Annotated in this window: 50 protein-coding genes (1 of these 50 cut by a window edge); 27 read left to right on the forward strand and 23 right to left on the reverse strand. The window is 69.6% G+C overall.

Annotated elements, in window-relative coordinates; all coding sequences use genetic code 11:
• The 7 genes from RN743_RS02635 to RN743_RS02665 all read left to right on the forward strand — a co-directional run.
• Positions 1 to 62, forward strand: partial view of a methionine/alanine import family NSS transporter small subunit gene (locus RN743_RS02635; protein WP_310755446.1) — the 3' portion only. Its footprint begins 58 nt before the window's first position; 62 of the gene's 120 nt are visible here — the last part of the coding sequence; its start codon lies beyond the left edge, outside the window; it ends in the stop codon at positions 60 to 62.
• A gap of 20 nt (positions 63 to 82) precedes the next feature.
• Positions 83 to 862, forward strand: coding sequence for a TonB family protein (locus RN743_RS02640; protein ID WP_310775972.1), 780 nt, complete (start codon positions 83 to 85; stop codon positions 860 to 862).
• Positions 863 to 907: 45 nt separating this feature from the next.
• A complete protein-coding gene (gene carB, locus RN743_RS02645) occupies positions 908 to 4,120 on the forward strand; it encodes a carbamoyl-phosphate synthase large subunit (protein ID WP_310775974.1) in 3,213 nt (1,070 codons plus the stop codon).
• 150 nt (positions 4,121 to 4,270) lie between these two features.
• Positions 4,271 to 5,905 (forward strand): amidohydrolase, encoded by a 1,635-nt coding sequence (locus RN743_RS02650; protein WP_310775976.1) that lies wholly within the window; start codon positions 4,271 to 4,273, stop codon positions 5,903 to 5,905.
• A gap of 34 nt (positions 5,906 to 5,939) precedes the next feature.
• A complete protein-coding gene (locus RN743_RS02655) occupies positions 5,940 to 6,443 on the forward strand; it encodes a DUF3299 domain-containing protein (RefSeq protein WP_310775978.1) in 504 nt (167 codons plus the stop codon).
• A gap of 30 nt (positions 6,444 to 6,473) precedes the next feature.
• Entirely contained in the window at positions 6,474 to 7,157 is a 684-nt protein-coding gene (locus tag RN743_RS02660; protein ID WP_310775980.1) for an ABC transporter ATP-binding protein, read from the forward strand.
• Positions 7,157 to 8,662 (forward strand): ABC transporter permease, encoded by a 1,506-nt coding sequence (locus tag RN743_RS02665; RefSeq protein ID WP_310775982.1) that lies wholly within the window; start codon positions 7,157 to 7,159, stop codon positions 8,660 to 8,662. Before RN743_RS02660 ends, RN743_RS02665 begins: the two co-directional genes overlap by 1 nt.
• 36 nt (positions 8,663 to 8,698) lie before the next feature.
• Here RN743_RS02665 and folE2 read toward each other — a convergent pair whose 3' ends face one another.
• Positions 8,699 to 9,505, reverse strand: a complete 807-nt coding sequence (gene folE2 / locus RN743_RS02670; RefSeq protein WP_310775984.1) for a GTP cyclohydrolase FolE2 — start codon at positions 9,503 to 9,505, stop codon at positions 8,699 to 8,701.
• A 94-nt stretch (positions 9,506 to 9,599) separates the two neighbouring features.
• Between folE2 and mog the strand changes: the two genes are divergently transcribed.
• From mog to RN743_RS02690, 4 genes are all read left to right on the forward strand, one after another.
• On the forward strand, positions 9,600 to 10,154 hold the full coding sequence (mog, locus tag RN743_RS02675) for a molybdopterin adenylyltransferase (RefSeq protein WP_310775986.1): 555 nt from the start codon (positions 9,600 to 9,602) through the stop codon (positions 10,152 to 10,154).
• Positions 10,155 to 10,282: 128 nt separating this feature from the next.
• Positions 10,283 to 11,608 (forward strand): argininosuccinate synthase, encoded by a 1,326-nt coding sequence (locus RN743_RS02680; protein ID WP_310775988.1) that lies wholly within the window; start codon positions 10,283 to 10,285, stop codon positions 11,606 to 11,608.
• A 29-nt stretch (positions 11,609 to 11,637) separates the two neighbouring features.
• Positions 11,638 to 13,104: an argininosuccinate lyase gene (gene argH, locus RN743_RS02685; RefSeq protein WP_310775990.1), complete on the forward strand. Its 1,467-nt coding sequence runs from the start codon at positions 11,638 to 11,640 to the stop codon at positions 13,102 to 13,104.
• Positions 13,101 to 13,568: a hypothetical protein gene (locus RN743_RS02690; RefSeq protein WP_310775992.1), complete on the forward strand. Its 468-nt coding sequence runs from the start codon at positions 13,101 to 13,103 to the stop codon at positions 13,566 to 13,568. The genes argH and RN743_RS02690 overlap by 4 nt, the downstream gene beginning before the upstream one ends.
• Here RN743_RS02690 and RN743_RS02695 read toward each other — a convergent pair.
• Both RN743_RS02695 and RN743_RS02700 read right to left on the reverse strand, forming a co-directional pair.
• Complete coding sequence (locus tag RN743_RS02695) at positions 13,565 to 15,079, reverse strand: amidohydrolase family protein (protein ID WP_310775994.1); 1,515 nt, start codon at positions 15,077 to 15,079, stop codon at positions 13,565 to 13,567. The two genes, RN743_RS02690 and RN743_RS02695, sit on opposite strands and share 4 nt — an antisense overlap.
• The gene (locus RN743_RS02700; protein WP_310775996.1) at positions 15,076 to 16,473 is read right to left on the reverse strand and encodes an FAD-linked oxidase C-terminal domain-containing protein; all 1,398 of its coding nucleotides are present in this window, start codon (positions 16,471 to 16,473) and stop codon (positions 15,076 to 15,078) included. The genes RN743_RS02695 and RN743_RS02700 overlap by 4 nt, the downstream gene beginning before the upstream one ends.
• A 104-nt stretch (positions 16,474 to 16,577) precedes the next feature.
• Between RN743_RS02700 and RN743_RS02705 the strand changes: the two genes are divergently transcribed.
• Entirely contained in the window at positions 16,578 to 17,054 is a 477-nt protein-coding gene (locus tag RN743_RS02705; RefSeq protein WP_310775998.1) for a DUF2269 family protein, read from the forward strand.
• Between the two features lie 6 nt (positions 17,055 to 17,060).
• Here the strand turns inward: RN743_RS02705 and RN743_RS02710 are convergent, their stop codons facing one another.
• The 13 genes from RN743_RS02710 to rocD all read right to left on the reverse strand — a co-directional run bounded on the left by RN743_RS02710 (position 17,061) and on the right by rocD (position 35,318).
• Positions 17,061 to 19,418, reverse strand: a complete 2,358-nt coding sequence (locus RN743_RS02710) for a DUF2723 domain-containing protein (RefSeq protein ID WP_310776000.1) — start codon at positions 19,416 to 19,418, stop codon at positions 17,061 to 17,063.
• Entirely contained in the window at positions 19,360 to 21,681 is a 2,322-nt protein-coding gene (locus RN743_RS02715) for a DUF2723 domain-containing protein (RefSeq protein WP_310776074.1), read from the reverse strand. The genes RN743_RS02710 and RN743_RS02715 overlap by 59 nt, the downstream gene beginning before the upstream one ends.
• Before the next feature lie 92 nt (positions 21,682 to 21,773).
• Positions 21,774 to 23,030 (reverse strand): hypothetical protein, encoded by a 1,257-nt coding sequence (locus RN743_RS02720; protein WP_310776002.1) that lies wholly within the window; start codon positions 23,028 to 23,030, stop codon positions 21,774 to 21,776.
• Positions 23,027 to 24,235 carry a hypothetical protein gene (locus RN743_RS02725; RefSeq protein WP_310776004.1) on the reverse strand — a complete coding sequence of 403 codons (1,209 nt, stop codon included), beginning with the start codon at positions 24,233 to 24,235 and terminating at the stop codon, positions 23,027 to 23,029. Before RN743_RS02725 ends, RN743_RS02720 begins: the two co-directional genes overlap by 4 nt.
• A 12-nt stretch (positions 24,236 to 24,247) precedes the next feature.
• Positions 24,248 to 25,396 carry a 6-bladed beta-propeller gene (locus RN743_RS02730; protein WP_310776006.1) on the reverse strand — a complete coding sequence of 383 codons (1,149 nt, stop codon included), beginning with the start codon at positions 25,394 to 25,396 and terminating at the stop codon, positions 24,248 to 24,250.
• Complete coding sequence (locus tag RN743_RS02735) at positions 25,393 to 26,589, reverse strand: hypothetical protein (protein ID WP_310776009.1); 1,197 nt, start codon at positions 26,587 to 26,589, stop codon at positions 25,393 to 25,395. The genes RN743_RS02730 and RN743_RS02735 overlap by 4 nt, the downstream gene beginning before the upstream one ends.
• Positions 26,590 to 26,833: 244 nt before the next feature.
• The gene (locus RN743_RS02740; protein ID WP_310776011.1) at positions 26,834 to 28,060 is read right to left on the reverse strand and encodes a hypothetical protein; all 1,227 of its coding nucleotides are present in this window, start codon (positions 28,058 to 28,060) and stop codon (positions 26,834 to 26,836) included.
• Positions 28,057 to 29,169 (reverse strand): hypothetical protein, encoded by a 1,113-nt coding sequence (locus tag RN743_RS02745; RefSeq protein ID WP_310776013.1) that lies wholly within the window; start codon positions 29,167 to 29,169, stop codon positions 28,057 to 28,059. Before RN743_RS02745 ends, RN743_RS02740 begins: the two co-directional genes overlap by 4 nt.
• 85 nt (positions 29,170 to 29,254) lie before the next feature.
• Positions 29,255 to 30,268, reverse strand: coding sequence for a hypothetical protein (locus RN743_RS02750; RefSeq protein ID WP_310776016.1), 1,014 nt, complete (start codon positions 30,266 to 30,268; stop codon positions 29,255 to 29,257).
• Positions 30,269 to 30,339: 71 nt separating this feature from the next.
• Positions 30,340 to 32,190 carry a HEAT repeat domain-containing protein gene (locus RN743_RS02755; protein ID WP_310776018.1) on the reverse strand — a complete coding sequence of 617 codons (1,851 nt, stop codon included), beginning with the start codon at positions 32,188 to 32,190 and terminating at the stop codon, positions 30,340 to 30,342.
• 46 nt (positions 32,191 to 32,236) lie between these two features.
• Positions 32,237 to 33,322, reverse strand: a complete 1,086-nt coding sequence (locus RN743_RS02760; protein ID WP_310776020.1) for a hypothetical protein — start codon at positions 33,320 to 33,322, stop codon at positions 32,237 to 32,239.
• On the reverse strand, positions 33,316 to 33,858 hold the full coding sequence (locus RN743_RS02765; protein ID WP_310776024.1) for a sigma-70 family RNA polymerase sigma factor: 543 nt from the start codon (positions 33,856 to 33,858) through the stop codon (positions 33,316 to 33,318). The genes RN743_RS02760 and RN743_RS02765 overlap by 7 nt, the downstream gene beginning before the upstream one ends.
• 242 nt (positions 33,859 to 34,100) lie before the next feature.
• Positions 34,101 to 35,318 (reverse strand): ornithine--oxo-acid transaminase, encoded by a 1,218-nt coding sequence (rocD, locus tag RN743_RS02770; protein ID WP_310776026.1) that lies wholly within the window; start codon positions 35,316 to 35,318, stop codon positions 34,101 to 34,103.
• Between the two features lie 204 nt (positions 35,319 to 35,522).
• Between rocD and RN743_RS02775 the strand changes: the two genes are divergently transcribed.
• Entirely contained in the window at positions 35,523 to 37,007 is a 1,485-nt protein-coding gene (locus tag RN743_RS02775) for an anthranilate synthase component I family protein (RefSeq protein WP_310776028.1), read from the forward strand.
• Between the two features lie 38 nt (positions 37,008 to 37,045).
• On the opposite strand, the gene RN743_RS02780 is transcribed toward RN743_RS02775, so the two are convergent.
• A complete protein-coding gene (locus RN743_RS02780) occupies positions 37,046 to 37,423 on the reverse strand; it encodes a hypothetical protein (protein WP_310776030.1) in 378 nt (125 codons plus the stop codon).
• A gap of 161 nt (positions 37,424 to 37,584) precedes the next feature.
• Between RN743_RS02780 and RN743_RS02785 the strand changes: the two genes are divergently transcribed.
• Positions 37,585 to 39,471, forward strand: coding sequence for a von Willebrand factor type A domain-containing protein (locus RN743_RS02785; RefSeq protein ID WP_310776032.1), 1,887 nt, complete (start codon positions 37,585 to 37,587; stop codon positions 39,469 to 39,471).
• A 32-nt stretch (positions 39,472 to 39,503) separates the two neighbouring features.
• Positions 39,504 to 40,244: a ubiquinone/menaquinone biosynthesis methyltransferase gene (locus tag RN743_RS02790; RefSeq protein WP_310776034.1), complete on the forward strand. Its 741-nt coding sequence runs from the start codon at positions 39,504 to 39,506 to the stop codon at positions 40,242 to 40,244.
• Positions 40,245 to 40,273: 29 nt separating this feature from the next.
• On the opposite strand, the gene RN743_RS02795 is transcribed toward RN743_RS02790, so the two are convergent.
• A complete protein-coding gene (locus tag RN743_RS02795) occupies positions 40,274 to 40,465 on the reverse strand; it encodes an AbrB/MazE/SpoVT family DNA-binding domain-containing protein (protein ID WP_310776036.1) in 192 nt (63 codons plus the stop codon).
• A gap of 107 nt (positions 40,466 to 40,572) precedes the next feature.
• Here RN743_RS02795 and RN743_RS02800 point away from each other — a divergent pair, with 107 nt between their 5' ends.
• From RN743_RS02800 to RN743_RS02820, 5 genes are read left to right on the forward strand one after another with little or no spacing between them, the layout of a single operon-like run.
• Positions 40,573 to 41,523 (forward strand): ATP-binding cassette domain-containing protein, encoded by a 951-nt coding sequence (locus tag RN743_RS02800; protein WP_310776038.1) that lies wholly within the window; start codon positions 40,573 to 40,575, stop codon positions 41,521 to 41,523.
• Positions 41,520 to 42,863, forward strand: coding sequence for an ABC transporter permease (locus RN743_RS02805; protein ID WP_310776040.1), 1,344 nt, complete (start codon positions 41,520 to 41,522; stop codon positions 42,861 to 42,863). Before RN743_RS02800 ends, RN743_RS02805 begins: the two co-directional genes overlap by 4 nt.
• Positions 42,845 to 43,672 (forward strand): substrate-binding domain-containing protein, encoded by an 828-nt coding sequence (locus tag RN743_RS02810; protein WP_310776042.1) that lies wholly within the window; start codon positions 42,845 to 42,847, stop codon positions 43,670 to 43,672. Before RN743_RS02805 ends, RN743_RS02810 begins: the two co-directional genes overlap by 19 nt.
• A 9-nt stretch (positions 43,673 to 43,681) precedes the next feature.
• Complete coding sequence (locus RN743_RS02815) at positions 43,682 to 44,380, forward strand: ABC transporter permease (protein WP_310776044.1); 699 nt, start codon at positions 43,682 to 43,684, stop codon at positions 44,378 to 44,380.
• Positions 44,377 to 45,501: an ABC transporter ATP-binding protein gene (locus RN743_RS02820; RefSeq protein WP_310776046.1), complete on the forward strand. Its 1,125-nt coding sequence runs from the start codon at positions 44,377 to 44,379 to the stop codon at positions 45,499 to 45,501. The genes RN743_RS02815 and RN743_RS02820 overlap by 4 nt, the downstream gene beginning before the upstream one ends.
• Positions 45,502 to 45,508: 7 nt before the next feature.
• Here RN743_RS02820 and RN743_RS02825 read toward each other — a convergent pair whose 3' ends face one another.
• A complete protein-coding gene (locus tag RN743_RS02825; protein WP_310776048.1) occupies positions 45,509 to 46,741 on the reverse strand; it encodes a carboxypeptidase regulatory-like domain-containing protein in 1,233 nt (410 codons plus the stop codon).
• Positions 46,742 to 46,862: 121 nt separating this feature from the next.
• Here RN743_RS02825 and RN743_RS02830 point away from each other — a divergent pair, with 121 nt between their 5' ends.
• Positions 46,863 to 47,315 (forward strand): hypothetical protein, encoded by a 453-nt coding sequence (locus RN743_RS02830; RefSeq protein WP_310776050.1) that lies wholly within the window; start codon positions 46,863 to 46,865, stop codon positions 47,313 to 47,315.
• A gap of 31 nt (positions 47,316 to 47,346) precedes the next feature.
• Here RN743_RS02830 and RN743_RS02835 read toward each other — a convergent pair whose 3' ends face one another.
• Positions 47,347 to 47,634, reverse strand: a complete 288-nt coding sequence (locus tag RN743_RS02835) for a hypothetical protein (RefSeq protein WP_310776052.1) — start codon at positions 47,632 to 47,634, stop codon at positions 47,347 to 47,349.
• Positions 47,631 to 47,921: a hypothetical protein gene (locus RN743_RS02840; protein ID WP_310776054.1), complete on the reverse strand. Its 291-nt coding sequence runs from the start codon at positions 47,919 to 47,921 to the stop codon at positions 47,631 to 47,633. The genes RN743_RS02835 and RN743_RS02840 overlap by 4 nt, the downstream gene beginning before the upstream one ends.
• 154 nt (positions 47,922 to 48,075) lie before the next feature.
• Between RN743_RS02840 and RN743_RS02845 the strand changes: the two genes are divergently transcribed.
• The 3 genes from RN743_RS02845 to RN743_RS02855 are packed head-to-tail and all read left to right on the forward strand — an operon-like array spanning position 48,076 to position 51,759.
• Entirely contained in the window at positions 48,076 to 49,257 is a 1,182-nt protein-coding gene (locus tag RN743_RS02845) for a serine hydrolase domain-containing protein (protein WP_310776056.1), read from the forward strand.
• On the forward strand, positions 49,254 to 50,324 hold the full coding sequence (locus tag RN743_RS02850; RefSeq protein WP_310776058.1) for a carboxypeptidase regulatory-like domain-containing protein: 1,071 nt from the start codon (positions 49,254 to 49,256) through the stop codon (positions 50,322 to 50,324). Before RN743_RS02845 ends, RN743_RS02850 begins: the two co-directional genes overlap by 4 nt.
• 7 nt (positions 50,325 to 50,331) lie before the next feature.
• Complete coding sequence (locus RN743_RS02855; protein WP_310776060.1) at positions 50,332 to 51,759, forward strand: MATE family efflux transporter; 1,428 nt, start codon at positions 50,332 to 50,334, stop codon at positions 51,757 to 51,759.
• Positions 51,760 to 51,778: 19 nt separating this feature from the next.
• Here RN743_RS02855 and RN743_RS02860 read toward each other — a convergent pair whose 3' ends face one another.
• Together RN743_RS02860 and RN743_RS02865 are read right to left on the reverse strand one after the other, a co-directional pair.
• The gene (locus RN743_RS02860) at positions 51,779 to 53,194 is read right to left on the reverse strand and encodes a carboxypeptidase regulatory-like domain-containing protein (RefSeq protein ID WP_310776062.1); all 1,416 of its coding nucleotides are present in this window, start codon (positions 53,192 to 53,194) and stop codon (positions 51,779 to 51,781) included.
• 26 nt (positions 53,195 to 53,220) lie between these two features.
• Complete coding sequence (locus RN743_RS02865; protein WP_310776064.1) at positions 53,221 to 54,666, reverse strand: carboxypeptidase-like regulatory domain-containing protein; 1,446 nt, start codon at positions 54,664 to 54,666, stop codon at positions 53,221 to 53,223.
• 52 nt (positions 54,667 to 54,718) lie between these two features.
• Here RN743_RS02865 and RN743_RS02870 point away from each other — a divergent pair, with 52 nt between their 5' ends.
• The 3 genes from RN743_RS02870 to RN743_RS02880 all read left to right on the forward strand — a co-directional run.
• Entirely contained in the window at positions 54,719 to 55,075 is a 357-nt protein-coding gene (locus tag RN743_RS02870; protein ID WP_310776066.1) for a hypothetical protein, read from the forward strand.
• Between the two features lie 168 nt (positions 55,076 to 55,243).
• Positions 55,244 to 55,468: a hypothetical protein gene (locus RN743_RS02875; RefSeq protein WP_310776068.1), complete on the forward strand. Its 225-nt coding sequence runs from the start codon at positions 55,244 to 55,246 to the stop codon at positions 55,466 to 55,468.
• A partial coding sequence (locus RN743_RS02880; RefSeq protein ID WP_310776070.1) for a thioredoxin domain-containing protein occupies positions 55,465 to 57,081 on the forward strand: 1,617 nt, incomplete at its 3' end. The genes RN743_RS02875 and RN743_RS02880, both read left to right, overlap by 4 nt.

The following is a 57,081-nucleotide window of genomic DNA, read 5'->3' on the forward strand; positions in this document are numbered from 1 at the left end:
TCGCCGTCCTCGCGTCGATCGCCTGGCGCAAGGAAGGCGCCAAGCGGGGCGGAGAGAGCTAGCCGCCCGAGTGAGCCCGCAAATGAGGGGAAGGCGCCGCGGGGGACGGACCCTCCTGCTGACGCTGGCCGCGCTGGCGGCCGGGTCGTGCTTCCTCCCCATCCCCCGCGCGATGCGCCCGCCCGAGCCGGTCGGCGCCGATTCGGCGGCCCTGGATCCCGCCCAACGGGATTCGATCGCACAGGCCGAGCGTGAGACCGCGCGACAGGATTCGATCGTGAGGGCCGAGCTCGAGGCCGCCCGGCGGGATTCGATCGCACGGGCCGAGCGGGAGGCGGCGCGCCGGGATTCGATCGCACGAGCCGAGCGGGCCGCGGCCGCGCGCCGCGACTCGATCCTCCAGGCCGAGCGAGCCGCCGCGGTCCGGGACTCGCTGGAGGCGGCCCGGCGCGACTCGCTGACCGCCGCCGCCCGCCGCGACTCGCTGGCCGCCATCGAGACGGCCCGGGCCGCGGTCGAAGCCGAACTGGCGGAACTCCGCGAATCGGGCCCCGCGTACGTCGCCGTCGACGAGGCGCCGCGCCTCGTGTGGGACACCGATGCCGAAGCCGCGCTCGCGACGACCCTGCTTCCCGTGATCCGCGCCGAGGGACTCGACGCCGACATCGCGGCTTCCATCTGGCTTCTCGTGCGGACCGATGGGCGAGTCGAGGCGACCGCGATCCAGGTCTCATCCGGCGACCAGGCCTTCGACGCGGCGGCCGTGCGCGCGGCCCGCGCGCTGCTCTTCGCCCCCGCCCTCCGCGACGGTCGCCCCGCCCCCGTCTGGGTCCTGCGCGAGATCTCGCTTCTCATGCGGTAGCCGGGGGCTGCGATCCGTCGTCCAACCGAATAGCTTGCGCGCCCGATGCCACGCCGCGACGACATCTCCTCGATTCTTCTCATAGGTTCCGGCCCGATCGTGATCGGCCAGGCCTGCGAGTTCGACTACTCCGGGACCCAGGCCTGCCGGGCGCTCCGCGAGGAGGGATATCGAGTCATCCTCGTGAACTCGAATCCCGCCACGATCATGACGGACCCGGACATCGCCGACGCGACCTACATCGAGCCGCTGACGGCCGACTGGGTCGCGCGGGTCATCGAGGCGGAGAAGCCCGACGCCCTCATTCCGACGATGGGCGGCCAGACGGCGCTCAACGTCGCGCTCGAACTCGCCGAACGCGGGGTGCTCGACGAGCACGGCGTGGAGCTGATCGGCGCCGACGTCCGGGCGATCCAGCTCGCCGAGGACCGGGAGCAGTTCGCCGAGGCGATGCAGCGTATCGGGCTCGAACTGCCGGCGGGGGGCTTCGCCCGCTCGCTCGACGAGGCGCTCACGCTGGTCGCGGACACGGGATTCCCCGCCATCATCCGGCCGTCCTTCACCCTCGGCGGCACCGGCGGCAGCACCGCCTACAACCGCGAGGAGTTCGAGGACCTCGTCCGCTCCGGCATCCGCTCGTCACCGATCGGAGAGGTGCTCATCGACCGCAGCATCATCGGCTGGAAAGAGTTCGAACTCGAGGTGATGCGGGACCAGGCGGACAACGTCGTCATCGTCTGCTCGATCGAGAACTTCGACGCCATGGGCGTGCACACGGGCGATTCGATCACCGTCGCGCCGGCGCTCACCCTCTCGGACCGCGAGTACCAGGCCATGCGGGATGCGGCCATCGCCTGCATCCGAGAGATCGGCGTGGACGCGGGCGGCTGCAACATCCAGTTCGCCGTGCACCCCACGACGGGCCAGATGCTCGTCATCGAGATGAACCCGCGCGTGTCCCGGAGTTCGGCCCTCGCCTCGAAGGCGACCGGGTTCCCGATCGCACGCATCGGCGCCAAGCTCGCGGTCGGCTACCGCCTCGACGAGATCCCGAACGCGATCACTCAGGTGACGCCCTCCTGCTTCGAGCCCGTGCTCGACTACATGGTCGTCAAGATCCCGCGCTTCGCGTTCGAGAAGTTCCCCAAGGCGGACGCCACGCTGGGCGTGCAGATGAAGGCCGTGGGCGAGGTGATGGCGATCGGCCGCACGTTCCAGCAGGCGTGGCTGAAAGGCTTCCGCGCGCTCGAGAACGGTCGGTCGGGGTGGCTCCCCTCCCCGGACCCGGACGCGGATCGCCTCGAGGACGACGCCGTCGACACGGTGCGGGCCGCGATCCGCACCGCGACGCCGGAGCGCCCCTTCCAGCTCTACCGCGCCTTCCAGGCGGGCCTCTCCGTGGACGAGATCAACCGAATCACCGGCATCGACCCCTGGTTCCTCTCCCAGCTCGAGGAACTCGTGCGCGAGGGCCAGGCCTTCGCGGCCGCCGCCGAGGTCACGCCGGAGGACGTCGCACGGTTGAAGCGGATCGGCTTCGGCGACGCGGAGATGGGACAGTTGCGCGGAATCCCGGAGGCCGAGGTGCGCGACGTCCGCCACGCCCAGGGGCTCCGGCCCGTCTACAAGACGGTCGACACCTGCGCGGGCGAGTTCCCCGCCGCTACGCCCTACCTCTACTCGACCTACGAGGACGAGAACGAATCCGAGCGCTCGGACCGGCGGAAGATCATCATCCTCGGCAGCGGCCCGAACCGCATCGGACAGGGCATCGAGTTCGACTACTGCTGCGTCTCCGCCTCGCTCGCGCTGCGCGACGAAGGGTTCGAGACGATCATGATCAACTCGAATCCCGAGACGGTCTCCACCGACTTCGACATCTCGAACAAGCTCTACTTCGAGCCGCTCACGGTGGAGGACGTGCTCGCGGTCGTCGAGCAGGAGAAGCCGGAGGGCGTCATCGTCCAGTTCGGGGGACAGACGCCGCTGACGATCGCGCGCAAGCTCGAGCAACTCGGCGTCCCCATCCTCGGGACGAGCGTCGAGTCGATCGACCGCACCGAGGACCGCCGCCGCTTCGACGAACTCTGCCGCGAACTCGGGGTGCCGATGCCGCCGGGCGGGACCGCGACCGGCATCGACGAGGCGCTGGAGATCGCGGAGGACATCGGGTATCCCGTCCTCGTTCGGCCCAGCTACGTGCTCGGCGGCCGCGCCATGGAAATCGTCTACGATCCGGTCTCGCTGCGGGAGTACTTCGCGCGCGCCGTGCAGGCCTCTCCGGAACATCCCGTGCTCCTGGACCGCTTCCTCGAGGACGCCTTCGAGGCGGATGTCGACGCGGTGTGCGACGGGGAGACCGTCCTCATCGGCGGCATCATGCAGCACATCGAGGATGCCGGCGTCCACTCCGGCGACTCCGCCTGCGTCCTGCCGCCCTACCTCCTGCGCGACGTCGACATGGAGGCCATGCGCCGCTTCACGCGGGACTTCGCCCTCGCGCTCGACGTCCGGGGCCTCATCAACGTGCAGTTCGCCGTGCACGAAAAGACCGTCTACGTGCTCGAGGTGAACCCGCGCGCGAGCCGCACGGTGCCGTTCGTCAGCAAGGCGACGGGGGTGCCCCTCGCGCGGGTGGCCGCGCGCGTGCTGGCGGGCGTGAAGCTCGCCGACCTCGGACTCGGGGACGAACTCGTCCCGCACCAGGTCTCCGTGAAGGAAGCGGTGCTCCCCTTCGACAAGATCCCGGATGCGGACACCGTGCTCGGGCCCGAGATGCGGTCCACGGGCGAGGTCATGGGATATGCGGACAGCTTCGGGCTCGCGTTCGCGAAGTCCCAGATCTCCGTCTGCCAGGGGCTGCCGACGGAGGGGGCCGTCGCGATCACCGTGCACGACCAGGACAAGCCGAACATGGTCCCGATCGCGCGCCGCTTCCACGAACTGGGCTTCACGGTCTTCGCCACGGAGGGGACGGCCCGGTACCTGCGCGGCCGCGGCGTGCCCTGCGAACGCATTCTGAAGGTGCACGAGGGACGCCCGAACCTCCTCGACCGCATCGTCTCGGGCGACGTCCAACTGCTCCTGAACACCCCGCTCGGCAAGCACGCCCAATACGACGACTACATGATCCGCCGCGCCGCCGTCTCCCGCCGCGTGCCCTACACGACGACGCTCTCCGCGGCATCCGCGGCCGCCGACGCGATCATCGCCCTTCGCCACCGCCGGCACACGGTCCACAGCCTCCAGGCACGCTAACCCCGCTCCGTCTGACGTTCCCGCGGGAACGTCTCGCCGCGCACGGTAACGCCGCTTCCGGCGGGCGGCGGCCCACTTTCCGACGCGGGCCGTCCGCGCGTATGCTACGGGGTGATTTTGCCTCTCGGTCCCTTTTCCCCGGGTGCCTCAATGGGTAAAACGAGCTACCGAACACTGGCATTGGCGCTGGTCGCCCTCCTCGCCGCGCCCTCGGCGCCGGCGGCCGCGCAGGGCCTCTCCGACGAAGAACTGGCGTCCCTCGTGGCCCGGGCGGAAGCGGGCGTGCTCGAGCGCGCCAAGCTCGCCCAGGTCATGGTCGACAAGATCTTCTCCTTCTCCGAACTGGGGCAGCAGGAGATCGAGACCTCGGCCTACATCACCGGGATCCTCGAGGAGAACGGCTTCACGGTCGAGTACGCGCCCGTGGGCATCCCGACCGCCTGGTTCGCACGCTGGGGCAGCGGGTCGCCGGTCATCTCCTTCGGGTCCGACATCGACGGCATCCCGAAGGCCAACCAGAAGCCCGGCGTCGCCTATCACGATCCCCTGATTCCGGGCGCGCCCGGCCACGGCGAAGGCCACAACTCCGGACAGGCCGTGAACGTGGTGGCCGCGCTCGCGCTGAAGGACGTCATGGAGGCCGAGGGCATCGAGGGCACGCTCGTGCTCTGGCCCGGGGTCGCCGAGGAGCAGTTGGGCTCCAAGGCCTGGTACGTGCGGGACGGCTATCTCGAGGACATCGACGTCACCCTCTTCACGCACGTGGGCAGCAACCTGGCGGTGAACTGGGGCCAGGGGAGCGGCACCGGGCTCGTCTCCGTGGAGTTCACCTTCGAGGGCGAGGCCGCCCACGGCGCGGGCGCTCCCTGGCGGGGCCGCAGCGCGCTCGACGCGGTCGAGTTGATGAACGTGGCCTGGAACTTCCGGCGCGAGCACCTCCGACCCGACCAGCGCTCTCACTACGTGATCAGCGACGGCGGTGACCAGCCGAACGTCGTGCCGCCGAGCGCTTCGGTCTGGTACTTCATCCGCGAGATGGACTACGAGGACATCAAGCGCAACTTCGACACCGCCATCCGCATCGCGGAAGGCGCGGCGTTGATGACCGACACCGAGATGTCGTACCGGATCATCGGCGCCGCCTGGCCCCGCCACTTCAACAGGGTGGTGGCCGAAACGATGTACGAACACATCGAGGAGGTCGGGCTTCCGGAGTGGACCGAGGACGACCACGACTTCGCGAGCGCCGTGCAGAAATCGGTGGGAAGCGTCCCGTCGGGGATGCCGATCGCCCTCTCGCCCCTGGGCGAGCCGGGGCCGCGCCGGAGCGGCGGATCCGACGACATCGGCGACATCTCGTGGAACGTGCCCACGGTGACATTGCGTTTCCCGTCGAACGTGCCGGGGCTGCCGGGCCACCACTGGTCGAGCGCCATGGCGATGGCCACCCCGATCGCGCACAAGGGCGCGGTCGCCGGCGCGCGCGTCATGGCCCGGACCGCGCTCCAGCTCTTCGCCCAGCCGGAACTCGTCGACGAGGCCTGGACCTACTTCCGGGAAGAACAGACCTCGAGCGTGGAGTACGTGCCCTTCATCGGCCCGGACGACCCGCCCCCGATCGACCTCAACCGGGAGATCATGGACACGTTCCGTCCGCTCCTGGAGCCGTACTACTATGACGAGACGCGCTTCGACACTTATCTTGATCAACTGGGGATCAAGTACCCCACGCTGACGCGGCCGGCTTCCGCGGAAGACCGGCAGGTTTCCCGCGAACCGAACTGAGCTGACCGAGGACTTTCACAGCCGGAGTTTTCCGATGATCGACGCGAGCCGCAGACTCCTCGCCACAGCCGCCGCCATGCTGCTCGTGGTGACCCTGGTTGGCGCGGGCGGCCCTCCGGTGGCCGTCACGGAGCCGGTCGACGCACCGATGGGCGCAGCGGCCGAGGACGAGCCCACCGAGGTAGGCTGGCGCCTCCTGGCCAGTCTCAACTACCGCACCGGCGAGCCGAGCGAGGAGCTGGCGGCGCTCGCGGGCAAGCTCGTCAAGATCCCCGGCTTCACGGTGCCGCTCGAAGACTGGGCGTCTTCGGCGACGGAGTTCCTCCTCGTGCCCTACGTCGGCGCCTGCATCCACACGCCGCCGCCGCCGCCCAACCAGCTCGTCTACATCGAGATGGAAGAGGGCAAGCGGGCGACGTTGGACGGGTGGAACCCGGTGTGGGTCGAGGGCGTGCTCGAGATCGAACTGACGGAGAGCGTATACGGTTACGTCGGCTTTACCCTCTCCGGCCAGCAGGTCTATCCGTACGGTCCTTGACCCGTGATGCGGCCGGCACGCATTGACTAGATGAGCCTTGCAATCGACGTCCGCGGCCTGCGCTTCCGTTACGGCAACGGCCCCTGGATCCTGGACATCGGCGAGCTGACCCTCGAGCGGGGGACGCGCGCCTTCCTCTTCGGTCCCAGCGGGAGCGGCAAGACCACGCTGCTCGGCGTGCTGGCGGGGGTCCTGGCAGCGACGGAGGGCGAGGTCCGGGTGCTCGGCGAGGACCTCGCGGCGCTCTCGGGCGCCAAGCGGGACGCCTTCCGGGCGGAGCACATCGGCTACGTCTTCCAGATGTTCAACCTCATCCCCTACCTGTCGGTGCTCGACAACATCGCGCTCCCGGCGCGCATGGACGCGAAACGTCGGGCCCGGCTGGACGGCGCCGGCGTGAAGGAAACCGCCGCGCTGCTGGCGGATCATCTTCATATCGGCGACCTGCTGAAGAAGCCGGTGACGGAACTCTCCGTGGGCCAGCAGCAGCGGGTGGCCGCCTGCCGAGCGCTCATCGGATCGCCCGAGATCATCGTCGCCGATGAACCCACATCCTCCCTGGACTTCGACCGCCGGGAGGCCTTCCTCCGGTTGCTTTTCCAGGAGTGCGAGCGCGCCGGCTCCACGCTGGTGTTCGTGAGCCACGACCGCACCCTGGAGGGCATGTTCTCCCGCACCATCTCGCTCCCCGACATCAACAAGGCGGCCTTCTGATGCTCGTGTTCGACCTCGCCCTCAAGTCGCTTCGCAATCGCGCCTTCAGCACCTCGCTCACGGTGGGCTCCATCGCCCTCAGCTTCGCCCTCCTGATCGGCGTCGAGAACGTGCGCGTGGGCATGCGGGAGAGCTTCTCGAACACGATCAGCCAGACCGACCTGATCGTGGGCACCAAGGGCGGCACGATTCAGTTGCTGCTGTATTCGGTCTTCGGCATGGGAGCGCCGACGGAGAACGTGTCGTGGGAGGCCTACAGGGAGTGGGCGGAGCACCCGGCGGTCGAGTGGACGATCCCCTACAGCCTGGGGGACAGCCACCGGGGGTTCCGGGTCGTCGGCACGAACGAGGACTTCTATCGCCACTACCGCTACCGGGGGGGTCAGGAGATCGCGCTGGCGGAGGGACGGCCGAACGCCGACCTGTTCGACGTGACCCTGGGCGCGGACGTGGCGGCCGAGTTGAACTACGCGCTCGGCGACGAGGTTTCGGTGACGCACGGGATCGGCGAAGTGGGCTTCCTGACGCACGACCACATGCCCTTCACCGTCGTGGGCATCCTCGACAAGACGTTCACGCCCGTCGACCGCGCCCTCTACGTGACCCTCGAGGGCATGGAGGCGATCCACTGGGAGGACGGCGAGCCGCCGGCGCCGGGCGAGGAGCACGACCACGACCACGAGGAGGAGGCAGAGGCGGCCCACGACGAAGACGAGCACGCCCACGACGAAGAAGAGCACGCCCACGACGAAGAAGACGACCGCGCCCACGACGACGACCACGATCACGACGAGGAGGCCGAGGCGGCCCACGACGAAGACGCCCACGACCATGACGAAGACGACCACGCGCACGACGACGAGGCCGAGGCGGCCGCCGCGGACGATGGCCAGGCGCACGCGGACGACGGCCACGCCCACGCGGCGGACATCTCCATCGAGGATGTCGAAGTCAGGCAGGTGACCTCGTTCTTCGTGGGCACGACCGACCGCCGGGACGTGCTCCAGTTGCAGCGCGACATCAACGACTTCGAGGATGAACCGATGATGGCCGTGCTCCCCGGGGTCGCCCTGAACGAGATGTGGCAGGGCCTGGGCTACGCCGAGACCGGCCTCCGGCTGGTGGCCATCTTCGTCGTCCTGGTGGGGCTGCTGGGGATGCTGGTCTCACTCTACACGTCGCTCAACGAGCGGCGGCGGGAGATGGCGGTCCTGCGCGCGGTCGGAGCCCGGCCGAACCGGATTCTCGGCCTGCTGGTGCTCGAGTCCGTGTGCCTGGCCACGGCGGGGGCGCTGGCGGGACTCGCGCTGGTGTACGGGCTGCTCGCGGCCGGGCAGTCGATTGTCGAGGCGCAGGTGGGGCTCTTCATCCCGATCCGGCCGCCCGGCCCCGTCGAGTTGCTTCTCCTCGGCGCCGTGGTGATGGCCGGATTCCTGATGGGCTTCGTGCCCGCGTTCAAGGCCTACCGCACCGCCCTCCACGACGGATTGGCCGTGCGGGTGTAGCAGGCCCTCAACGCGCCTTCGCCACGGGCTGCCGGCTCAGCTCGCGGCGCGGGCGGGCTCTTCCACGTGCGCGTAGGCGTCGTGCTCGTGGATCGACTCGAAGTTGACCACGTGGACGCTGAACCAGGTCACCTGGTGCAGCGCGCGGAGACGGAGCGTCACCTCCCGGACCAGGTCCTCGACGAAGCGCGGATTGTCGTACGCCTGCTCGGTGACCCACTTCTCGTCGGCCCGCTTCAGCACCGGATAGAGCTCGCACGAGGCCGATGCGTCCACCAGCGCCACGATGTCCTCGATCCATAGCCGCCCCGTGAAGCGCGTCTTGACGGTGACGACACCGCGCTGGTTGTGCGCCCCGCGCGCGCTGATCTCCCGGGAACACGGACACAGCGTGGTCACGGGGATCTTGACCGTGAGGATGAAGTCGTCCTCCGCGCCGCTGGATGCGTCGAAGGCGCAGTCATACGACAGCAGGCCCGCCGCGCCCGTTACGGGCGCTTCCTTCTCCATGAAGTAGGGGAAGGAGATGCCGAGGTGTGCGGTCTCGGCGTTGAGACGCTCGCGCATCGTGCGCAGGATGGCGGGCAGCGCTTCGACCGAGATCTCATCATCGTACGAATTGAGGATCTCCATGAAGCGGCTCATGTGGGTCCCCTTGAAGGCGTGGGGAAGGTCCACGGACATGTCGATGTTGGCGATCGTGTGCTGGGCCGTCTTGCGGCGGTCCCGCACCGAGATGGGGAAGCGGACGTTCTGTACGCCCACCCGACTGATCGGCACCCTGCGCGTGTCGGGGTGGGCCTGCACGTCGGCCAGCGGGGCCGCTTCGAGCATGTTCGTCATATGTCGTCAACCTCATCGGGTTCATGGCGTCCAACCGGGTTCCGCGAGCCGCCCAACCTAGTGAAAAGCCGGTGCGACGGCCCATATTCGGGCCATGGACATTTCATCGAAAGGGTCGGGCGCCGTCGTCGCGCGTATCGGCATCGTCTCGGTTTCGGACCGTGCCGCCCGAGGCGAGTACGAGGACCGGGGCGGTCCGGCGGTCAAGGCGTATCTCAGTGACGTCCTCACCTCGCCCTGGGAGGCGGACGCGCGCGTCATCCCCGACGAGCCGGAGCTGATCGAGGCGACGCTCGTCGAACTGGTCGACGAGGCCGGGTGTTGCCTGGTCATCGCCACCGGCGGCACCGGGCCCGCCCCGCGCGACGTCACGCCGGAGGCGACCGCCGCGGTGCTGGAGAAGGAACTCGTCGGGTTCGGCGAAGCCATGCGCGCGGTGTCCCGTCCCCACGTGCCGACCGCGATCCTCTCGCGCCAGACGGCGGGGGTACGGGGTTCGGCGCTGATCATCACCCTCCCGGGGTCGCCCAAGGCCGTGGCCGAATGTCTCGACGCGGTCTTCGCGGCGGTGCCCGACTGCGTCGACCTCATCGGCGGGCCCCGCCTGGAGACGGATCCGGACAGGGTGGAGGCATACCGCCCGCACTGATCCGACGACGCGCCTAGCGGTCCGCCGGGACTGCCTTTGCACCCCCTTGTTGCATAATTATTCGTCATTTTGTATATTTTATGAATCTCTTGGACGAGTCCCCCCCACGGTCATTTCAGGATCGACGCATGAATACACGCACGAAGAAGAACGTGAAGCGGGTCGCCCTGGCGTACTCCGGCGGCCTCGACACATCGGTGATGGTCACCTGGCTGAAGGAGAACTACGACTGCGAAGTGGTCGCGGCCGTGGTGGACGTCGGACAGCGGGAAGATTTCGAAGAAATCCGCGAAAAGGCGCTGGCGACGGGGGCCATCGCGTGCCGCGTCGTCGACCTCCGCCAGCGGTTCCTCACCGAGTGTGCGTTTCCGGCGCTCAAGGCGGGGGCCGTGTACGAGGGCCGCTACCTGCTCGGGACTTCGCTCGCCCGCCCCGTGATCGCGGCGGCCCAGGTCGAGGTCGCGCGGGAGTTCGACTGCGACGCCGTCGCGCACGGCTGCACCGGAAAGGGCAACGACCAGGTCCGCTTCGAACTCGCCTACCAGGCGCTCGCTCCGGACCTGACGGTCATCGCCCCCTGGCGGGAGTGGGAGATCACGTCGCGTGAGGACGCCTTCGCGTATGCCGCGGAGCGCGGCATCCCGGTGCCGGGCAGCCCCCGGAAGCTCTACAGCATCGACCGGAACCTGTGGCACACCTCGTTCGAGGGCGGCATCCTCGAGGATCCGACCGCCGCCACGCCGGACGAGTTGCGGGAACTGACGGTGGACCCGGCCGCGGCGCCGGACACGCCCGAGGACGTCACGATATCGTTCGAGCGCGGCGTGCCGGTGGCGCTCAACGGCGAAGCGCTCGACCCGGTGGCGCTCGTCCAGCGCCTTAACGAGACGGCCGGGGCGCACGGCGTGGGGCGGGTCGACCTGGTGGAGAACCGGCTCGTGGGCATGAAGAGCCGCGGCGTGTACGAGACGCCGGCGGGGACCGTCCTGCTCGCCGCGCTCGCCGACCTGGAGGCGCTCACGCTGGACCGGGACACGGCGGGCTTCAAGCGCGGCATCGCCGACCGGTACGGCGAACTCGTCTACCAGGGTCTCTGGTTCTCGCCGCTGCGGGCCGCCCTCGACGCCTTCCTCGACGAGGCGCACGCCATGTCGACCGGAGAGGTGACCGTGCGGCTGTTCAAGGGTTCCGCCATGCCCGTGGCGCGCGCGTCCCGCTTCTCGCTGTACCGGGAAGATCTCGCCACGTTCGAGGAGGACTCGGTCTACGATCAGGCCGACGCGGGCGGGTTCGTCCGCCTGTGGGGGCTGCCCTCGAGTCTCGCCGCGAGGGTGCGGGCGCGGGCGGCGGGCGACGGCCGGGATTGGGCCGCGAACGCCTCCGTCGAGACCGTCCGAACCTCGTCGAAGCCCATGCAGCGGCCCGGGCGGGCGGTGGCGTCCGGCTCAGGCTGAGCCCCTCCCATGCCGGACGATGTGCTCTGATGCCGGATGACATGCTCTGGGGAGGACGCTTCGAGGCGCCCGTGCATCCGGCGATCCAGGAATTCACGAACTCGCTGCCGTTCGACCGCCGGCTGGTCCGGCACGACCTTCTCGCGAGCCTCGCGCACGCCCGCATGCTGCGCGAGACGGAGATCCTCTCCCGGAGCGACAGCGATCTGATCCTGTCCGGCCTGTCGGAAATCCTCCGGGAGGTGGAGACCGGCGAACTCGAGGTCGAAGGCCCGGACGAGGATGTGCACACGTGGATCGAACGCACGCTCGTCGAGCGCGTGGGGGATGCCGGCAAGCGGCTCCACGCCGCGCGGAGCCGGAACGATCAGACGGCGGTCGCGCTGCGGCTGTACGTGCGCGAACGCCTGGAGGACATCCTCTCCGGCATCGCCGGTCTGCAGCGCGTGCTGACCGGCCAGGCCGCTTCGTTCCGCGAGACCTTCCTGCCGGGCTACACGCACCTCCAGCGGGGGCAGCCGGTGAGCCTCGCGCACCACCTGCTCGCCCACGTGGCCGCGCTCGCCGCGGACGCGGCACGGCTCCGGGCGGCTCACCGGCAGGCGGGCGTGTCGCCGCTCGGCGCCGGGGCGCTCGCCGGCACGTCGTTCCCGATCGATCCGGCCCGAAGCGCCGCTCTGCTCGGGCTGGACCGCACCTTCGCCAACAGCATGCACATCGTCGGCGACCGCGACTACGTGCTGGACGCGGCCTACGCGTGCGCCGTGCTCTCGGTGCACCTGTCGCGCTGGGCGGACGAGATCGTGCTCTGGTCCACGCGGGAGTTCGGGTTCATCGAACTCGACGACTCCGTGGCGCAGGGCAGCAGCATCATGCCGCAGAAGAAGAACCCCGAGGCGGCCGAGATCCTGCGCGGAAAATCGGCCCGGGCGATCGGGAACGTGACGGCGCTGCTCGCACTGATGAAGGGTCTCCCGCTCACCTTCAACAGCGACTTTCAGGAAGACAAGGAACGCCTGTTCGACACGCTCGACACGGCGGACTGGTCCCTCGCCGCAGCGATTGCGGTCGCGCGGGGTGTGAATTATCGGACGGACGCGATGGAGGCCGCGCTCGCGGGCGGGATGCTGACCGCCACCGAGCTCGCCGACCATCTCGTCCGCCGCGGCGTCCCGTTTCGGAGGGCGCACCACCAGGCGGGAGAGGCGGTACGGATGGCTGAAGAACGCGGCGTGGAACTATGGGACCTGGACGTTGAGACGCTGAGGGCCTGCTGTCCGTCCGCGGGTGACGACGTGCACGACGCGCTGAGGCCGGATGCCGCCGTCGCCGCGCACGATTCGCCCGGCGGGCCAGCCCCGGGGCGCGTGCTCGAGCAGTTGCAGGAGGTCGACCGCGAGGTGGGGGCGCTCGAATCCTGGCTCGACGCGCGCACCGATCCGCCCATCCGGCGCGCCCACCTCGAGGAACGGCTGCTGGACGCGGTGCTCGCATGACGCGCGAGCGCCGCAGGACCCGCGAGCGGGCGATCCTTCACATCATCGGCAGCCGGCCGATCCGGAGCCAGATCGAACTCGTGGCGGCGCTCGCGCGAGAGGGGATCTCGACCACCCAGACGACGCTGTCGCGGGACCTCCGGCGCCTCGGCATCGTGAAGCGGTCCGACTCCGGCGGCCCCCGGTATCACCGCCTGGGGCGGGACACAACGCCGCCCTCCCCCCAGCGCATGCTGGCGGCGACGCTGAGCGAGTTGGCGCTGAACATCGGCCCGGGCAACGCGCTATTCGCCATCCGCACCCTGAGCGGCTGCGCCAACGCCGTCGCGATCGCCCTCGACGAGGCGGACCTCGATGGCGTCCTCGCGACGGTGGCCGGAGACGACACGATCCTCGTCCTGTGCCGCGACGCGGAGGCCCGGTCCACCCTCGTCAACGACCTGAGATCCCTCGCCCAGCTCTAGCGGGCGCCGCTCACTATGGGGCGGCCGGGGTAGACGCCCGGGACGAGTTCGCCGTCGCGAACCACGGCGATGCCTTCAACCAGCAGGTAGTGGACGCCCTCGGAGGGGGCCGCCGGGTCGGCGTACGTCGCGCGGTCGATGATCGTCTCCGGATCGAACACGACGATGTCCGCGTCGGCGTCGATCTGGACCCTGCCCTTCCGCGCCATCACCGGGGCGAAGCCCTCGACCCGCTGCGCCGGCAGGATCGTCATCTTCGCGAGCGCGTCCATCAGGCTCAGCGCGCCGCGCTCCCGCACGTAGTGTCCGAGCACCCGCGAATAGGTGCCGGCGCCGCGCGGGTGGATCGCCTGGTACAGGTACGGGATCCCATCGCTGGCCACGATCACGTCGGGCTGTGCGACGATCCACTCGTTCGTCTCCTCGCTTCTCCCGTGGATCACGACCCAGCCGCCCTCCTCCCGGTAGCGCCGGAAGCTCTCCGCGTTCAGCCGCTCCGGCGTCCCCGACCACTGCAGGCGACCGTATTCCTCGTCGGTGCCGCCCTCCCACGGGTCGAACAGGGCCGATTCGATGCGCGTCGAGCCGGCGGTATAGGGATAGGACTCCGTCGTGATGTCGATCCCCCGGTCGCGCGCCCCGCGGATCATCTCCAGCGTCAGGCGCGCCAACTCATCGGCGCTCGAGTTCATGTGGACGATGTGGAGCGAGGCCCCGGTCGCAAGCGCGTTCGCGATCACCTCCTGGAAGGCCCCGAGCGTGCCGCCCGAGTTCTCCCCCCGGATGTGGACGTAGGCCGGCGCCCCCTGCGCGGCCGCGAGCTGGAAGACGCGGTAGATCTCCGTCCTCGAGGCGCCCGGCGTGTACGTGATGCCGAACCCGATCCCGAGCCCGCCCTCCTCCAGGCCCGACGCGATGAGGCCGTTCAGTTCGAGCATCTGGTCGTCGTCGATCGCTCCGTAGACCGCATCGAACTCGAAGGGGCTGGGTTCGCCCGGCGGCGTCATCACCGAGTGGCCGACATCGAAGCCCGCGATCAGCTTCGTGCGCGCGCCCGGGTGGCTCACCGTCGCCCCGAAGTGGATGGGCGCCGTCCCCTCGCGGGATGCGACCCATTCGGCCACAGGGTACACGCCGATCTCCATCTCGAGCGCCGTCGTCACGCCGTCGAGCGCCTGGAGCTTCGCGCTCACTGTGTCCTGTCCGTGCGCGTGCAGGTCGATGAAGCCGGGTGCGACGACGAGGCCGGTGGCGTCGATCGTGTCCCGCCCCGCGAGGCCCCCTTCGGCGATGGCCGCGATGCGTCCGCCGGCGACCGCGACATCGTGCACGGCGTCGAGTCGCGTCTCCGGGTCCATGACGCGGCCGCCGAGGATGACGAGGTCCGCGACCCCTTCCGCCCCGGCGGCCGCGTCCCCGGTTCCGGGGGAACGCTCGGGCGACGCGCACGCCGCGAAGGCGAAGGCCGCCAGCGACGCCGCTCGGAACTTCCCGCGGTTGTCGATCTTCATGCGACTACCTTTCCGGGGTTCATGAGGCCCTTCGGGTCGAGCGCCTCTTTGATCGAACGCATGGCGTCGACGGCCTCTCCGTGCTGCGCCCGCATGTAGGGGACCTTCCCGTAGCCAACCCCGTGTTCGCCGGTGCAGGTGCCCCCGACCGAGATCGCCTGCTCGATCATGCGTGCGTTCACCCGCTTCGCGCGCGCCATCTCCTCCTCATCCTCCGGGTCGATGATGAAGAGAACGTGGAAGTTGCCGTCTCCCGCGTGCGCGACGATCGGCGCCAGCAGCCCCTCCGCGTCGATGTCCTCGCGGGTCTTGAGCAGACAGTCGGCGAGCGAGGAGATCGGGACGCAGACGTCCGTCGCCCACCCCCGGGCTCCGGGACGGAGGGCGAGCGACGCGTAGTAGGCCTCGTGCCGCGCCGCCCACAGCCGGGAGCGGTCCTCGGCCCGCGTGGCCCACTCGAAATCAGTCCCGCCGAGTTCCTTCGCGATGAGACCGACTTCGGTCGACTGCTCCTCTACGCCGGCGGCCGACCCGTGGAACTCGAAGAAGAGCGTGGGGCGCACCGGGTAGTCGAAGTCGGAATACCGGTTCACCGCGTCCATCTGCACGTCGTCGAGGAGTTCGACGCGCGCGACCGGCACGCCGCTCTGGATCGTGTAGATGACCGCATCCACCGCGGCGGCCAGCGTCGGGAAAGAGCACACCGCCGACGCAATCGCCTCCGGGATGCCGTGCAGCCGCAGCAGGACTTCGGTGATGATCCCGATCGTGCCCTCGGAGCCGAGGAAGAGCCGGGTGAGGTCGTAGCCGGCGGAGGATTTGCGGGCGCGCCCGCCGGTGCGGATCACGGTCCCGTCCGGGAGCACGACGGTGAGGCCGAGCACGTTCTCGCGCATCGTGCCGTAGCGGACCGTGGTCGTCCCGGAGGCGCCGGTGGCGGCCATCCCGCCCAGGCTCGCGTCCGCGCCGGGGTCGATGGGGAAGAAGAGGCCCGTTCCCTTCAGGTGCTGATCCAGCGCCTTGCGGGTCATCCCCGCCTCGACGCGGCAGTCCATGTCCTCGGGGTTGAGTTCGATGAGGCGCGCGAGGCCGCTCGTCGCGATCGTGACCCCGCCCTGCCGCGCGGCGACATGCCCCTCCAGCGAGGTGCCGGCCCCGAAACCGATCATGGGGATGGCGTGCCGGTGGCAGGCGCGCACGGCGGCGGAGACCTCGGCGGTGGAGTCCGGGAAGACGACCGCGTCGGGCGGCTCGTTCGCGTGGAACGACTCGCCCTCGCCGTGCTGGCGGCGCATCGCCTCGGCCGTCGTGAACCGGTCGCCGAACGTCCGTTCAAGTTCGTTCTCGAGCGCTTGCGGGAGCGGGGACCGTTTCGTGTGCGCGATCGTGCTCATGCCGGACGTTGCCGCCGGGGCCCGTCCCGCGTCAATCGCCCCGGGGACGGCGATTCCGGGCGCGGTCCCTTGACCGGCGTGTACGCCGCCCGGACTTTGCCCCCATGGACATGCGTGGAGTGATGCTCTTTCTGCATCTGATCGGGCTGGCGCTGTGGTTCGGCGTCACCTTCTCGCTCGCGATCCTCGGCGTCCGGGCCAACAAGACCGGCGACCGGAACGTGATCGCGTTCATCTATCGCGCCGGCCACCGGCTGCTCAGGGGCCCCGGCCTCATCGGGATGCTGCTGACCACGATCTCCGGCTTCGGCCTCGCCGGGCTCGGCGGATACGGCGTCTTCCGGCTCACGCCGCACTGGCAGTTTCAGATGCAGGTGCTGGGGCTCATCGCCTTTGCGCTCGCGGTCGCGGTCCAGATCCCCAACTCGGGACGGCTCGCGCGGGCGGCCGAGGCCTCGGCCAACGCGGGGGAGGCCAGCGCGTCGTTCGTGAAGTTCCGGAAGACGAACGCGATCGTCGCCTCGATCAACGGCGCCCTCATCCTGATCGTCACGCTGCTGGGCGCCATCCGCCCGATGTAGCGGCGTTCAGTCGGAGTCGGCGAGCCGCGCGAAGTGGTTCGCGCGCCGGTAGGCCCATTCGGCCGCGTCCGGATCGCCGCTCAACTCCTCGGAAATCCCCTGGGAGGCGTGCGCCATGTAGTACACGCCGGGGATGTTCGACCTCGTGGAGGGATCCGGCCACCGGTCCCAGGCCAGGATATCGTCGACGAGAAACACGTCCTCCAGCAGTGCGCCGGTGCGGTCCCGGTCGTGCCACGCCGGCCACCCCGAGCCCCCCAGGTACTCGCCCAGGTCGACGAGCGGCCCGGACTCCTCGAGCGGCCCGTCCACGAGCTTGTAGGCGAGCCCGTGCCGGACCAGGTGCGGCTGCAGCCTCCACTTCCCGTACACGGCCCCGGCCGTCGACGCGAAGTAGACCGGCCGGTCCCCCAGCGCCTGCCGCGCGATCTGCAGGACCCGGAGTTCGCCCGGCAGGAAAACGTCGCCCGCCCGCAGCGGGCCCGTGATCCGATCCGAGAGCCGATAGGTCGAGTCTTCGGGTATCCGCTGTTCCCGCGAGAGGTCGTCGATCTCCGGGCCCGGCGGGGGGATGGCCGAGCGCGTCGGCGGCGTCACGGTCATCTCCGCGTACAGATCTGCCGCCGTCTCCGGATCGAACGGCCGCTGGCACACGACCGTCGTGGGGGAATCCTCCGGCGACTCGCCTGGCTCGCACGGCTTCGTCAGCCGCCGCAACTGCTTGTGGTACCAGTCCGTCCCGAGGTACGACTGGACGATGACCGTGACGTCGCGCCGGAGCCCCTCCACCTCCTGCATATACCAGAGCGGGAAGGTGTCGTTGTCGCCGTAGGTGAAGAGCACGGCGTACGGCTCGACCGACTGCAGCATGTTGTACGCCCAGTTGCGGGCCGCGTGGTCCCCGGTCCGGTCGGCCTGGCCGAAATTGAAGAAGAAGGGGATGAGGCCGAGCGCGAGGAGCGCAGCCGCCTTCCGGTGCCGGGGACCGAACCCGGCCGGCAGGGCGCTCGGCTCGCGGGATGCGGTCCACCGTCCCCACAGGGCGGCGAGTCCCAGCCCGGCGTAGATCCCCCACAACTGGAAGCCGATGATGAAGAAGTAGTCCCGCTCGCGGACCTCGTGCAGGAGGACGTTCGGCACCTCCTCCCGGTAGAGCGAGTAGCCGTAGCGGAAGTTGAGGTAGTAGACGAGCAGCAGCGTGACGGTGAAGAGGAGCGTCCCCCCGTAGACGAAGGTCTTCCGGTCCTTCCGCAGGTGGGTCCAGAGGCCGACCAGCGCGAGGAAGAGGAAGAGGATGCTCGCGGCGAGCCGGCCGCCTGGGGGCAGCGAGCGCGCCCACTGCCAGTCGAAGTACTGCCAGTAGTTCGCGTACTGGGCCGAGAGCGGTGCCTGGCGCTGGGCGATCGGGGGCGGGGCGTACTGGTCGCGGATCAGCGAGAGGGCGAGCGCCTCGCACGCCACGGCGAGCTTGCTCTGTCCGTGCCGGTCGTCGATCCGCCGCGGCGTGACGGCCGAGACGGGCGAAGGGCACTCCGGGTCCGCCTCGTCGATGATCGGGTTCTGCGCCGAGCGGATGGGGACGAAGAGGAACTGCATGGAGTAGCCCACGGCGAGCAGCACCGCGCCGAGCCCCAGGACGCGCGGGTTCAGCACCGCCCGCCAGCGGTGCAGGAGCGCGAACGCGGCCAGCGCCAGCCCCGGGAGCATCGACATGGTGTGGTTCGCCCACCCGAGGCCGAGGACGAGCGCGATGAGCAGGAGGAGCCGGTTCCCGCGCGCCGTGTCCGCCTGCTCCATCCAGACCATGGCGAGGTAGCTCACGAGCGCCACGACGAACATCGAGAGGGGGTAGACCTTCTCGTTGAGGTTCGACTGGGTCCACACGGTGAAGACGGTGGCCCCGATCCACACGGCGGCGATGGCGGCGACCAGCACCTCCTGCCGATGCTCTCGGAAGCGCCCGACGATGCGGACGACGGCCAGGAACCAGAAGAAGCTCGCTCCGGCGGAGAGCGTGGCGCCGAGCGCGTTGATCCTGAGCGCGACGGGGAGGCCGGTGAAGGCCGTCAGCACGTCCCACGTGCGGCCGACGACGACGAACAGCGGGTTCCCGGGCGGGTGGGGGAGCCCGAGGATGTGGGCGGTGGTCACGTACTCCGACGCGTCCCAGAAGCCGGTCGTGGGTGCGAGGGTCAGGAGGTAGAGCGCCCAGACGGCGAGGGCCGTCAGCAGCGCCCACACCCGCATCGTCAGCGGCCCGACCTTCCCCCGTTCGATCCCGCCCATGGCTACGGCGCGCTCACGGCTACGGCACGCCGAGTCCCGCGAGCCGCCCGAACTGGTCGGCGCGCGTGTACGCCTCATCGGCGGCTTCCGCGTTGCCGAGGTGCTCCTCCGTCATCCCCTGCAGGTAATACGCGAGGTAGTACTGGGCCGGGATGCTCGACTGCGTGGATGGCTCGGGCCACTCCTCCCATTCCAGCACGTCTTCGACCTCGAACACCTCCCACAGGAGTTCCGCCGTGCGGACCCGGTCGTTCCACGTCGGCGAGATCGTGTTCGGCATGTACTCGCGCAGGTTCACGAGGTCTTCCGTCTCCGACAGCGGCTCGTTCACGAGCTTGAAGGCGAGCCCGTGCCGGACGAGGTGCGGCTGCAGCCCCCACTTCCCGTACACGGGCGGGGCGGTGGCCGCGAAGTAGACCGGCCGGTCCCCGAGCGACTGCTGCATGATGTGGAACACGAGGATGTCGGGGTACAGGATCGAGTCGCCGCCGCGCACGGCCGCCGTCACCGCGCTCGAGACGCTGAACGCCGTGTCGCGGGCGACGGCGATGCCCGGCGCGAGGCCGTCGATCTGCGCGTCGCTGAGGGCGATGATCGAGCGCGTCGGAGCCGGCGCCGCCGCGTCCACGTAGGGGCTCGCCGCGTTGGCCGCGTCGAAGGGGCGCTGGCACACGATGGTCGTCGGGGAATCCGCCGCCGACACGCCCGGCTCGCACGGTGTCGTCAGCGACCGCAACTGCTTCGGATACCAGTTCGTCCCGAGGTAGGAGTGGACGATGACGGTCACGTCCCTCCGAATCCCCTCCACCTCCTGCAGGTACCAGAGGGGGAAGGTGTCGTTGTCCCCGTTCGTGAACAGCACGGCGTACGGCTCGACCGACTGCAGGATGTTGTACGCCCAGTCGCGGGCCGCCGTGTCCTCCGACCGGTCCGCGCGCGCGAAGTTGAAGAGGAAGGGGACGAAGGCGACGGCGAGGATCGGCGCCGCCCTCCGGTGCCGCGCGCCGAACCCGGACGGGCGCTCCCGCGGGAGGCGCGTCCGGTCCGGGGGCACGGCACTCTTCCGCGGTGCCTGGGCGTGCCAGTTGCCCCACAGGGAGACGAGTCCCAACCCGGCGTAGATCCCCCATAACTGGAAGCCGATGATGTAGAAGTAGTCGCGCTCCCGGACCTCGTGCAGGAGGATGTTCGGCACCTCCTCCAGGTACAGCGAGTAGCCGTACTTGAAGTTGAGATAGAAGACGAGCAGCAGCGTGACCGTGAAAAAGAGCGTGCCCGCGTAGACGAAGGTCTTCCGGTCGCTCCTGAAGTGGGTCCAGAGACCGACCAGGGCGAGGAAGAGGAAGAGCATGCTCGCGGCGACCCGGCCGGCCGGCGGCAGCGAGCGGGCCCACTGCCAGTCGAAGTACTGCCAGTAGTTCGCGTACTGGGCGGAGATCGGGGCCTGGCGCTGCGTGATCGGCCCCGGGCCGTACTGGTCGCGGATCAGCGACAGGGCCAGCGGCTCGCACGCGACCGAAAACTTGGTGTTGCCGAAGCGGTCTTCGATCACCTTCGGGGTGACCGCCGAGACGAGCGAGGTACACTCCGGGTCCGCCTCGTCGATAATCGGGTTCTGCGCCGACCGGATGGGGACGAAGAGGAGCTGCACGGAGTAGCCGACCGCGAACAGCGCCACGGCGAGCCCGAGGACGCGGGGGTTGAGCGCGGCGCGCCAGCGGTGGAGGAGCACGAAGAGCGCCAGCGCCGGGCCGGGCAGCAGCGACATGGTGTGGTTCGACCAGCCCAGCCCGAGCAGGAGCGCGATGAGCACGAGCAGCCGGTTCCCGCGCGCGGTGTCCGCCTCGTCCACCCACAGCATCGTCAGGTAGCTCACGAGCGACACGACGAAGAGCGACAGCGTGTAGACCTTCTCGTTCAGATTCGACTGGGTCCACACGGTGAAGGCGGTGGCCCCGATCCACACCGCGACCATCGAGGCCACGAGGATCTCGTGCCGGTTCTCGCGGAAGTGCGCGACCATGCGCGCCACGGCGAGAAAGGAGAAGAAGCTCGCGCCGGCGGAGAGGGTGGCGCTGAGGATGTTGATGCGGAGCGCGACGGGGAGTCCCGTGAACTCGAGGAGCGTGGACCACACCCGCCCCACGAGCACGAAGCCGGGGTTCCCCGGCGGGTGCGGCAGCCCGAGGATGTGCGCCGTCGTCACGTACTCGGACGTGTCCCAGAACCCGGTCGTCGGCGCGATCGTCAGCAGGTAGAGCGACCACACGGCGAGGGCCGTCAACAGCCCCCACAGACGCAACGTCAGCGGACCGACCTTCTCGCGCTCGATGCCGTTCATCACGCCGGTATTACGCCGCTCCGTTCCCGAGGTTCGCGTGGCGCGCCGAAACTAGCCCCCGGCCGCAACGGGAGCGAGCCGCCGGCGGGCCGTCAGGGGTTGGAGCGGGTGAGGGGCCAGAGTTGGACGTATTCGATCTGGAATTCGTCGTAGGTGGCGCCGAGGAGGTAGTCGGGGCCGATTTCGAAGATGCGCAGGCCCGGCGGGGTCTCCAGGCGGCCGAGGACCCGGCCCGCGGGGTCGAATACGGTCCAGATGCGGCGCGTTTCGCCGGCGCGGCGGTATTCCTCGACCCAGAGATGATCGAGTTCGTCCACGCGGATGCTGGTGAAGGCCGGGAAGGCGTCGGTCAGCGGCATGTCGGCCACGTCGGCCAGCGCGGCGGACCGTTCCGGCCCGGACAGGTTCTCGTACCGCCGGGCGAAATGGGCGTCCAGGTCCGCGCGGGTCGGGCGCCTGGCCTCGTGCTCCAGCCGCACGATCCTCGCCAGCCGGCCGTCGGTGGCGTGGGCGCGGAATTCGTAGCGGTCGTTCGTGCCCAGCACGACCAGGTCGCCCCACACGGCGGAGATCGGGTTGCGGCCGAAGGGGTGCGGCCGGACGGACATGTCTTCGGCACTGGCCGCCCACTCGCTGCCGGGATGCGTGCCCAGCGTCGCATGCACGCCGCCGTCCGGTTCGACGACCGCGTACTCCACCTCCCGCCGCGACAGGCCGTCCGGAAACTCGCCGCCGGTGAAGCGAAACCCGGATGAGGAGACGACGACCAGCTTCCCGTCCGGCAGAACTCCGGCCAGGCTCTGGTAGGGATCCGGCAGCCGGGAGGTGCGGCCGAGTTCGCCGTTCGCGTCGAAGACGGTGAACCGTCTCGCGCCCCTGTCCGAGGCGGAGATGGAATCGCCGGGCCAAGCCCCGACCCCGGAGGGCGCACCGCGGCTGAATTCCCCCGGCCCCTCGCCCTCCCCGCCCCAGGATTGCAGGTGGGTGCCGGAGCCGTCGAATGCCCGCAGTTCGCCGGAACCCGTGTTGGCGACGAGGATCCTTCCATCCGGCAGCCGGGTCGCATCCGCCACCCGAAACAGTTCGTACGCCGGGTCGCCCTCGACGGCGCCGATCGAGAGCGCGGGCTCCGCCCCGATCCGCCAGCCGAGCCGCGAGTCCGCCGCGGGCGCCTCGTTCTCCACGATCGTCACGCCCGCACTGTCCCGCACGACCGTCTGAAGACCGGCGCTCGCCCCCTCTACGCCGCCGTACGCAGCGAAAGAGGCCGCCGTCGCGAATAACGCGGTGCGAACGATGTTCCGCATGGCGTGCCGCATGGTGTGCCGCTCCGGATTCCGGGGTCTCACATACGTTCTCCAATATCCTGCAGCGCCGTGGGAAGGGGGTAGAGGGAGACGTATTCGATGTCGAGTTCGTCCTGCTCGATGACGATGAGATGCCGCTCGCCGACACGGGTCAGCCTGGCGCTCGCGGGCAGCGCGATGCGGCCGAGAAGGCGCCCTGCGCCGTCAAACGCGAGCCAGCGCTCGCCCTCCGGATCCCCGGGGCGGCGCCACTCCTGCACCCAGAAGCCGCCGGCCGGGGTGGCGCGGAGTCCGGACACGGTGCCGAACTCCTCGGCGGCCGGCGCGGCGTCGAAGAACCTCGCCGCCTGCTGCCGCTCCTCGGGGGGCGCGCTTCGGAGCGTCTCCTCCCGCGCCGCGTCCACATGCGCCCGCCTGACGGTCCGGTCGCGCCCCGTCCAGCGGACCCGTCGGGTCAGGCGCCCGCCGGGATCGAGGATCCTGACCTCGTACGCGTTGCCCGTCGTCAGCGCGATGGCGTCGTCGAGGGCCGCCGCACCGGCCAGACCCTCGAAGTGCCGGGGCATGAGCCGCGTTTCCCCCGCGATTTCGACGGGTCCGAGGTGCCATCCCGGGACGTTGAACACCGTGTCCCGGAGCGCTCCGGACCCGGCGTAGCGGAGACCGATGAGCGGCGACCAGGCGAAGTCCCGCGCTCGCGTCATCAGCAGGCTGGTGACGAGCACGCTCCCGTCCCGGAAGCGCCCGCCGGGCAGCGGGGCGGCCGGGAGCGGGCGCATCGGGTTCACCGAGAGAAAGCTCCCGCCCGCGGTCCAGTAGGCGAGCCGTCGATTGCGCCAGTCATAGATGACGAGGGAGTCCGCCCCCGCCTTCCACACCCTCTGCGGGAGACCGAATTCGCGCGGGCCTTCGCCGAGCGAGCCGAAGTGCGCCCGGAGCGTGCCATCTGCGGCGAATATCCGGATCAGGGGCTCGATCTGGCTCACGACGACGACGGATCCGTCGTCCAGTTCAACGGCGTCGGGGACGCGGAACATCTGGTATTCGGGCGGACCGTCCTGTCTTCCCAGCCGGAGCGTCGCCGGCCCCGGCAGGACGAACTCGGGGATGTCTCCGCGGTTCTCGACGATCTGGATGCCCGCGCTGTCGCGCACCTGGAAGTCCTGAAGCGAGTCGCCGGACGCGGGGTCGCACCAGATCCCCAGGGCGGCAGCCGCCAGGATCGTTGTCTTCCGGACGTTGTTCACGCGTTCCTCCCGCTACGGGATTCGGGTGAAGCGGACGCGGGCGGCGCGCCAGATGTCGAGGGAGTCGCGCGTCGTGCCGTAGAGTTCCGTCTCGGTGGCCCAGGCGGGATACGCGAGGTGTTCGACGCGGCGCGGCCAGCGGTATCGGGCCTCCAGCGTGCCCTCGCGGTAGACATCGGCCTCGCGCATCTCATCTCCGTCGACCCCGGTCTTCTCCACCCACAGCCGGCCGGCGCGGTCGAAGAAGAGTTCGGCCAGGACCGGCTTGCGGTCGGGGACCCCGAACGGGTGGTCGCGCAGGTCGAACCTCTCCTTCTCCTGGTCGATCCGGGCCTGGGCGCGGCGGCGCTCATCCGGGCTCAACTCCGGTCCCCGCAGCGGCGCTTCGATACGCGACGTGCTCCCGTCGGGGTGGTGGAGCGCGATCGCGTAGGCGGAGTTGACGGCCGTGGCCCACCAGCCGCCCGGCCCGTGCCCGTGAATCCACAGCGGACCGAAGGGCTGGTAGACGTAGAAGGTGGCAGCCTGGTCGCCTATCCTGATGTCGACCGGGCTGAAGCCGGTGGCCTGCTCGTCGGCCGTCGCCATCGGAACCGTGTCCACGGCCATGCCCGGACCCAGGTGGAAGCGCGTGAGCCGGGTCTCGCCGGCCATCGTGCCGAGATCCACGACGCGGCCCTCCGCGTCGAAGGTGACCGGAGCGACGAGGTTGAAGGAGGCGTTGACGCTCCTCAGGCTGCGCGCGTACTCCGCCCCGTCCTCGCCTAGCCAGAACGCGCTGTAGCGGGCGCTCTCCCGCACCCACAGGAGACCCTCGGGCCCGAACGTCATGCAGCAGGGGTTCGTCAGCTCGCCGGGACCGTCCCCCTGGCCTCCCAGACGGAAGGCGAAGCGCCCGTCCGCCTCGAACACCCGCACCTCGTGCGTCTGGTAGTCCGCGACGATCACCCGCCCGCGGTCGTCCGCCACCACCGAGCCGATTCTTGTGAACAGGTAGGGATCTTCCCCCTCGACCTCGCCGATCTCGAGGTCGATCACCCCCTCGAAGACCGGGATATCGGGCGGCGGAGCGGGGCGTTCATCCTCATCCGCGCACGCGGCGACGCCCGCGAGCAGCGCGCCCGCGAGCAGCGCGCCCGCGACCGGGATTGCGGGCTTCACGAGCCGGAGCGGTCGAGGGGCCAGGACTCGACGTATTCGATGCCGAGGTCGTCGGTCCGCGTGCCGAGGATGTAGTCCTCGCCGATCTCTCTGACGCGGAAGCTCCCGGGCATCTCGACCAGCCCGAGGGCGCGGCCCTCCGGAGCGAACACGGTCCACAGCCGGTGCTCCTCTCCCGGAAGTCGGTATTCCCGGACCCAGAGGTATCCCAGCCGGTCGACGCGCACTTCGGCGAAGGCGGGGAACGCCTCGACGAGCGGCATGTCGCCGACCGCGTCCAGCGCCTCGGGCCGGTCGGGGTTCTGCCGGGCGACGTAGTCGCGCAGGTCGCCCCGGGTCGGCGCGCGGGCCTCGTGGTCGCGGCGGACGATCCTCGCGAGCGACCCATCGGGCCGGTACGCGCGGATCTCGTACCGGTCGTTGGTGGTTATGACGACCAGATCCGCCCAGACGAGCGGGTACGCATTGCGACTGAAGGGATAGGGGCGGGGAAAAGGCGATCCGTCGACCGTGTTCACCATGTACAGTTCCGATCCGCGGTACGCGCCCAGGTCCCGCTGCACGCTCCCGTCCGCTCGGAGGATGCCGTACTCCACATCCGGTCGGATGATCTCCGAGGTGCCCGGCTCACCGCGCTCGAACGTCGTGAGCGTGGCGGCGAAGACGCTCCCGTCGGGCAGCGGTCCGACGACCGACTGGTAGCCGCCCTCCAGCCTGAGAGCGCGGCCGAACGTTCCATCCGTGGAGAAGATGGAGATCCGGCCGCTGAACGGATCTCTGGCCATCAGCGAGTCGCCCGGCCACGGTTCCAGTCCGCTCGGAGCCATGGCTCCGAATTCGCCGGGACCGTCGCCCTGGCCTCCCCATGAGGCGAGGTGGAGGCCGCTCGGGTCGTACACGCGAAGCTCGCCGGTGCCCGCGTTGGCGACCACGATCCGTCCGTCCGAGAGCCGCATCGCGCCGCCGACGCGGAAGAGTTCGTAGGCAGGGTCACCCTCCGCCGTCCCGATCGACACGGTGGCTTGCAGGCCGACCCGCCACCCCAGCCGCGAGTCGAGCGGAGGCCGCTGGTTCTCGACAATCGTGACCCCGGCGCTGTCCCGCACCGTGCTCTGCTGGCCGCCGTCGCCGCCGCCGCACGCCACAGAGCACACCACAGAGAGGGAGCCGAGGATGAGCGCGGGCGTGGCCAAGGCAGCCCGTGGCAAACCCCCTGCTGCGTTCGAGCGGCGATTGCGCCTCGCCGCTCTCGGCGCTGACGCAGGGTTTTGCCACGGGCTGCCAGGCGTCCGCATCGTTCGCGCGATTCGGATTGTCATGACGTGTCCAGGGAAGGAAGGCGGAATCGGTTCAGCCGCACCGAACCGGAGACACGATCAACGACGCCTTGGTTGCGCGGAGCCCGAGCGGACCTCGGGTGACGCTGGCCGGCGTTGCCTACCGAGTTCTTGGGATCAGCTCGTAGACGGTGACGCTTTCTACGTCCAGGTGGTCGCGGAGGACTCCCAGGACGAGCCCCTCGGTTACGTCGAGGATTCGGAAGCGGAGTGGGGTCTCTACCTGTCCCAGCCACTCGCCGTCGGGGGAGATGACGGTGTAAGGGGAGCCCTCTTCGGGGTAGGCGGGGCGGTAGGAGGGCAGCCATACGTTGCCGTCGGCATCGGCGAAGGGGGTGCCGAAGAACGGGACCGGCTGGCCGATCATGGCGCGATACTCGGCCATGGCTTCCTGGATGAGATCCTCGCGCCGAGCTTCGGACCCTACACGATTCCGGCGGTAGAGCACCCGGATGTAGGGCTCGCCGTGCTCCAGGAGTTCCGCGGCCAGCAGGTTGGGCTCGGGCCGCCAGCGCACGATCTGGGTGACCGTGCCGTCAGGCAGGCGCCAGGTGATCTCGGGTCGGTCGGATCGGGTGTAGACGAACTGCCCCGCGGCCACCGTGACCTCGCCCATGGACCGGATGATCGGGGATTCCTCCCCCGACCGCTGACTCGGGAAGTGGTCGTACGACGCGACGGTGTCGAGAGCGCCGGTTTCGATATCGAACACGGTCATGTGCCCGGCGAGCCACTCGGTGTCGATATCGATCCAGAGACTGGCGGGGTGTCGGTTCCAGAGCAGCAGCTCGCCGGATGCACCGATCCCGGCCACGCCGAAGTGCCCCGCCCGAGGGAGGCTCGAGATGCGCGCGACCGAGTCGCCGACGAAGAGCGTCAGGCGGGACAGACGATCATCGGGCACGAGGACGCTGTCCCGGCCCAGGACGAACACCGCGTGGGGGGAGATGACCTCGCCCGGTCCCTCTCCGGCGGTGGCGAGCACCTCGTGCGTCGTGCCGTCCGGGCTCAGGACGACCATGCCGCTGTACCAGGCGACGACGGCGCTTCCATCCGGCATGAGCCGGCCGGCGTCGATGAACTGGAATTCGAAGTCGCCGGGGTTCGCCCCGTGCCGGTACCGCGGTTCCGCCGCGAGGGCGAAGGGCGCCTCGCCCTCCGGCCGGCCGGCATACTCGACGATCCGCACGCCGGCGCTGTCCCGGACCTGGACCGCGATGTCGTCGGTAAGCCGGGGCTCCCCCCCGCAGGCGACGAAGACCGCCGCCAGGACCGGTATGCGGCTCGGCGTGAGTATGCGGCTCAGCGGCTGTGCGCGGTGCATCACCGGGCGAAGGGCAAGTCGGCGATGTCGTACCAGTCGAGGGCTCGATCGGGAAGCCCGTCGCCATCGTCCGGGCCGACCTGCCGGTCGACCAGCACGACCAGGGTCGAGCCCAGGATGTCGAAGGCGCGGAGCCGGTCGCGGACCCGCACCGACCCGAGGTATGCGGCATTCTCGTACACGTCCAGCCAGGACCATTCGTGCTGGTCGCGCTGGGTGGCGATCCAGTAGCGGTTGGCGGCGTCGAACAACTGCTCGCCCGCGCGCAGGTAGTAGTTCTTCGGAGTGGCGCGGTAGCGCTCCAACGCCTCGTCGGTGGCGGGCGTGCGCGGCAGACCCTGAGACCGGTTCAGGGCCAGGAGTTCCTCTTCCGTCCGGGCCACGTCCTGCTCGTTCGGGAGTTCCGGGACGTACAGCGGGGCGCGGAGCACGGTAGCGTCGCCGGTGCCGCCGACGAAGATCAGGTGCCCTTCGCAGGCCACGAACGCCCAGCCCCCGGCCGGGTCCGGGATGCCGTGGACAACTTGCTCGCAGTCGACGTCCCACGGCCCGGGCGGCGACTCTTCCTGCCGCAGGACTTCCCCGGAGGCGAGGTCCACGTCGTACCGGGTCATCAGCGATCCGGACATCCGGCCGAGCATCACCATGAAGTCCAGCGACACGCCCGAAACCGCGGCGCCGAAGGACGGGAAGGGCTGAAACACCTCCGGCAGCATTATGTCCGACACCCAGCCGCCCGATGGCTCGAAGACCGTGAAGCGGCCCAGGTCGGTATCCACCACGCCGACGGTTCCCGCCTCGCCGCGCGCGAGATACGCGGGATCGATAAACTCGCCGGGACCTTCGCCCTCGCGCCCGAAGACTCCGACGACGCCGCCTTCCCTCGTCACGCAGCGGATCTGCCCTTCGTAGGAGTCGATGAGGCAGGCCGTGCGCTCGTCCGCGAGCAGCGCGACTTCCTCGCTCTCGCTCAGCGGCACGGCGGCCGTGCTGATGAGTTCCGGAGTGAAAACTCCCGGGCCCGCGGCGTCATCCCGAACGCAGGCGGCGAAGAAGGCGACGACAAGGGTCAGGAGTGGAAGGCACACACCTGCACGGAGCCACTGACGCATGACGCTCTCCCCCAGATTCGGTTCAGTCTTGCTGAATCGGGGACACGGTCAGCTGCGGCTTTGGTTGCGCGTCAGTCCCTGCGCGTCAGTCCGGCTGGCCGTGGATCCATTCGGCCCAGGCCTCGACATCCGTGCCGAAGTCCTCGCCGCTGATGGCCTGGAGGAAGGTGATGGCCGGCGCGCGCGTCCCGCGGTGCTCGGCTCCCGCGTAGGCGAGCAGGAGGTCGGGTCGTTCGCGGGCCAGCCGCCGGCCGAACTCGGGTGCGATGCCCGTCGCGACGAGAACCCGCAGCGTTGTGGAGAAGTGCCACGGGTTCGTCCCGTCGAAGAGCGCCAGCAGTGGCTCTTCCGCCGGAGCCCAGTCCACCGGGCGCAGCGACTCGCCGGAGGCGGTCAGCCCCCGGAGCACGCCGCCGGCCATTGCGCCGACTCGTCCCTCCGGATCCGTCATGGAGAGGACGAGCGCGTGCCATGTCGCGTCGCGATCCGGGAAGTTGCTGAGCACGAACGCGGCGATCTCGCGCGTTTCCCACGAGGAATCCCTCTCCAGAAGTTCGAGAGCGAGGCGGTCGTCGCGCCTCCCATCCGCGCGGTCGAGCAGGCTCCACACCTCGGCAAGGGCCTCGGCGTCGACTCCCGTCCACCCGGCCACCTCGGCGGTGCGGTCGGCATCGGCCCGTGCGTAGAGCACCTGGGCGGCCAGACTCAGCAACCCGGGGTCCTCTTCCCCCAACGCCTTCAGGCTTTCCAGGGCCTCCGGCAGGACGAGGGTGTCGCTGCCGATCGTGCGGGGGCGGACGCGCGTGGCGTCTTCCACGCCGACTACGACTGTGTAGACCTCGTCGGACCCCGTGGTGCGGTACGACATGGCCGCCGCGTCGGCGAATCCGAGGTCGCGCTCCATGACGGCCGCGCAGGCGTGGAAGGGCTGGCCGGGGGCCAGTTCCTGGATCGCGTCGAAGAGTTCGCGCGCGGTCCACTCCTGCAACCCGACGAACTCGACCGGTCCGTCGGGCCCCTCGATTACCTGGCCCAGGCTCGGCGCCGCCGTCACGGCCAGGAGCACGACCGCGACGGGCACCACGCGGCGGAGTCTCATGGGATTCGCACCCATCCAGGAGTCTCGGTCTCAACCACCCGGAATCGAGACGTCGACTCCTGTGAAGCGTCTCATCCGGGCCGCTTCGGCACCGTATCGGTGGCCGGAGAAGGCAGTGTATCCGCGACCGGAGGGCGCAGCAATTCGAGGAGGAAGTCCACCGCTTCTTCGGATCCCGTGCGGCCGAGCCAGTAGATACCGCGCTCCCGCACCTCATGGTCGGGTTCGTTGCGGATCAGTTCCATCAGCACCCGAGGGACTTCGGAGTCGGCATCGGCCCGCTCGAAGATGGCGTAGATGGCCTGCATCTTCAGGAAGGGCTCCGAAATCTCTCCGTACAGGTCGGCGAGGTACGCCACCGTCACCGTCGGGTGACCCGCCCATGCGGTGAAGGCTTCCTCGCGCACGTCTTCGGACTCCTCCGTGTCGAAGGCAACGGAGCGCGCCCAGGCAGCCGTCTCCATGTCCTCTTCTTCGCGCACTCTTGGTTGCACGGCGCGGAGCACGGACTCCTTGAGGTCATCCGAATCGAGTCGTTCGTAGAGCGGAATAAAGGCGGCGGCTTGCACGTCATCCCGACGGCCCACCGCTCTGATCGCCGCGTTGCGGATACTCTCCGACTTGGAATCATCGAGGGCCGCGTTGACGAGCGCATTCACGGCGCCGTTGCGGAGTCCGTACTGCATCCAGGCGGCACCGGCTGTCGTCCCCTCGAACTCACTCCTGCGGAGGGCTTCGATCGCATCGCTCTGCATGGCGTAGTCGTCCGAGTCCTCAAGCGTCTGCTTGAGCACCTGGTACGCATCCCAGGAGTCGAAACGCCACATTTCCTGAAGCGCGTGCCTGCGGACGGACCTCTCCGAATGGGTCTCGAAGATGCCGAGGAGTACGTCCTCGGCTTCCTCGGTTCCCTGTCTCGCGACGAATTGGACCGCCTCCTCGTGCAGCCGCGGCGAACACTCGTCGTCACGGGCCAGGACATCGCGAAGCACCTGCATCCGGTTGATCTCGTTCTCGTAGCGCATGACCGCTTCGAGCGCCGCCAACTGCACCGACACGTCGTCGCACGTCCCCCGCTCCTGCGACGCGTTGGGCCAGGCCTCCTGGTATTCCGCCCGCTGCCAATCGACCCGCAGCAGATCGACGTCCAAGGCCAGCCGCTGGTAGTCCGCCACCTGCCGCTCGAAATCGGTGATGCTCTCCGCGGACTCCGCCAATCGCTGGAGGTAGTCCGGCGCGTCCGCCGCGTCCTGTGCGTCCGGCTCGCCCTGAGCCTCACCCATCAAGACGGCCAGCGAATCGGCGGCCACCGAGTCCGGCACAGCCGTCAGGTCGGCCACTCGTACGGGAAGCGTGACGGTGCGGCCCGCCACCTCCATGGGCATCACGCGAAAGCCGGGCGTCGTGGCGGCGACGTCGAGCGTCTCCTCCGCCTCGCGCAGCAGCCGCTCCGCATCGCCGGCGTCGCCCTGAGACGCGAGCTGGCCTCGGATCTCGAATTGCAGGGCCCGCGCGTCGTGGTACAGCCGCCCGGCCTGCCTATGCATTCGAGGATCGGCCGGGCGCGCCTCGGGGAATCCGACCGTGAGTATTTCGAGCAGCAACTGCGCCTCGGCCAGGTCGCCGAGGCGATAGCGGGCGAACGCCTCCCAGTAGTAGGAATCGGGCTCGAACGGGGGCGTCGTCAGGGCGGATTCGGTCCGCACCGCCTGGAAGAGCGCCACCGCGCGTTCGAACTCCTCCGCGTTGATGGCGCGGCGTGCCTCGAGGAATCGCGCCACCTCTTCCTGCTGGACAGTCTGCGCGGCAAGGGTCTCCGCCCCGAGCACGGGCAGCGCATCGCGCGCGGGCGCGGCGTCCACGATCGCGAGGCCGGCCAGCAGCAGCCCGGTCCACGTCAGGTGTCTTACGCGATTATTCATATCATGCCTCCATACGGTTCATTCACGTGCCGCTTCATGTGCCGCCTCATGTGCCGCTCACGGACCGGAGCCGCATCAGCGTCCCCTGCCGTTCCACGCTCTCGCGGGCCAGTTCGCGCTCGAAGTCCGGGGCGTCCGGGCCGAGGCGCGCGATCTGCACGAGGACGAGTTCGAGGTCCTGCAGCAGCGCGCGCTCCCGCTGGCCTTCCGCGGCGGGCGTGCTGAGCAGCGAACGGGTCTCGACCAGGAACTCGCGCGCCCACCTGGCCAGATCGCGCTGCGATTCGTCGGTTCCGATATCCGTGCGGAACGCGACGAGCAGGGCCTGGGTCCGGTCCAGGTGACGCGAGATCCGGGACATGTCGTATTCGGCGGCGGCGTCTCGGAGCGGCGGGTCCGCTTCGGGCCGGCCCGGGGTCGCGGCCGGGGCCGCGGCCGGCGGCGGATCGGCCGCGGCGAACTGCCGGTTCGTCTCCAGCGGCTCCTCGAGGACGGAGAGCGCCAGCGCTTCCTCGGCGGCCGTCGGCGCGAGGGGCCCGGAGTCGGTGGCGGCGACCGACATCGGTGCCGCCGTCACCGGTGCCGCCGTGGTCGGTGCCGTCGTCGTCGCGGCGACGGTTTCCGGCTCGGCGAGCACCGGGAGCTGGGCGCCACGGTCGAGCGCCACGGCCAGCGCGACCGAAGCGGCGACGGCGCCCGTCAGCCACACGGTCGTCCGGCCGGGCCGCCGCCCGAACGTCCGGGCCACGACCAGCCGCAGCGGGCCGCGGGCCGCCGTGCGCGCGCCGGGGTCCTCCGGCTGCCGCGCGACCCACTCCGCCTCCCACTCCGCCTCGATGCGTTCCCACATCGCCTCGCGCGGCGCGGGCGGCGGGTCGTGGTAGCCCAGCACATCGAACGGGCGATCGACGACCCCGCCGGCGCCGGGCAAGCCGTCCCCGAGGTCCACGGCCGCGTCCGAGGCGTCGTCCGTCACGCCCGGAGAGACAGGCTTCGCCGCCGCCCCGAGCCGCGCCTCGATCCCGGCCCACATGGCCTCTGCCGGGGCTTCCGGCGGGTCGTGGTAGTCGGCCGCCTCCCGGCGGACGAACCGGGCGAAGCGGCTCGCGTCGTCCATGCGATCCTTCAGCATGCCCATTCTCCCGCGAAATCCGCGAGCTTCTCCCGCAGGCGGCTGCGCGCGCGGAAGAGCTGCGACTTGGACGTCCCGGCCTTGATGCCGAGCATCGCCCCGATCTCCTCGTGCGTGTAGCCCTCGAGGTCGTGCAGCAGGAAGACGGTGCGATAGCCGGCGGGAAGCTCGTCGATGGCGCGGTGCAGCCGCTCCTTGACGTCGGGTTCGAGGCCGTGCACCCCGCGGGTCGAGCGCAGGTCCTCGTGCAGCGCGGTCTCGCGGCTGCGAAAGCGCTTCACCTTGCGGAGCCCGTTCAGCGACACGGTCGTGGCGATCGATCCCAGCCACGTCCCGAACGCGGCCTCGCCGCGAAACGTGTCGATCTTCGTGAACGCCCGCACGAACGTCTCCTGCGTGAAATCCTGGGCGAGATGGTCCTCGCCCGCGAACCGGTAGCAGATCCGGAACACGCGGTCGACGTGCGCGTCGTACAACGCGCGCGCCGCGTCCTGGTCTCCGTCCCTGAGCCGCTGAATGAGTTGCGGTTCCGTCACCGTGCCGGGGTCTCCGGGTACACGTCGGTTCTTCCGCTTCTTCTGCTTCTGGACCGGTGACACAGGCAACCGGGGATTGGTTGCGCGGGGATCGGTTGCGCGTGGATCGGGCGGACCGCCGGAGGGTGAATCGACGGGCGGACCCGGGGGACGACCGGGCCGCGGCGACGATGCGCCGCGGCCGGTCGACCGGAGGAGAGCTTCCGGGAGCGGCCGAGGCTCCCGGTCAGGCGCCGAGCCGGCTAGGCGACGGCGACCGCCGCGCCCTCCAGCACCTCGGCGATGTTCTCCAGCGCCCATTCCAGGCTCGCCTTCTCGATCGTGAGCGGAGGCGCGAACCGGATCACCTGCTCGTGCGTCTCCTTGGCGAGGATCCCGCGCGCCTGCAGCGCCTCGCAGAACGGACGCGCCGACCCCGACTCGTCCCGCACGACCACGCCGATGAACAGGCCCCGCCCGCGCACGTGGTCCACGTGCCGCGAGTCGATCGCCTCCAGTTCTCCCTTGAACCAGGAGCCCAGTTCATTCGAGCGCCCCGGCAGGTCCTCGTCCCGGATCACATCCAGCGCCGCCATCCCCACGGCCGCGCCGAGCGGATTCCCGCCGAACGTCGAGCCGTGGTCTCCCGGATGGAAGACGTCCATGATCGCCGAGTTGGCGAGGATCCCGGAGACGGGGAACACGCCCCCGCCGAGCGCCTTCCCGACGATCATGATGTCGCCGCGATCCGCCTCCCAGTCGGCGCAGAACAGCTTGCCCGTCCGCCCCAGGCCCGTCTGGATCTCGTCGTTGATCATGAGGACGCCGTTCGTCCGGCAGATTTCCAGCGCCCGCGCATAGAAGCCGTCGGGCGGCACCACCACGCCCGCCTCTCCCTGGATGGGCTCGACGAGGAAGCCGACGGTGTTCGGCGTGATCGCCGCCTCGAGCGCGTCCGCGTCGCCGTAGGGAATCGGCACGAAGCCCGGCGTGAAGGGACCGAACCCGAATGTGGATCCCTCATCCGAGGAAAAGCCGACGATGGTCGTCGTCCGACCGTGGAAGTTCTGCTCGCAGACGATGATCTCGGCCCGGTCCTCGGCCACGCCCTTCACGGTGTAGCCCCACTTGCGGGCCGCCTTGATCGCGGTCTCCACGCCCTCGGCGCCGGTGTTCATCGGCAGCGCGCGCTCGAACCCGGTCATCTCGCACAACTGCTGGAGGAACGGGCCCATGCGGTCGTTGTGGAAGGCGCGCGACGTGAGCGTGAGCTTCTCCGCCTGCGCGCGCAGCGCCTCGATGATGCGGGGGTGGCGGTGTCCCTGGTTCACCGCGGAATAGGCGCTCAGCATGTCGAGATACCGGCGGCCCTCCACGTCCCACACCCACTCGCCCTCGCCGCGCTCGAGCACGACGGGAAGCGGGTGGTAGTTGTGCGCGCTCCACGTGTCGACCTGAGAGATGTAATCGGTGGTGTTCATCGCTTCCTCATTGGGCTACCGAATTGGGCTGCCGAGCAATCCTCGGCCTGCGGTTGGATCTGAACCCCGTCGGGGGATGGGAGCCGTCCTCGCCGGATCGAACCGGACCTGAGAGAGTAGACGAAAGGCCTACGCCCGACAAGGTGATCCGGGCGCGTGTCCCCGTCGGTCCCCGTCCCCCCGGCGGGCTGCTACCTTGGGCGCATGAACGGCGTATCCGTCATCCCCGACTTTGCCGAATTCTCCCGCCTCGCCGAGCCCGGGCGGATGGTGCCCGTGGCCCTCGAAATCCCGTTCGACCTGGACACGCCGGTCACGGCGTTCTCGAAGCTGCGGCGCGGGCCGTTCTCCTTCCTGCTCGAGTCGGTCGAGGGCGGGGAGCGCTGGGCGCGATTCAGCTTTCTCGGCTCGGAGCCCCGGGAGGCCTGGCGGCTCGACGGCCCGGAGATCCGGCGGTGGACGCCGGGCGCGGGCTGGGGAGAACCCGAAGCCACGAGCGACCCCTTCGGCGCCTTCGAGGCCTGGATCACGCGCTACGAACCGGTCGAAGTCCCTGTCCTGCCGCGGTTCTGGGGCGGCGCGGTCGGTTTCTTCGGCTACGACACGGTGCGCTGGCTCGAGCGCCTGCCGGCGGCGCCGCCCGACGACCTCGGCGTGCCCGACGCCTGCTTCCTGTCGACGGAGCACACGCTCATCATCGACAACCTCTATTCGCGGGCCATCGCCGTGGCGGCCGTCCCGGTCGCGCCCGGCGACGATCCGGCCGAACTGTACGGGGACGCCGCCGACCGGCTCGCCGACTGGGTGCGCGGCCTGCAGAACCCGCACGGGCTGGGGCCGCTCGGCAACGGCGCGGCGCGCGCGCCGGAGGTGGCCGGAAACCGCTCGCGGGACGACTACGAGGCGGCCGTCGAGCGGATTCGCGAGTACATCGTGGCGGGCGACGCCTACCAGGTCGTGGTCTCGCAGCGTGCGGCCGCCCGTTACGACGGCGACCCCCTCGAGCTTTATCGGGCGCTCCGGCGCAGCAACCCGTCGCCCTACCTCTTCTTCATCGAACTGGACGGCATGCGCCTCATCGGCTCCTCCCCGGAGACGCTGGTCCGGGTCGAAGACGGGATCGTCACCGTGCGCCCGATCGCAGGGACGCGCCCGCGCGGGGCCACGCCGCCGGAGGACGAGCGGCACGCGCGCGAGCTGCTCGCCGACGAGAAGGAGCGGGCGGAGCACCTCATGCTGGTGGATCTCGGCCGCAACGATGTGAGCCGCGTCGCCCGTCCCGGCTCCGTCGAGGTGTCGCGCTTCATGGAGATCGAGCGCTACAGCCACGTGATGCACCTCGTGAGCGAGGTGGCGGGGTCGCTGAGGGACGGAGCCGACGCCGTCGACGCGTTCAAGGCCTGCTTCCCCGCCGGCACGCTCACCGGCGCCCCCAAGGTGCGCGCGATGGAGATCCTGGACGAACTCGAGCCGACCCGTCGCGGACCCTACGGCGGAGCGGCCGGCTACGTCGGCTACGGGGCCACGAGCCTCGACATGGCGATCGTCATCCGCACGCTGCTCTCCGTTGGCGACCGCGTGTACGCGCAGGCGGGCGCGGGAATCGTCTACGACTCCGAACCCGCACGCGAGTGGGAAGAGACCCGCCACAAGGCCCGCGTCCTCCTCGAGGCACTGACGAAGGTTTAGCGGGCCGTGGCACAGCGGGGCTTGCCACGGCCTGTCGGTCAGAGGCCGGCGAGGCGTTCTTCGCGGGCGACGATGGAGTCGATCTGGTCGGCGTATTCCTTGGCGTAGGCGAGGGCTTCCTCCAGCGCCTCCGTGCGCATCCCGGCGAAGCGCTGGCCCACGGCAGCGCTCATCGCCCGGCCGGGGCCGGCCGCGGTCGCGACCTCCCATACCTCCGGCCCGCCGCGCAGGGCCGCCCGGCGGCCCGCCCGGGTCTCCCGAAACTCGACCTGGGGGAAACTCTGCAGCGCGAGCCACTCCAGGAGGATGTTCCTGAGTCCCTCCGACGGGGTCCACTGCTGCTCGAGGAAGACGCGTTCGAGTTCCGACTCGACTTCGCGTGAGACGCGCGTGCAGAGGGGGCGAGGCAAAGGCATGTATACATGGTATACCGTCTCCCGGGGACATGCAAGCCCGCCGGAACCCGCGACGCGACGGCGGATCGCGATGTCACCCTTTTTCCGTTCGTGGCGTCTACGGGTGTAGGGCGGGGGCTCGCCGCTCCCGGATTCGGCCTTGGACAGGAGGCAACGCGACCATGGCGACGACGAACGTTCACGGCACCCGATCCCGGATCGGCGCCCTGCTCGCGCTGATGCTCGCGATCGCGGGCCCGACTCTTTCTCACGCCCAGTCCGGGACCCAGCCGGAGACGGGGACGGTGCAGGGACGGGTGTCCGACGCGACGGCCAACACCGGGGTCGGCGGCGCGCAGGTCTTCGTGGCGGGGACGACGATCGGGACGCTGACCGGCGCGGAGGGCGCGTATTCGCTTCCGGGCGTGCCGGCGGGGGAGCAGGTCGTCACGGTCCGGTTGATCGGCTACCGGGAGGCCAGCAGACGGGTCACCGTGACGGCGGGCGAGACCGTAACGCTGGACTTCACCGTCGAGCAGCTGCCGTTGCGACTGAGGGATTTGGTGCCCCTCAGCGCGACCGTCACGACGGTGGCGGAGACGCACCCGTTCCACAACACGGAGTCGTACGCCCTGATCGAGGAGAACGGCTTCCGCCGCGTCGGCGAGTCGCCGCTCTCCACCTTTTCCATCGATGTGGACCGCGCGTCGTACGCCAACATCCGGCGCTTCATCCAGGCGGGGGAGCGGCCGCCCGTCGACGCGGTTCGGATCGAGGAGATGATCAACTACTTCCCGTACGAGTGGGATGCCGCGCCGGGGGACCGTCCCTTCGAGGTCGTCACCGAGGTGTGGGATGCGCCGTGGAAGCCGGAGCACCGGCTCGTTCGCATCGGGCTGAAAGCGCCCTCCGTCGACACGGAGAACCTGCCGCCGAGCAACCTCGTCTTCCTGGTCGACGTGTCCGGGTCCATGTCGCCGCCCGACAAGCTCCCGCTGCTGAAGAGGGCCTTCGCCCTGCTTATCGAGCAACTCAGGCCGCAGGACCAGGTCGCGATCGTCGTCTACGCGGGCGCGGCGGGGCTCGTGCTTCCCCCGACGCCGGGGGACCGGCGCGCCCGCATCCTGTCGGCCGTGCAGCGGCTGGAGGCCGGCGGAAGCACGGCGGGCGGCGCCGGGATCGCGCTCGCCTACGACGTGGCGCGGGAGCACTTCGTCGAAGACGGCAACAACCGCGTCATCCTCGCGACCGACGGGGACTTCAACGTAGGCGCCTCCAGCGACGAGGCGATGATGCGCCTCATCGAGAACGAACGGGAGAGCGGGATCTTCCTCACGGTCCTGGGCTTCGGCACCGGGAACCTGAAGGACTCGAAGATGGAGGGGATCGCGAACCGCGGGAACGGGAACTTCCACTACGTGGACGGTCTCCTCGAGGCCCGGAAGGTGCTCGTGGAGGAGATGGGAGGGACGCTACTCACGGTCGCGAAGGACGTGAAGCTGCAGGTGGAGTTCAACCCCGCGCGCGCGGCCGCGTACCGGCTCATCGGGTACGAGAACCGGTTGCTCGACGACGAGGACTTCAACGACGACACGAAGGACGCGGGCGAACTCGGGGCCGGCCACACGGTGACCGCGTTGTACGAGGTCGTGCCCGCGGGGCTCCCGGTCCCGCGCAGCGTGGACCCGCTGCGGTACCAGCCGGCGGCCGAGCCCCCGCCTCCCGCCGAAGCCGCCCCGGGCACGTTCGAGGACGAACTGCTCTACGTGAAGGTCCGGTACAAGGACCCGGACGGCTCCGAGAGCAGGCTGCTGGCGCTTCCGGTCGCGGACCGCTCCCGGTCCCCCTCGCGGAGCTTCCGCTTCGCCGCGGCCGTGGCGGGGTTCGGCATGCTGCTGCGGGACTCGCCCCACGCCGGAGCGCTCTCGGCGGATGACGTCATCTCGCTGGCGGAGAGAGGACGGGGGGACGATCCGCGGGGCTATCGCGGCGAGTTCATCCGACTCGTGGAGACGGTGCGCGACCTGGACCTGCTCGGAACGGCAGCGGAGGACGACGACCGGCGTTAACGTGGCGCCTCACCCGTGAGGAGCCGCGCCCCTTGAAGCTCAATCGACGCATCTCCGGCCAGATCGAACGGCCGGCGGACAAGCGACGCTACGTCCGCCGGCTGTTCGCGGGCGTGGCCAGCCGCTACGACCTCACCAACGACCTCATGTCGGTGGGCCTCCACCGCCGCTGGAAGCGCCGGCTGCTCGAGCGGGCGGAGCTGCACCCGGGCCACCGCGTCCTCGACCTCGCGGCCGGAACGGGAGACCTCGCCCGGGGCGCGCTGGACCACGCCGCGCGCGACGCGTTCGAGATCCGGGTCGTCGCCGCCGACCTCACCCCGGAGATGATGCGGGTGGGGCGCGCACGGCCGGGCCCGGACCTCGCCGGCTGGATCGGGGCCGATGCGCTCCGCCTGCCCTTCCCCGATGGCGCGTTCGACCGCGTCGTCGTCGGCTACGGCCTGAGGAACTTCGCCGGTCTGGACGCCGCGCTGGCCGAGACCTTCCGTTGCCTGCGCCCGGGCGGACGGCTCATCTCGCTCGACTTCGGCCACCCGCGCTCCGCGGCGCTGCGCCGCCTCTACCTCGGATACCTCAACGTCTCCACGCGGATCGCGGGCTGGGCGATTCACCGCGACCCGGAATCCTACGTGTACATCCCCGAGTCGCTGAGGAGGTTTCCGGACCAGCGGGAGATGGTCCGCAGGATGGAAGCGGCCGGCTTCATGGAGTGCGGCTACGAAGACCTGATGATGGGCACGATGGCCATCAACTACGGCGCCCGCTCCTAGGCAGTCCGTGGCAGCCGCCGGATGTGCCGCTAGATGTTGGGGCTGGATTCCGTCTTCCAGACGGTGAACTGGCGCTGGCCGGATTCGCTTTCCTCGAGGCGCACCTTCAACGCATCGCCGTCGGTCAGCCGCATATGGTCGCGCATCTCCAGGGGAATCGTGATGCGACCACCGCTTCCTACGGTGATGTCGCGGTAGTACAGGACGCGGAAGATCGCCATCTAACCTCCCCATGGAGGGTTGGATTCGGCAAAACGAGGGGAATTCTCAATATATCGACAGCGCGGCTGCGTGGCGACGGGTGCAGGCAGTCCGTATCATCGGGGCCGTGAATACACCGGCCATTCGCCTCCGGGGCGTCTCGAAGCGCTTCGACAAGAAGACGGCGGTCCGCGATCTCGACCTCGAGATCCCGCAGGGATCGATCTACGGGCTCATCGGCCCGAACGGCGCCGGTAAGACCACGACGCTCCGCATCATCCTCGACATCATCGGGCCCGACACCGGCTCCGTGGCGGTCTTCGGCTCTCCCAACGTCGAGGCCATGCGCCAGCGCATCGGGTACCTGCCGGAGGAGCGCGGCCTGTACCAGAAGATGACGGCCACGGACCACCTCGCGTTCTTCGGCCAGTTGAAGGGTCTGAAGCGGAAGGAGGCGCTCGCGCGCGCCCGGGCCGGGCTGGATGCCGTGGGTCTCGGCGACCGGGCGGACGACAAGGTGGAGACCTTCTCGAAGGGGATGGCGCAGAAGGCCCAGTTCCTGGGCGTCATCCTCCACCAGCCCGACCTGCTGGTGCTCGATGAGCCGTTCAGCGGCCTCGACCCGCTGAATGTCGAACTGTTCAAGCAACTCCTGCAGGAGCGCCAGCGCGCCGGGGCCACGATTCTGCTCTCGACGCACCTCATCGAGGACGCCGAGCGGCTGTGCGAGCGCGTGTGCATGATCGCGGGGGCGACCAAGGTGCTCGATGGGCGCGTCCGCGACATCAAGTCCGCGGCGGGGCGGCGCGACATCGCGCTCTCCTTCGAGGGGAACCCCACGTTCCTCGATGCGCCCGACCTCATCGAGGACATCTCCGCGCACGGCACGTACGTGGAGGTCCGCATGCTGGAGGGGGCGGACCCCCAGGCGCTGCTGCGGCGCGCGGTGGACAGCGGCGCCCTGATCTCGCGCTTCGAACTCATCGAGCCTTCGCTGCGCCAGATCTTCATCGAGAAGGCGACCGAGGCCGGCCTCTCGCATGAGGACGAGAGCGAAGACGACGAGGCGGCCGCATGAACCCGTTCACGCCCAGGGTCGCGGCCGTGATCCGCCGGGAGTTCGTGCTGCGCGTGAAGTCCAAGTGGTTCCTCCTCTCTACGCTGGGCCTCCCCGTGCTGATCGTCGGGCTCGGCGGCCTCGCCGGCTTCCTCGCGGTGAGCAGCGCGACGGATGCGGGCGACGAGCGCAGGGTCATCGGGGTCGCCGATCCCGCCGGGCTCATAGGAAATCTCCTCGTCGAGGAGTTTCTCGCGGACTCGCTCGACGCCGTGCGGGCCGCGGACATGGAGGAGCTGTCGGTCGACGAGGCGCGGACGCGGCTCGCCGACTCGTCCTACGACCTGCTGTTGATGATCCCGAGGGGCGCGGGCCGGCGCTCCGCGGAGATGCCGGGCGAGACGCCGGACGCGGACGAAGGGGGCGACGAGGCCGGGGGGGACGACGGGCGGACGACGCTGCTCGCGCGGGCCAGCGTTCCCTCCGTCATCGAGGGCTCGGTGCGGGGCGCCCTTCAGCGGGCATCGGTGCGGGCGCGCCTGCGCTCGATCGGCGTGCAGAGCATCGATCCCGGCGCGCTGCTCCAGCGGACCTCGTTCGACGTCATCAACGTCACGGAGTCCGGCGAGGCGCGCTCCCAGGATATCTACCGGGCGCTCAGCTTCGGCATCGCGTTCTTCTTCTACTTCATCCTGCTCATCTACGGGCAGATGATCGTGCGGGCGATCCTCGAGGAGAAGCAGTCCGACATCGTCGAGATCATGGTCTCCTCGCTGCGCCCGTGGGAGCTGATGCTGGGCAAGATCGTGGGCGTCGGGGCGGTGGGCATCGCGCAGATGGCCGTGTGGGCCCTGGTCTTCGCGCTCGCGGCGGTGTACGGCCTCACCGCCGGGGCCTCCACGCTCGCGGAGGCCGGGATCGACCTCGCGAGCATCCCGGTCCCGTGGGGCACGCTCGTGCTGATGTTCTTCTTTCTCATCTTCGGCTACCTGCTCTACGCGGGCATGTTCGCGGGCGCCGGTGCGACGATCAGCAACGAGCACGACGCCCAGCAGGTGATGCTCCCGATCACGATGCTGATCATCCTCCCCTTCATCGCGACGCAGGGCGTGATCCAGAGCCCGAACGCCGGCTGGGGCGTCATCCTCTCCCTCGTGCCGTTCTTCAGTCCGCTGGTGATGCCGGCGCGGCTGTTCGCCACCTCGGTTCCGGTGTGGCAGTGGCTCGTGTCGCTGGTGCTGCTGGGAGTCTTCGTCCTCGGGGCGGCGTGGGTCGCGGGCCGCATCTTCCGGGTCGGGATTCTGATGAAGGGCCAGCGCGCCAACCTGCCGCAGGTGCTGCGGTGGATACGCCACGGCTGAGACTCGCCCTCATCTTCGCCCTCGGCGGCGGCGTGTGCGCCGGGGGGTGCGGGACGGACGCGCACACGTTCGTGCTCGGCGCCACGACCTCCACCTACGACTCGGGTCTGCTCGAACACCTGGTCGCCCGCTTCAACGAAGATCATCCCGGGCTCCGGGTGCGCACGGTCATCGCGGGGAGCGGCGAAGCGCTGGAACTCGGCCGGACGGGAGACGTGGACCTCCTGCTCGTGCACGCGCCCGCCGCCGAGGCCCGCTTCGTCGAGGCGGGTCACGCGCCTCGACGGAGTCCCGTCCTCGTCAACGGATACGTGATCGCCGGGCCGCCCTCGGATCCGGCGCGGATTCGCGGGTCCGCCTCCCCGTCCGAGGCGTTCGCGACCCTGGCACGGGGGGAGTACGGCTTCGTCTCGCGCGGCGACAGTTCGGGCACGCACTACCGGGAGATCGCCCTCTGGCGCGAGGCGGGCGCGGCGGCCGCGGGCGCGTGGTACGTGGAGTCGGGGCAGGGGCAGGCGACGACGCTGCACGTGGCCAGCGAACGCGGCGCCTACGTCCTCACGGACGATGCGACGTTCGCGATGCTGTCGGAGGCGCTCCACCTGGAGGCGCTCGTCGAGGGCCACCCGTCGCTGCGCAACGTCTACTCGCTGCTCGCGCCGCGGGCCGCGTTCCGGGGCGAACGCGCCGCGGTGTTCGCGGACTGGCTGCGCTCCGCAGGCGGACGCCGCGCCATCGCGGATTTCCGGGTGCGCGGCGGCGGCGAGGCCCTCTTCGCCCCGTGGCCCGGCGACGATCCGGCAAACTAGATTCGGCCCGTGGATCCGCTGCTCGAGGCTCTCCGGCTCATCACGTCGGGTGACCTGTACGTCTGGAACGTCATCCTCCGCTCGCTGCAGATCAGCGGGTCGGCGCTCCTACTGGCGATGGTCATCGGGCTCCCCATCGGGATCGCGGTCGGGCTGACGCGGTTCCGGCTTCGCCTGCCCCTGGTCGCCGTGATCAACGCGGGGCTCGCCTTTCCTCCCGTGGTGGTCGGCCTCGGGGTCTTCCTCGTGCTGTCGCGGGCGGGGCCGCTCGGCGACCTGCAACTGCTCTATACGCCGGCCGCCATGATCGGCGCCCAGGCGATCCTCGCGGGCCCGTACATCGCCGCGGTGAGCCTCGCCGCGGTCGAGAACATCCCCCGGGACATCGCCCTCCAGGCGCGGGCGCTCGGCGCAAGCCGGCGGCAGGCGATCGTCCTGCAGTTGCGGGAGGTGCGGACGTCGCTCGTGGCCGCGGTGGCGGCGGGGTTCGGCGCCATCATCAGCGAGGTGGGCGCGGTGATGATGGTGGGGGGCAACATCCTCGGCGAAACCCGGGTGATGACGACGGCGATCGTGCTGGAGACGCGGCGCGGCAACTTCGACGTCGCGATCGCCATGGGGATCGTCCTCATGCTCATCGCCCTGTGCGTGAACGCGGTGCTCCTCCTGCTCGGACGGCGCACGATCCGCCGCGGCCGGGCCACGTGAACGCCGCCGACGGGCCGCTTCTCGGCGGCGCCGGGCTGCGCCGCGTCTACGGCGGAAGGGTGGCCGTCGAGGTAGGCCGCATCGAACTGCGCGAGGGCGAGATGCTCGCGGTGTTCGGGCCGAACGGGGCCGGCAAATCCACCCTGCTGCGGCTCCTCGCCATGCTGGAGAAGCCCGACGCGGGCGAGGTCACCTTCCGCGGCGGGTCGGGGCGGGCGGCGGAGCGGGCGCTCCGGGCCGCGTCCGCCGTCGTGTTTCAGCGCCCTCACTTCTGGAGCGATTCGGTCGAGTACAACGTCGGGCTCGGCCTTTCCCTCCGTGGCGTGCCCCGCACCGAAGCGCGCGCCCGGTCGCGCGCCGTGTGCGAGCAACTCGCGATCTCGCACCTGCTGGGAGCCCCGATCTCGCGGTTGTCCGGAGGAGAGGCGCAGCGCGTGGCGCTCGCGCGGGCGCTGGTCCTCGACCCCGAGATCCTCTTCCTCGACGAGCCGACGGCGAACCTCGACACCGATTCGCGGCTCGATCTCCGCCACGACCTCGAGCGGGTGGCGCGGGAGCGGGCGACGAGCGTCTTTCTCATCACGCACGACCGGGGCGAGGCTTTCCACCTCGCGGACCGGGTCGCCGTGATCCGCGACGGGAAGCTGGTCCAGACGGGCACGCCGAAGGAGATCTACGAGAATCCCGCGGACGTCTACACGGCGCGCGTCACGGGAGCGGAGTTCACGATCGCCGGCGTCGTGACGCGGGCGCACGAGCGCATGGTGACGGTCGACATCGGGGGCGCCGCGCTCGTGGCCCTCGGCGAGGCGGCGCCGGGCACGCCGGTGAAGATCGCCTACCGGCCGGAAGACCTCGTGCTCGGCCCCCCGGACGTCCCGGCGGCGGATCTGAGCACGCGCAACCTGGTCGTCGCGACGGTGGAGGAACGGCGCGACATGGGCGGGCTCGTGCGGCTGCGGCTACGCGGTCCCGTCGAACTCGTGGCCCTCGTCACGCTCGACGCCGCGGAGGAACTGGGCGTCGACCGCGGAGTGCGCGTCGCGGTGCGCGCGAAGGCCACGGCGCTGCATGCGTTCGCGGCAGCCCCGGCGGCGGCCCCGCCCGGCCCGGCCACATAGCGCGCCGCTAGGGCGAACGCCGCCGTATCCCGGGCCCCGTCCAGATGACGATGGCCCCGCAGCGCCCCACGGCCCCGCCGAACTCGGCCGGCAACTCGCTCGCGCCTCGGTAGACTTCGATCCCGGCGATCTCGGACGGCGTGACGAAGTTGTCGATCGATTCGCCGCCCCCGCCGTCGCGGATCACGCGCACGCCGTCCAGGTAGACGTTCGCGTTCTGGCACCCGTATTCGGCGCTGCTGCTCAGGCTGGGCGCGCCCCGCGTCATGCGGATCGTGCAGTTGTTGTTCGCGCCTCCGGTGCACTCCGTGCGCACCCCCGGAATCCGTCCCAGGTAGTGCGTGACCCGGATCGCGCCGGCGTCCTGGATGTCGTCCCGCGTGAGAAACACACCTCCGCTGATCGCCTCGCCCAGTTCACGCCGGTCGTAGAATCCCTGCAACTCCAGCCGTTTCTCCCGCAGCGCCGTGACGACGATGGGCGCGAGTTCGATCGGGTCCGCGCTGAGTTCAAAGTCCACCTGCACGGTCCGGTCGCTGGGCAGATGCACCAACTGGTCCAGGGGATCGAAGGTGAGGTGATCCACGGTCACGCGGTACATCCCCGGACTGATGTCGGTGAACATGAAGCGGCCGCTGCCGTCGGTCATCCTCTGCCGGTCCTCCGCCAACAACGTGTCCGAGAGAACGACGTTCGCCGCTTCGATCGGCCGCCCGGAACGCCGATCGCGCACCCGACCGACGATCCGGCCGGGCACCGTGAGCAGGCTGGCGAGCACGCCTTCCTCCACGCCCAGGAGGATGTCCCATCCGGCGGGGGGACCCGGCTCGATGCTCACCTGCGTCGGCTCCGTGCGGAAGGACGGGAACCCCGCGCTCACGGTAAGGTCTTCCAGCGGCGGAAGGCCGCAGAGGACGTATACGCCCTCGCTGTCCGCCTCGACGGAGACGGTGCGCCGCCGTCCCTCGCCTTCGGTCCAGGTCGCGGAGACGGTGGCCCCCGGAAGGAGGATGCCCTGGAGCGTATCGCGGACGATGCCCGCGAGGCCGGTGAGGGACGGATCCATCTCCGCCGGACACGTCACGAAGCTCCGGGGAGGCGTGGGGGACGGGCTCTGGGCGGCCAGCCGGGATCCGGCCGGGGTCAGGATGGCGGCGGCCGCCAGAACGCAGGACGCGGCCCGATAATGGACCCTCCTCCGAGCCTGCGTCTCCGACTGACCCTCTCGCTGTGTTCGCATCCCGCGGTCTCCGCCGCTACGTCGCCAGGCCACGCGTGGAAAGTAACGCAGGCGCCGGTATTGCGAGAGGCTCCCGCCCGCTGTCACTCTTTCGAGGGTTCTTCGGCCGCGGAGTCTCGTTGTGCAAAACGTGGGAAACCGGCAAGCGCGCTGCGCGATCGGTGTCGTCTGCATCCTCTTCGGATTGTCCGGCTGCCTGAATCTCGGGGTCGGCGTCTCCCCCACCGTGGGGAACATGCTCACGTCCGTGGTCAGCGAGGGATCCGCCCTGCCCGAGTTCGCGCGCGCCGCCGGCGGGCCCGGATCCATGCGCGTCTCGGGCCAGATCGTGGGCCGGCTGCGGTGCGACTACCTGTCCCCGGATCTGCGGGAGGTGGACGGCGGACTGGAACTGGCCATCACGATCGTGTCGGGCCGGCAGGGCTGTAACAGCCTGACGCCCTCGACCCTCTCCTACGTGGCGAACATCTACAACGTCGAGCCGGGGTCCTGGTCGATTCTCGTGGAGCACCGCTACGAGGGCGTGGACGGAAACCCCGGAGAGCGGCTGTACGACGTCGTCACCGTGAACTAGCCCCCCGGCGGGGACGACTCGCTCCGCGGCGTCAGGCCAGCGGCGTCGAGCGGGAATGGAGTCCGAGAAGATCCGCGTCGCTCATGCCGGCCAGGGCGCGCGTCGCCTCGGCCACGCTGCGACTCTCGTGCGACAGCCAGCGCGGCGGCTCGAAGGGGTCCTCGAGGCACACGAAGTAGATGCGGGCCGCCTGGGGCGTATTCGGCTGGCCGCCCGAGACGTAGGCCTCCCAGCGGACCATCCCCCCGTCGAGGAAGGTGCGGGAGAGCGCCTTCTTCGGATCCACGCTCGGGTTCGGGGCCACCCTCGCGCCGCTCACACCTTCACCGAGCGCGCGAGCAGTTCGCGGAGGCCCGCCTCGTCCATCTCGGCCACGGCCTCCTTCGGCACCTTGGAGATGCCGGGAGGCGCCTGGTTGTAGCGCTGGGGAATGGTGATGTCGTCCTGGTTGCGGAACATCACGAGCAGTCGGGGCGACTGCTGCGTGGTGCCCGAGAAGATCGAGAACTCGGCCTCCCAGGTGGCCCCCGACTCGCTCTCGAACCGCGTTCGGGCGCTGTCCGCGGCCCCATCCATTCGGAAGATCAGTTTCTTCAGAAGCGACATGCGCGCCACACTAGGCGAGTCGGGGTTGGACCGCCAGCCTGAAGGGTTCCGAAGCAGGCGTGAAGCTGCGACCTTGCATTGGATTCGATGCCCGGCGGGGGGTTTCCGGCCACCCGTCGGCCACGCCCCGCGCCGGCCACGCAAGGAGAACGTCATGCCGGTCCACCGTCGCCCGTCCCGCGCCCGCGCGGCGTCCCGCCCGTACCCCCCGACGATTTTCTTCCTTCTCGTCTTTTTCTTCCTTCCCTTCGCCGCCACGGGCCAGGACGCGAATGTCATCGACGCGTTCTCGCGGCAGATCGCGGCGGACGTCGAAGCGGACGGCATCGGCGGGATCACGGCGGCGGTCTTCAAGGGAGACCAGGTGCTGTGGGCGCAGGGATTCGGCTGGGCCGACCCGGCGAACCGCGTTCCCGCGGGAGTGCGCACGATCTACCGCACCGGATCGATCTCGAAGTCGGTGACGGCGATCCTGATGGCGGACCTGGTGGAGGAGGGGACGGTCGCGCTCGATGACGCGGTGGTGGACCACTTGCCCGAGGCCGCCGGCTTCGGAGACCCGCCGGCCGGCATGGAGCCGATCACATTGCGGCAGTTGGCCAGCCACACCGCCGGCCTCATTCGGGAGCCCGAACTCGAAGGCGCCGCGGCGGGGCCGATCGAGGACTGGGGATACAAGATCCTCGCCTCAATCCCCCACACGCGGTTCTACACGATGCCCGGCACCCAATACCAGTACTCCAACATCGGGTACGGCGTGCTCGGTTACGCGCTGCAGCGGGCCGCGGGGACGTCCTTCATGGACCTCGTCGAGGATCGCCTGTTCGAGCCGCTGGGCATGCGCTCCTCGACCTTCATCGTCGGTCCCGACCTGTGGCGGCGGGTCGCGGTGGGGTTCGCGAACGGAGCCGACGGCGAGGTGAACGCCGACTTCCCGGCGCTCGAGCACGAGGGGCGCGGATACAAGGTGCCGAACGGTGGCGTCTACGCGACCGTCGGGGACCTCGCGACGTTCGGTGCCGCGGTCATGGGCATGACCGAATACGAACTCCTGGAGCCGGCGACGCGGCGGGACGTGATGACGGTCCAGACGCCGGAGGATCCCGACTCGGGGTACGGACTCGGGTTCTCGATTCGCCCGGTCGCGCTCGAGGGCGGCGGCGAGGTGCGCTTCGTCGGCCACGGCGGTTCCGTGGCCGGGTACAACATGTACCTCGTATTCGAACCCGAGAGCGGCTACGGGGTCGCGCTCGGCCGCAACTACAACCGCGGCGCCACCAGTCTCGGCGAGGCCGGGAACGGGCTCCTCCAAGCGCTGCTCGAGGCCGACAGTTGAACGGCGCCGGGCCGCCCCTGCGCGGTGTCGCGCCGCTCCTCGCGCCGGCGGCCGCTCTCGTGCTGGCGGCGGCCGCCCTCGCGCCCTTCCCGGCCGCGGGGCAGGAAGAGGAAGAGGAGCGGATTCTCCGCGCCTGCCGGCAACTCGGACAGGCGGAACTCGAGGTCGGCATCGAGGGCACGATCCGGGACGACGAGAGCCGGGTCCCTCTGCCGGGGGCGACGGTCCTGATCCGCTACGAGGCCGAACGCGGGCTGACGACGCCGGAGGACGTGCGGGTCGAAGCGGATGAGCGGGGGCGATACCAGGTCTGCGGCCTCGAAGCGTTTCGGGAGATCCGGGTGCGCTCGACCTACCGGGCCCGGCGCGGGAAGGAGCGCAAGGTCGAACTCGACCGGTCGCAGTTCGTCGACCTCGAGGTGGACATGGGGGACGCGGCTTTCGTCGTCCTTTCGGTCATCGACGCCGCGGACGGGCGGCCGGTCGCGGGCGCGCGGATCGACTTCTCCCCGCTGCCGGTCTCCGGGGTCACGGATACGCTCGGACGCGTGGCGTTCCGCTCGATGCCGCCGCTGACCTACGGCCTGCGCGTCGCGCACATCGGCTACGCACCCCTCGAGACCGAGATCAACATCCTCACGGACCAGCGCGCGGAATTCCGCGTCGAACTCAACACCCAGGCGATCGCGCTCGCCCCGATCGAGGTGCGGGTGACCGGCCGCGACCCGTTCCTGCTCACGTCCGGGTTCTACGAGCGCCGCCAGTCCATCGACGAGGGCTACTTCGCGACCCATCCGGACATCGACCAGTTCATCCACCTCGGGCAGGTGTTCCAGTTCAAGCGGGAACTCTCCATCCGGTACCGCCGCAACCAGCTCATCCTCCTCAACGGAAGGCCGGCGATCCAGCTGGGATACCACCGCGGGAACCTGAGCGAGATTCCTCTCGACCGAGTGAGAGGTGTCGAGGCGTATCGTTGTATCGAGGCTCCACCGGAGATTCTGAATGCGGTTCCCATCCGTATGAAGATGAGGAGCTGCAACCTGGTCGCGATCTGGACGTACTGACGATTCCTTGAGCGACACCGGCCGGCCCGAAGGGGAAACTGCGGCTCCCGGCCGTTCCCGCGTGTGGGGGACGGTGCGGGCGCTGTTGTGGGGTACGCACGAAGACTTCACGTCGGGGAGTCTGAACCGCGGCGTGCTCCTCCTCGCCATCCCGATGGTGCTGGAGATGGCGGGGGAGTCGCTGTTCTTCCTCGTGGACATGGCGGTCGTCAGCCGGCTCGGGGCCAACGCGCTCGCGGCGATCGCGCTCACCGAAGCGATGCTGGCGGTCATCTACTCGGTCGCGGTGGGGCTGGCGATGTCCACCACCGCGATGGTCGCGCGCCGCACGGGCGAGAAGGACGAACGCGGGGCGGCGACGGCGGCCGTGCAGGCGATCGTGCTCAGCGTCGGTATCGCCGCGGTCCTCGGGCTCGCCGGGGCGATCCTGGCCCCGTGGCTGCTGCAAGCCATGGGCGGATCACCGGAAGTCGTCGCCCAGGGCACGACCTACGCCCGCATCCAGTTGGGTGGGATGGTCGTCATCATCCTCCTCTTCGTGAACAACGCGATCTACCGGGGCGCGGGCGACCCATCCATGGCGATGCGCTCGGTGTGGCTGGCCAACGGGATCAACATCGTGCTCGATCCCGTGCTCGTATTCGGCCTCTGGATCTTCCCCGAACTCGGACTCCCGGGCGCCGCTGTGGCCACGACGACGGGGCGCGGGATCGGGGCTCTGTACCAGTTGTGGCACCTGTCCCGCGGCGAGCGTATCCGGGTGCGGCGGAGCGACCTTCAGGTCCGCTGGCCCGTGATCCGGCGACTCGCTCGTGTGTCGGTCGGCGGCGTGGGACAGATGCTCGTGACCCAGGTCAGTTACATCGCCTCGATCCGGTTCCTGTCGGAGTTCGGGACGATCGCCCTCGCGGGCTACACGATGGCGATCCGGGTCGTCATCTTCATCATTCTCCCCGCCTGGGGTCTCGCGAACGCCGCCGCCACGCTCGTGGGCCAGAATCTCGGCGCCGGGAAGCCCGACCGCGCCGAGCGGGCCGTCTACCTCACCGGCTTCTGGAACATGCTGTTCATGGCCGTGGTGACGGTGGTCTTCGTGGCTTTCCCGGGGCCGATCCTTGCGCCGTTCGCCCCGGACCCGGAGACGCTCGACGTGGGCGTGCGCGCACTCCGGATCATCAGCTACGGGTACATCTTCTACGCCTGGGGCATGGTGACGATGCAGGCCTTCAACGGCGCGGGCGACACGGCGACGCCGACGTGGATCAACATCGGCGTGTTCTGGTTCTTCCAGCTTCCGGTCGCGGCGCTGCTCGCCTTCGTGATCGGGTGGGGCGAGACGGGCGTGTTCTGGTCGTTCGCGGTCGCCTACTCGCTGTCGGCCGTCGTCGGCCTCTGGATCTTCCGCCGCGGCCGCTGGAAGCAGAAGGTCGTGTAGCTTCCCCGGCCCCGGCCTGCTACGCGGAGCAGCGCGCCCGGCCTGCCGCTCCCTTCGACCGGAGGCCGATCACGACGCTCGCCTGCTGTCCCTCGGCGAGTTCCACCTCCCGCACTCTGAGGTCGAAGCCCCCGCAGAGGGCGGTGATCCGGTGCGTTCCCGGCGACAACCCCTCCAGCGAGAACCGGCCGGCTCGGTCGGTCGTGACGCGGACATCCGTGCCGGCCACCGTCACGCTGGCGGCCTCGAGCGGGTGTTCGGTGCGTTCGTTCACGACGACGCCCGTGATCCGCCCCGGCGAGGTCACGGTCACGGCGAGCCCTGCCTCGACGCCGGCCTCTGCAACGACCACCGAGGGCTGCCCCCTGTGCGGACCGTAGGCGGCCGTCAGTTCCAGGGCCACGTCGGCGGGGACTTCGCAAAGCCGGTATCGTCCGAGAGAGTCCGTGCGGACCACCGTCTCCACGCGTTCGAGGCCGCTGGGATCCCCGGGATTCGCGTAGGAGGCGAACACATGCGCGGCGGGCAGCCGGACTCGGGTCACTTCGTCCTCCACCAGGCCGTCCACCGCCACCTGGCCGGGCCGGCCGGCCGGGTCGCACAGCTCGACCTCGATCTTCGGTATCTCGGGTGTCTCCGCCGTCCAATTGGACCACAGGATGATCGCGCCGCAGGTCATGGAGGTCCCGTCCCAGGCGAAGAACGGTATCTTGCTACCGGGTTGGTACAACTCCGCCGCACCGAGGTCGTGTACCGAGAGCTCTTCCAGCAGCGTCGGGGGCGGCGCCTCCGGGGAACGGAAGGTTCCCCCCGGGTTCAGCGAGTACGACCTGCTCGTGCCCGAGCCGTCCGCCGCTCCGATGGCCCGCCGGTCGAGGTATACCGGGATCTGCGGACACCGCGGCAGAGGGGCGCGCATCTGGAGGGTGGACATGAAGTCGGCGAGACGCACGAAGCCCCGCTTGCTCGCTTCGATCCACTGCGGCTCGAAGTACGTTCCCCAACCTTCCTCCATCCGGTCGTAGAAGCCGGACTCCACCAGGCGCGGCGGCCGTCCTTCCACGCCGACTTCCAGCGGCTGCAGCGGGATCGCCTGCGGGGTCAGGCGCACATCCAGCCGCGGGGGCGCCTGCGCGCCGATCTCCAGCGGCGTACTGAGCAGCTCGTATCCGAAGCGCCGCACGGCGAGCGTGTAGGCGCCCGGCGCAACCCCGGGGAAGGCGAAGGCGCCGTCTGGTCCCGTGATGGTTTCGCGAGCGGAACCGGACGCATCGGCCAGCCGAACGGTCGCGCCATCGATCGGTTCGCCCGTCCCGTCGTCAACGACGGTGCCCTGGATCCCGACCGCCTCCTGGGCGCTCAGGGCGTCGGACGAGATCGCACTCCCCACCGCGAGTGCGGTGGCCAGAGCCAGCAACAGCGACCCCTTCGTCATCCGCGACGGAGTCTTACCGGGGGCTGCTAGATCGAGCACGTGCCGCGTCTCGCGAGGTCCGTCGCGCGCAGCCGGAGGACCACGGCCACGTTCCCTCCCTCGGCCAGTTCCACCTCCTGCGGGGAACCGGTATAGCCGGCGCACACGGCCCGGATCGTGTAGGACCCCGGTGGCAGGTCCTCGAGGGAGAATCGTCCCGCGGCGTTCGTCACCGTACGGAAGTCCGTGTCGACGAGCACGATCCGCGCGCCCTCCATCAGCGCCGAGGTCGCCTCGTTGAGGACCATGCCGGTGATCGTCGCCGGAGACGTTACCGGCACCGTCAGCTTCAGCGCGTCGCCGTCCGCCGCCGCAAGCGCAACCAGCGGCCCGCCCGCGTGCGGGCCGTACTCCGGAGTGAGATGGATGACGACGCCCTCCGGCAGGTCGCACACGCGATACCGTCCGAGCGAGTCGGTGCGAACGACCGTTTCCACGCGCTCGAGGCCGCCGGGATCCTCGGGGTTCGCGTACGACGCGGACACATGCGCGGCGGGCAGCCTGACCTCGGTGACCTCGTCCTCGACGAAGCCATCCAGCGCCACCTCTTCGGGGCGGCCCCGCGACTCGCACAACTTCACCTCGATCTTCGGGATCTCCGGCAGGCGCGCCGTCCAATCGGACCACAGGATGACCGCGCCGCAAACCGCGGTCGTAAAGGTCCAGGCGAACATCGGAATCTTCGTTCCGGGCTGGTAGAGCTCGGCCGCGCCGAGATCGGACACCGACATCTCTTCGAGCAGCGGGGGAAGGCGATCCAATCCCACGGTGAAGATCCCTCCCGGATACGCATCGTCCGTCCCCCAGCCGGGCGTCGTGCCGATCGGCCTCCGGTCCAGGTATACCGGAACCTTCTCGCACCGGGACAGGGGCGCGCGGTTCTGGAGGACCCACAGGTAGTCCTTCATGCGCACGAAGCCGACTTTGCTGGCCTCGATCCATTCCGGCTCGAAGAACGTGCCCCAGCCTTCTTCCATTCGGTGGTAGAAGCCGGACTCCACGAGGTCGGGCGGGCGGCCTTCCACGCCGACTTCCAGCGGATCCAGCGGGATCGCCTGCGGGGTCAGGCGCACGTCCACCCGTGGGGGCTGCTGTGCGTCGACCTCCAGCGGCGTGCTGAGCAACTCGTAGCCGAAGCGCCGCACGGCGAGCGCATATGTGCCCGGCGCAACCTGGGCGAAGGCGAAGGCGCCGTCCGCGCCCGTGATGGTCTCCCGAGCCGAACCGGAGGCGTCCGCCAGCCGCACGGTCGCGCCGTCGACCGGCTCGCCCGTCCCGTCGTCAACAACGGTTCCGGCGACCTCCACCGCCTCCTGAGCCGCCATTCCGTCGGGAACCACGGCCGGGATCGCTGCCAGCGCGACGGCGAACAGGGAGGCACGGACCATTGCGGCTGCCGGTCCTCGCCGGCCCCGCGTCAGGGGTTCTGTCATGTGAACGTCCGTCAGGTTGAATGGCCCGGATCCCGGACCAGGAGAATAGACCATGGCACCGCCCGTGAGTAGACGGGACAACCTGCGTTCGCGTCACTTTCGAGGATTCGACGACGGCGATTCGCGCGACCCGGACCGGGCCGAGCGCTGGGCGGCCTACGACATCCGCATGCGGACGTACGCCCGCCTGTTCGACGCGGATCTGGGCCCCGGAGGCTGGGACGCGATCAACGCCTCGCACTGGGCGTACATCGAGGCTGGGCTGGACCGGCATCGCGGCGAGAGCGTCCGTTTCCTCCTCACCTACGGCGCGGGACACAAGGGCCCGTTCCTCCGCGAACTCCGAAAGCGCGACGACATCGTGCTCCTCAACGTGGCGCCGTTCCTCGATCGGCTGGCCGCCCCGTAGCGGCGGGCAGATGCTGTACCATCCAAAATCGGCCGTCTCGTTGCCGTCGAGGAAGGCTCGAACAAGGCTCAGCTTGACATCGTCTGGTCCGCTCCGTATGGTCGTCTTTCAACTGGTTTTGTGCCACTCTCAACTGGTTTTGTTCCCCCAATTCCGTGGAGAATGCCGATGAACAAGGTCACCTTCCGTTGGAATCGCCCGCTCCAGCTCCTGGGCCTGCTCCTGATCGCGGCGTTGTCGGTTGGTACCGAAGCCGCGCGAGCTCAAGAAGCAGGCGACGACTGCTTTGACTTCTACGGTTGCGAAGTCTGTCCTAATGAAGACGGGACCTGCATCACATATGTCTGCCCGTTCGGTGACCCCAGGGGTGTTGGGATCCTCTGCATAGGATGACTGCAGGATCGCACAATGCAGGGGATGAAGGAGCTGGTCGGTGGAACCGGGTCGTCAACATCGCGATCCTGGGAGTGCTCGCCATCCTGCTGTTCAATCCGTCGGGTGTGGTGGGAAGCTGGATCATAACAAAGTACAATGGATGGCAGGAGCAGCGGCGAATCGCCCTGAACTGGCCGGAGTTGACGAGCGCGTCGAGTTATCTTGGTCCGACCCCCCTACAGGATGGTGCTGTCATAGTGGAGTTTGTGGACTATGACTGCCCCGTTTGTAAGGCGGTGGCTCCCGACGTCCTGGAGAGCGTTCGCGGCCGCGGCGTTACGGTGGTTATGCGCCACGTCCCCTCTGAGCGCGGTGGTCCGGCTGCAACGGAAGCGGCTCTCGCGGCGATTTGCGCAGAGCAGTACGGTCTGTTCCCGGAGGCGCATGGCGCGCTGATCTCGGAGGAGAGGTGGCTGGAGACGCGAGATTGGGTGGGCTTCGCCGTCAACTTGGGAGTCGGCGACCCAGAGTCGTTCGGCAATTGTGTGAGTGAGGAAGAAGCCCCGCGGCGTCGTCTCGCCCGCGATGTGGAGTTGGCGGAAGTTCTGCGGATTCCCGGGACGCCGACCTTTGTCTCGGCCGAAAAGTTGCACCCGGGTGCACCGGGACTGGGGTCGGCGCTGGCGGCCGCTGCCCCAACGCGGCCGCGCACCCGGCGTCGTCCCTCCACCGACCCGGTCTTCGATTCGTCGGAGCACAGGGATCTTTCCGAGCGGCTGCTGGACGTCCGCGGCGGCTTCTTCACGCCGGACGGCGGTCTCGTTGTGTTGGACCGCACCGAGATCTACATCGTCGACATGGCCTCCGGGGAGCATCGAGTGGTGGGGCGCGAGGGAGAGGGGCCGGAGGAATTCGGCCACATACAGCGGGCGGTTCGCACGTCGGAGGGCGTCACCGTTAGCGACTACCTCAGGCGTCGTATCGTGTCGATTGGCCACGATGGCGACTTTGGCCACTCACGAAACTACTCGGATGTTCCGCTCAACAGCTCTCAACCGCGGCTGGTAGCCCGTCAGCCGGACGGCGGCGCGGTCTTCCGCGACGGAGTCGGCGATGCGCAGCGTGTGCGGAAGTCCGAAGGTCGATACTGGCGGCAGGCTCGGTACGTGGCGGTGGATTCCGCCGGCGGACTTCGGGTGGTCGCGGAGACACGAGGCAACGAACGGTATTCCGACACGAGACGTGACAGTCCCGTGTTGTTTGGGCACCGGACATTGGAGGCGGCAACCGCACACCGTCTCGTCGTCGCCGAAACTGACCAGGGATCCATCTCGGTATTCGACTGGAGCGGTGCGCCTGTCGCCAGTATTCCCATGCCGGCCGGCGTCAGGCTGTCCGCAGGCCAAGTGCGGATGGGGCGAGAGTCCGAGGCGTCGCAGCGGCAGCAGCAAAGGGGATGGCTCATGGAGGCCGCGGCGGACGGCAGGTTCCCGTTTGCGCCGTCGGACGTAAAGGAGCGACTCCTCTCGTTTGTGCCGGACTGGCCGGCAAACGAAGTAGCGCCCCCGATCGATGAGATGCTGACGGACTTCGATTCGAGACTCTGGGTGAGAGATTATCGGCTTCCCGGC

The organism is Candidatus Palauibacter scopulicola, from assembly GCF_947581915.1.
In the GTDB taxonomy this organism is placed as follows: Bacteria; Gemmatimonadota; Gemmatimonadetes; order Palauibacterales; family Palauibacteraceae; genus Palauibacter; species Palauibacter scopulicola.

Excerpts from the sequence above, each read along its gene's own strand:
- RN743_RS02640 (WP_310775972.1), top strand. The coding sequence starts at position 83 with ATGAGGGGAAGGCGCCGCGGGGGACGGACCCTCCTGCTGACGCTGGCC.
- carB (WP_310775974.1), top strand. The coding sequence starts at position 908 with ATGCCACGCCGCGACGACATCTCCTCGATTCTTCTCATAGGTTCCGGC.
- RN743_RS02650 (WP_310775976.1), top strand. The coding sequence starts at position 4,271 with ATGGGTAAAACGAGCTACCGAACACTGGCATTGGCGCTGGTCGCCCTC.
- RN743_RS02655 (WP_310775978.1), top strand. The coding sequence starts at position 5,940 with ATGATCGACGCGAGCCGCAGACTCCTCGCCACAGCCGCCGCCATGCTG.
- RN743_RS02660 (WP_310775980.1), top strand. The coding sequence starts at position 6,474 with ATGAGCCTTGCAATCGACGTCCGCGGCCTGCGCTTCCGTTACGGCAAC.
- RN743_RS02665 (WP_310775982.1), top strand. The coding sequence starts at position 7,157 with ATGCTCGTGTTCGACCTCGCCCTCAAGTCGCTTCGCAATCGCGCCTTC.
- folE2 (WP_310775984.1), bottom strand. The coding sequence starts at position 9,505 with ATGACGAACATGCTCGAAGCGGCCCCGCTGGCCGACGTGCAGGCCCAC.
- mog (WP_310775986.1), top strand. The coding sequence starts at position 9,600 with ATGGACATTTCATCGAAAGGGTCGGGCGCCGTCGTCGCGCGTATCGGC.
- RN743_RS02680 (WP_310775988.1), top strand. The coding sequence starts at position 10,283 with ATGAATACACGCACGAAGAAGAACGTGAAGCGGGTCGCCCTGGCGTAC.
- argH (WP_310775990.1), top strand. The coding sequence starts at position 11,638 with ATGCCGGATGACATGCTCTGGGGAGGACGCTTCGAGGCGCCCGTGCAT.
- RN743_RS02690 (WP_310775992.1), top strand. The coding sequence starts at position 13,101 with ATGACGCGCGAGCGCCGCAGGACCCGCGAGCGGGCGATCCTTCACATC.
- RN743_RS02695 (WP_310775994.1), bottom strand. The coding sequence starts at position 15,079 with ATGAAGATCGACAACCGCGGGAAGTTCCGAGCGGCGTCGCTGGCGGCC.
- RN743_RS02700 (WP_310775996.1), bottom strand. The coding sequence starts at position 16,473 with ATGAGCACGATCGCGCACACGAAACGGTCCCCGCTCCCGCAAGCGCTC.
- RN743_RS02705 (WP_310775998.1), top strand. The coding sequence starts at position 16,578 with ATGGACATGCGTGGAGTGATGCTCTTTCTGCATCTGATCGGGCTGGCG.
- RN743_RS02710 (WP_310776000.1), bottom strand. The coding sequence starts at position 19,418 with ATGAGGCGTACACGCGCGCCGACCAGTTCGGGCGGCTCGCGGGACTCG.
- RN743_RS02715 (WP_310776074.1), bottom strand. The coding sequence starts at position 21,681 with ATGAACGGCATCGAGCGCGAGAAGGTCGGTCCGCTGACGTTGCGTCTG.
- RN743_RS02745 (WP_310776013.1), bottom strand. The coding sequence starts at position 29,169 with ATGCGTCAGTGGCTCCGTGCAGGTGTGTGCCTTCCACTCCTGACCCTT.
- RN743_RS02750 (WP_310776016.1), bottom strand. The coding sequence starts at position 30,268 with ATGAGACTCCGCCGCGTGGTGCCCGTCGCGGTCGTGCTCCTGGCCGTG.
- RN743_RS02755 (WP_310776018.1), bottom strand. The coding sequence starts at position 32,190 with ATGAATAATCGCGTAAGACACCTGACGTGGACCGGGCTGCTGCTGGCC.
- RN743_RS02760 (WP_310776020.1), bottom strand. The coding sequence starts at position 33,322 with ATGCTGAAGGATCGCATGGACGACGCGAGCCGCTTCGCCCGGTTCGTC.
- rocD (WP_310776026.1), bottom strand. The coding sequence starts at position 35,318 with ATGAACACCACCGATTACATCTCTCAGGTCGACACGTGGAGCGCGCAC.
- RN743_RS02775 (WP_310776028.1), top strand. The coding sequence starts at position 35,523 with ATGAACGGCGTATCCGTCATCCCCGACTTTGCCGAATTCTCCCGCCTC.
- RN743_RS02780 (WP_310776030.1), bottom strand. The coding sequence starts at position 37,423 with ATGCCTTTGCCTCGCCCCCTCTGCACGCGCGTCTCACGCGAAGTCGAG.
- RN743_RS02785 (WP_310776032.1), top strand. The coding sequence starts at position 37,585 with ATGGCGACGACGAACGTTCACGGCACCCGATCCCGGATCGGCGCCCTG.
- RN743_RS02795 (WP_310776036.1), bottom strand. The coding sequence starts at position 40,465 with ATGGCGATCTTCCGCGTCCTGTACTACCGCGACATCACCGTAGGAAGC.
- RN743_RS02805 (WP_310776040.1), top strand. The coding sequence starts at position 41,520 with ATGAACCCGTTCACGCCCAGGGTCGCGGCCGTGATCCGCCGGGAGTTC.
- RN743_RS02825 (WP_310776048.1), bottom strand. The coding sequence starts at position 46,741 with ATGCGAACACAGCGAGAGGGTCAGTCGGAGACGCAGGCTCGGAGGAGG.
- RN743_RS02840 (WP_310776054.1), bottom strand. The coding sequence starts at position 47,921 with ATGTCGCTTCTGAAGAAACTGATCTTCCGAATGGATGGGGCCGCGGAC.
- RN743_RS02845 (WP_310776056.1), top strand. The coding sequence starts at position 48,076 with ATGCCGGTCCACCGTCGCCCGTCCCGCGCCCGCGCGGCGTCCCGCCCG.
- RN743_RS02860 (WP_310776062.1), bottom strand. The coding sequence starts at position 53,194 with ATGACGAAGGGGTCGCTGTTGCTGGCTCTGGCCACCGCACTCGCGGTG.
- RN743_RS02865 (WP_310776064.1), bottom strand. The coding sequence starts at position 54,666 with ATGACAGAACCCCTGACGCGGGGCCGGCGAGGACCGGCAGCCGCAATG.
- RN743_RS02870 (WP_310776066.1), top strand. The coding sequence starts at position 54,719 with ATGGCACCGCCCGTGAGTAGACGGGACAACCTGCGTTCGCGTCACTTT.
- RN743_RS02875 (WP_310776068.1), top strand. The coding sequence starts at position 55,244 with ATGAACAAGGTCACCTTCCGTTGGAATCGCCCGCTCCAGCTCCTGGGC.